This window comes from Streptomyces canus, assembly GCF_001514145.1.
GTDB classification, from domain to species: domain Bacteria; phylum Actinomycetota; class Actinomycetes; order Streptomycetales; family Streptomycetaceae; genus Streptomyces; species Streptomyces canus.
Window position 1 is genome coordinate 59,337 of record NZ_KQ948679.1, and the last position, 56,419, is coordinate 115,755.

The following is a 56,419-nucleotide window of genomic DNA, read 5'->3' on the forward strand; positions in this document are numbered from 1 at the left end:
AGCCGCGTTCGACAGCAAGCCCTCCTACACGACGAAGCAGCTGCACCGCCCCGAGCGCTTCGTCCTCGACATCGCCCACCGCAACACCTGCCGTTCCTCGCACTGAGGTGCATTGACGGATGCTGCGGTCGCGCACCGCCTTACACGATGGGCGGCACCGGGTGTGTCTCGTCAGCGGCGTGTCCCGTACGGTCGTGGACCCGCTGGACCGCCGCTGCCGACGGCGGCTCCACACGCATCCGCCGGCCACCGATCACACAGGCGGCGACGACACGACCCCACGACGCTGTCTGGACATGTGCTCAGCATCAGATCGGGGTCGGCGTCCGTGGTGAACCGCGCCGGGCCTGATGGAGGCTCCGGACTGTCCCGAGTTCGGTGGAGTCGAGCTGCCTGCCTCATCGCAGCGGAACGGCTCGAGGTCGTGCACGAGTCCGTTCTGACTGAGTTTTTGGTCGGGTGGTTCGTGTTTGGTCCCGGGTCAGGTTCCGCGCCGGTTCGGGATGGCTTCGCCGGTGAGTCCGCGGGCCATGAGGTCGATCATCGCGAGGTGGATCATGGCTTCGGAGCGGTGCGGGTGGCGTTCATAGTCGCGGGCTAGTCGTCCGTGGTGCATGAGCCGGCCGATGCTGTGTTCAATGGTCCACCGTCTCGGGATGATCGTGAGCCCGCGGGTGCCGGGCGGGCGTTGGACGGGGTGGACGTCGATGCCGAGGCGGGCGCCGTGGTCGATGGCGGTGGTGCGGTAGCCGGCGTCCACCCAGGCCTTGGTGATGTGCGGGTGGGCGGCGGAGATGCGGGTCAGCAGGGTCACGCCGGCCGCGGTGTCGGAGACGCTGGCGGCGGTGACCAGAGCGGTCAGCAGCAGGCCGAGGGTGTCGCAGCCGAGATGGCGTTTGCACCCGATGATCCGTTTCCCGGCGTCCGTGCCCTGGTCCGCGAGGTGCACGTTGGCGGAGGTCGTGACGGTCTGCGAATCCAGCACGCAGGCCGACGGTTCGGCGTCACGGCCTTCGGCTTCGCGGACCAGGCGCCGCAGCAGGCCTGTGAGCTGCTCGAACACACCGTCCTGCTGCCACTTGGCGAAGTTTCCCCCACCGACGTCTCCCGCTGGACGTCACCGCCGCAATGACGGCGGCGCGGTGTGGAGGCCCCCGCCGAGTGCAACCGGCTGGCCAAGCGCCCCGATCCCCTCGCCCGCCGCCCGCCGCCCGCCGCCCGCCGCCCGGCGCCCGCCGCCCGCCGCCCGGAACGAACTGCTCGCGCGCGGAAGTGGTAGTGACGGACCCGGGGTCAGGTCCAGGAGGGGAGAGGAGGGGCTGCCGGGGTCACTGGCGGCCCCTCCTCGCACTCCGGAGGCGACTGATCTTGATCTGTGGCGGTGACAGCTCCGAACAAAGGATGCGGGGGGAACGCTGCGGCAGGCAGGTGAATCTGTCAGACGGACGGCTTTGGACCGGATGCGCTCTTCGCTGATGGGGGCCAGTGTCGAGCTGAGCCGAGGAGGCGCGATGGACCGAGGAACCGGATCTCAGAGGAGAGGTGACACGCAAGGGCGGCGAGGAGAGTCCGCGGACGACCCGGAGCTGGACCAGTTGCTCGTCCACGCCGCTGATGGCGACGAAGAGGCCTTCGCCGGACTGTACGAGGCCCTGGTGCACACGGTGATGGGGCTGGCGTGCCGTGTGGTGCAGGACAAGGCCCAGGCGGAGGAGGTTACCCAGGACGTGATGGTGGAGGTGTGGCGGACCGCCAAGCAGTTCCAGCCGGCGCGCGGAGCCGCCCGGAACTGGGTGCTGACCCTCGCGCACCGCCGCGCGGTGGACCGGGTGCGGTCCGTCACCGCGGGCCGCGCCCGCGAGCTGCGTGCCGCGGTCCGGGAACAGGAACGGTCCTTCGACACCGTCGCCGAAGAGGTCGAGGTGCGGGAGGAACAGCGCGTGGTCTTCCGCTGCCTGACCCAGCTGGCCCGTGAGCTGAGGCTCCCCCTGGTGCTGGCCTACTACGAGGGGCTGACGTACGCGGAGGTCGCCGAGGCCCTCTCGACGCCGCCGGGAACAATCAAGTCACGGATGCGTCAGGGGCTGAAGCGCCTGTACGACTGTATGGAGGCCGGTTCGTGAACCTCACCGACGACCCGCATTTCGATGTCGGCGCGTATGTGCTGCACGCGTTGCCGGCCGATGAGGAAGCTGCCTTCGAGAACCACCTGGCCTCTTGTATCCCCTGCCGTCGGGAGGTCGAACGATTGTCCAAGGTGACCGTCGGGTTGGGTGCAGCCGAGACGAGCGCGCCCTCGGCAGACCTGCGCCGCCGGGTGCTCGACCAGATCGCCACCGTGCGTCAGGTTCAGTCCGACGCATTCGCGTCTCGGCGCCGACGCCGTGGGCAGCGGGGTGTGAAGCTGGCGCTGGCCGCGTCCGTGGCGGCAGCCGTGGCTCTCGGAGGTGTCGCCTGGTGGCAGAGCTCCGAGGCCGAAACCGCGCGTGAGCAGTCCGCCCAGGACCGTGCCGAGTACCGGCAACTCGCCGATGTGCTGACCGCCCCCGACGCCACGATCAGTACCCATGAGCTCGCGCGCGGCGGGACCGCGAGCGTGGTCGCCTCCCGGGCGCAGGGCCGGTCCGCCTTCATCGGCTCCGGGCTGCCGCCGCTCACCGACGACCGGGTCTACCAACTCTGGTACGCCGAATCGGGGCGGTACCGGCCAGCGGGACTGCTGTCCACCGCGGGCGGACGTGAGGCACGTGTCCTGGACGGGCCCCTCGGTGGGGCCACTGGCGTCTGCGTCACGGTGGAACCGGCCGGTGGCTCCCGCCAGCCCACCACACACCCCCTCGGCGTCATCTCCGTCCCCGCGTGACGATCACTGTTCGGCCACCGCGACGGCGGCCGCGCATCCCCTCCCCACCGCCACGTCGTCGATGCTCCAGCCCGGCACCCGGCGGGGCCCGTGCGCGGACGCGCCGAGGTGGTCGAAGCGGAGGTCACGTCCGAGTCCGGTACCGAGCCCTTTCAGATACGCCTCCTTGCGTGTCCACACGCGGGCGAAGGCGGCGGGGCGCTGGTCCGGCGGGCACGCGGCGAGCTCGGCGGCCTCCCGGGGATGCAGCGTCGCCGTGAGCGCGGAGACGACGTCGGAGGCGGGCATCCGCTCGATGTCCGCGCCGACCGCTGTATCCGCGAAGGCGAGCAGGCAGAAACCACCGGTACGGGAGACGGAGAAGCACAGAGGCACGCCGGGCACGTCGGGACGGCCGTGCGGGGCCCGGCACAGGGGGCATGCTTGCCGTACCAGCGTCACGTCCGACGGCTCGACCCCGAGGTAGGCGCCGAGGAGCATACGTAGGCACACATGGGCGACCCGGTAGCCCTCCCTGTCCGCCACCCGGTGAAGTGTCGCGGCCCGCGCCCTTTCCCGGCTGTCCAGCAGTGTGCCGGCGAGCGGGGTCACGGCGCCGCGGAGGTCCTCCACCCGTGCCAGCCACAGCCGGGGCCGGCCGGGGCGAGGCGGCTCCGGAGGCCGGGCCCAGGCGACGGGTGTCAGCCGCTCGGGGCGCAGGACCGGTCGCACGGGAAGGAGGCACATGTCCGGCCGCCTACGGTCGGTCGGAGGGCGCCCGCACTGCGGGGTGGTCCTCGATCGCGTCACTGCCGTACAGGGCCTGCACCCAGTTGCTCTGGTAGATCGTGTCTAGATAGCGCTCACCGAGGTCTGGGGCGATCGCGACGGGCGTGAGCCTCTGCGTTCCGTGCCGGGCGAGCCAGCTCGTCGCCCCGCTGACGACCGTGCCGGTCGACCCGCCGAACAGGAAGCCCCTCCTCGCCAGGTTCCGGCAGGTACGGATGGCATCGGCCTCCTCGACGCGGACCGCCTCGTCGACGTATCTCTCGTCGAGCAGGGGCGGCCGGAGGCTCATGCCGAGGCCGGGGATCATCCGCCGTCCGGGCGGGTCGCCGAAGATCGCGGAGCCGACGCTGTCCACCGCGACGATCCGCACCGGCCGGTGCCAGGAGCGGAACCAGCGGGCGCAGCCCATCAGCGTGCCGGTCGTGCCGACGCCGATGAACAGGACGTCCAGGAGCGGGAACCAGCGGGCGATGGCCGGGGCCGTCCTGAGGTAGTGCGCCCGCCAGTTGTCGGGGTTGGTGTACTGACTCAGCCACACGTAGCGGTCGTCCGCGGCGCACAGACCGCGCAGGTGCGCCAGCCGAGCGCCCAGCAGACCGCCCGTGGCGTGCTCGTCGGAGACGACGTGGACGTGGCTGCCCAGGGCCTCCATCATCAGCCGGGTGGCGAGGTTGCATCGGGAGTCCGTCACGCAGACGAAGCGGTAGCCCTTGCTCGCGGCGATCATGCTCAACGCCACGCCGAGATTGCCGGAGGAGGACTCGATCAGGATCGAGTCCCGCCGGAGTGTTCCGCTGCGCTCGGCTGACTCCACCATCTCGGTCGCGGCCTTCAGCTTGATCGAACCCGCGAAGTTGAAGCCCTCGCACTTGAGGAAGAGCCGGTGGCCCGTCATCGGCTGCAGGTCGACGTACAGGTCCTCCTCGTTGAAGGCGTGGGGGACGGATATGACAGGCACGATGGTCTCCTCGTACAGGCCCGACGGTGGACGGGTTCCGCCCTCAGCCGTGCCGGCTCAGTTCGTGAAAGAAGTGGTCGATGACCCGCAGTTCGCCGGATCGGGCCACCTCGTCGTAGACATAGCTGCCGACCGCGAGGTCCAGCACGCCCAGGCCGAACGGTGAGAAGACCGCCGGACGGTCGGCCGGGACCGTCACGCGGCCGGCCATCACGTCGTCGAGCGTGCCGAGCAGGAAGTCGCGGTTGCCGGTGAGGCGTTCGGTGAGGTGCGGTGAGGTGGCGGCCCTGAGGCAGTGGTCGATGTCGTCGACGACGTTGGTGGCGCTGAGGAGCACCTGCGGCGCGAGGTCGCGCAGCGACACGTGCAGCACCACCGGGTTGTGCCGGAACCAGGACGGCTCGGTGATGTGCGGCCGGTCGGCGACCGTGGCGAAGACGATCAGGTCACTGAGCCGGATCAGCTCCTCGGCGCTGCGGTGCACGGTGACGCGTCCGACGGCTCCGGACTGCTCCAGGTAGGTGCGGAAGCCGGCGGCGCTGGCGGGGGACAGATCATGCACACCGATGGCGTCGAAGGACCAGCCGGTGCCCTCCAGGTACGTGTGGATGTAGCGGGCGATCAGACCCGCCCCGACGAACCCCAGCCGGGCGGGGCGCGCCCGTCCCCTGCTGAGCCGGTCTGCGGCCGACGCGGCGGACGCCGCGGTCCTGGCGGCGCTGATGACCGAGCTCTCCATGCAGGCGAAGGGGTAGCCGGTGGTGGGGTCGTTGAGGATGAGGACGGCTGACGCCCGGGGGATGCCCGAGGCGACGTTGGCGGGGAAGCTGGAGATCCATTTCAGTCCGTCCACCCGGCCCTCGCCGCCGAGCGAGGCGGGCAGGGCGATGATCCGTGATGTCGGCCGGTCGGGGAAGCGCAGGAAGGAGGACGGCGGGTTGACCGTACGGCCGGTGCCGTGCAGGCGGTATGCCGCCTCGACGACCTCCACCACGGTCTTCTCCCGGCCCTGGAGCACTTCTTTGACCTGGCTTCCGGGGACGACGGCGAAGGACGGCACGGCCGGGGTGTCCGTCCGGGCGGTCTGCGGTCCGGTGTGCAGGGTGGTCATGCCGCTTCCCTCCCCGTCCGCAGTCCCAGAAGGCCGGGGCGCACAGGGTCGGCCATCGCCACCACGATGTTCCGCGGCCCCCGGTACGCCTCCCGGCTGTGCGCGGTGCGGATGTTGTCCACGAGCATCAGGTCCCCACGCTGCCAGGACCGGCGTGCGGTGTGGGCTTCGTACGTCTTGTTGATCTGCTCGACGACGTCCGGGGGCACCGGATCGCCGTTGCCGTAACGGGTGTTGAAGGGCAGCCCGTCCGGTCCGTACTCCTCGATCAGGAACTCCCTGACCTCGGGTGCCATCGTCCACTCGTTCAGGAACGCGATCTGGTTGAACCAGCAGTGCCGGCCTGAGGAGGGGTGCCGCAGGACGGCGGGCCGGTGCTGGCGCGTCCGCAGCGAACCGTCCGGCTGCCAGGACCAGTCGATCGCGTGGGCACGGCAGTAGGCCTCGACCGCGTCGCGGTCGTCGGTGCCGAAGGACTGACCGAGCGTCGCGCCGATCCCCTCGTTGTACACCCGGTCGAGCAGCCAGCCCTCCCGGGCGAAACGGTCGACGAGTTCGGCGGGCAGCGCGTACAGCACCGCGGTGGCGTCGGCCACCGCGGTGGCACCGCCTTCGACGGGCGGCTCCAGACACGCGAACATCAACAGGCCGGGACACTCGAAGGCGTAGCTGAGTTCGTGGTGCATGCACATGGGCTGGTTGGGCGGCCATGCCGACGACGAGTAGACGCCGTCCGCGTGGCGGTCGCGGGCGGCGAACGCCTCGCGTTCCGCCACGGGCCGCTCGGCCACCTGGCGCAGGACCGACTCGACGTCGGCCGGGGAGCGCATGCCGAGGCCTCGGACGACGAGCGCCCCCCGCTCGGCGACGAGTTCACGCAGCGCGTCCCGTCGGCCGGCTGCCCAGGCCGCCGCGTCCGCGGCGTTCGGGGTGTCTGCGGCATCGAGTACCGGAAGGCCGTCCGGAGTCGGTGCCGTGGTGGCCCTGTGCTTGCGGAAGTGTGCCGACAGCATGTCGGTCTCCTCTCGTACTCCTCGTGTCCGTCACGGTTTTCCGCCGGTCCGGCTGTCGATCAGCTCGGCCAGGTCGGCCAGTACGGGACGGCCGACGAGGTCGCGCGGGGAGATCACCCGGCCCAGCGAGACCGCTAGCCGTACCGCCGACAGGGAAGTGCCGCCCAGGTCGAAGAAGTTGTCGTCCCGGCGGATCCGTCCGGGCGGCAGTCCGAGTTCCGCCGCCCATCGCGCCGCGAGCCGCCGTTCGGCCCGCGTCCGCGGGGCGCCAAGGGCATCCCGGGCCGGACCGAGGTCCTCGGCGAGCGCCGCGAGGGCCTTGCGGTCGGTCTTGCCGTTGGCTGTGAGCGGCAGGCGGTCCAGCCGGTGGAAGGACGCCGGGATCATGTACGCGGGGAGCAGGTCCGCGAGCCGCTCGCGCAGGTCCTCGGCGGTCACCGCACACGCGCTCGTGCAGAAGGCCGCCAGCTGGCGGCCGTGCCCTTCCGCGCCGGTCACCACGACCGTGCAGTCCGTGACACCGGGCACGCGCAGCAGCGCGTTCTCGACCTCGCCGATCTCGACCCGGAACCCCCGGATCTTCACCTGCGCGTCCCGGCGGCCGAGGAACTCCAGCTTCCCGTCGGGCCGCCAGCGGCCGAAGTCTCCCCCACGGTAGAGCCGTTGGCCGGGGCGGTGGGGGTCGGCCAGGTAGGCGAGCCGGGTGCGTTCGGCGTCGTTGACGTAGCCGCGGCCGACACACACCCCGGAGAAGACGATCGCACCGGGCGCCCCGAGCGGAACCGGACGCAGGTTCTCGTCGACGACGTACTGGTGCACGTTGGCGACGGGTCGGCCGAGTGGGATCCGGTCGGTGGCGGGCGCCCGGTCCATTACCTCGTGGTTGGTGTCGTCGGACGTCTCGGTCAGCCCGTAGGCGTTGACCAGCCGCACGGCGGGACCGGTGACGAACCACCGCTGCACCAGCTCCCCGCGCAGCGCCTCGCCGGTGACGGACACGCACCGCAGGTCCGGCAGGTCCCGGGGGCTGCGCCCCAGCGCGGACAGGATGACGTCGAGATAGGACGGCACCACCTGCAGGACGTTGACGCGCCCCTCGGTGATCCGGTCCAGGAACCGGTCCGCGTCAAGGATGGCGTCCTGCTCGACCAGCAGGGTCCGCCCGCCCGTCAGCAGCCCCGCCAGCAACTGCCACAGCGAGATGTCGAAGCACTGCGAGGCCGTCTGGGCCACCACGGTGCCCTCGCCGATACCCAGGTCGTCGATCTTGGCGTACAGGTGGTTGAGCAGGCCTGCGTGCTCGCACATCGCGCCCTTCGGCTCACCGGTGGACCCGGAGGTGAAGAAGACGTACGCGAGCCGGCCCGCCGCTATGTCAAGGCCGAGGTCCGTTCCGTCGGTGGCCCGGTCGGTGACGTCCGGGACGATCAGCCGCCGGGTCCCGGGGAGCGATACGAGCGCCCGGTCCAGCTGCGTGGTGCTGTCCGGTTCGGTGACGACGTACGAGCAGTCGGCGCGGCTGAGCATCGCGCTGATGCGGCCGCCCGGGTGACGCGGGTCGACGGGCAGGTACGCGGCGCCGGCCTTGAGGACACCGAGCACGCCGGCCGCCCAGTGGAGGTCGCGCTCGGTCACCACGGCGACCGTGTCCTCGGGGGCGAGCCCCTCGGCCAGCAGGGCGCGAGCCAGCCGGTTGGCCCGCATGTTGAGGTCCGCGTACGTCCACTCGCAGCCCTGGTGGACCACGGCGACGGCGTCCGGATGCCTGCGCACTCGCTCCTCGAACAGTTCGTGGAACCGGCGGTCCGGCAGCGCACGGCGCGGCCCCGCCAGCCCCTCGAGCTGGAACCGGAGTTCGTCCGCGGACAGCAGGCTGCGCCGGTGACGAGGGGCGTCGGGGTCTGCGGCGATCGCTGCCAGCGCGGCGAGATGGTATCCGCCGACCCGGGCGGCGCAGTCCGCGTCCAGCAGGTCCGTCCGGTGCCGCAGGCGCAGCACGAGCCGGCCACGCTCCTCACCCGCCCAAACGCCGAGCAGCGCGCCACCGTCCACCGGGACGGTGACCTCGTGCCCGGCCGCGAACACCACTTCAGGGCCCTCCCGGGACGGTGTGCTGGTCCCGGGCGACAGCGCCGCCGCCTCGGCCCGCCGGGCATCCAGCACCAGACGGCGCCAGGTGCCTGGCCCGGCCGTCAGCTCGAAGGGCAGTGGCCGGGGCCGGCCCGGGGCCAGATAGCCGCTGCGCACATCGGGATCACCCGAGAGCAGGGCGAGCACCTGCGCGTGTGCCGCGAGGAGGATCGCGGTGAGCGGCACGCCGAGTTCACGGGCCCGCCGGCGCAGGGCCGCCGTCACTTCGCCAGGGACGCGCCTGACGTGCTCCCCCGTACCGGGCATCGGCTCCTTCGCCCATCGGGGCGCGGCCGTGAATCCGCCCTCGACCCGGCTGTCGTATCCGGGGACGCGGGCGTCGGTCGCTGTCGCTGCCATCACCGCACACCTCCGCTTTCGTCGAGGGCCGGGCGGGCCGGATTCCCCACCCAGCGGGTGTGCTCGGGGACCGACTCGCCCTTCATGAGGAAGCAGTCGGCCCCCAGCACAGCGCCGTCGCCGACGGTCACGCCGTAGTGCACGAACGCTCCGACGGCGAGGGTGCAGCCGGCACCGAGGGCACTGCGGTCCGACTTGAACGTGCCGTCCTCCTGGGAGTGGCACTGCACGACACTGCCCGCGTTGAGGGTGCAGCCGTCCCCGATGCGGACCATGGGGCGCTCCGTCAGAGCGCAGCCGTCGTCGAAGACCCGCGCCCCGATCCGGACGCCCAGCATGCGCCACACGACGCTCTTGAACGGCGTGCCGTCGAGGATGTGCAGATACGTCTCGGACGGCACCTTCCAGTACCGCTCACGACGCCAGAAGCGGCGGTCGTAGATCGAGCAGAACAATGGCTCCGGAGGGTGCGCCGCCGTGACGGCCCGCTCGAGGAGGACGTAGTAGAGGAGGGTGAACGGCAGCAGGACAGCGTTGGCGAGCGCGAGGACCGCTGGGCCCCACGCCGGGTACAGGCTCGCGGCGAGCACGAAGAGCAGGACGACGCAGAAGAAGAACAGCCATCCCGTGAGCAGGTGACATGCCATGGTGACGGCGTTGTGCCGGTTCTTGGCCGCGAGGCTGCGGCGCAGACCGCTGCCGTCCTTGAGTTCGTCGAAGGTACTGTCCCGCGCCACCGACCGCGGGATCTCGAAGCAGGGAGAGCCGAGAAGTCCCACATCGTGCCGGATCGGTCCACTGACGGGGACCGCCACCTTGGTGGCCAGGAGGCAGTTGTCGCCGGTCCGGCCCCCGGAGGGGTAGGCGATCCGGTTCCCGAGGAAGTTGTGCGCCCCGATCGCGGTCCGCGACAGGCGGAAGGAGGTGCTGGAGTACTCGGCGTTCATCAGGGACAGTCCGTCCGCGACCATGGTCCCGGTGCCGACCCTGCTCAGAGAGGGGCTCTCGTGCTTGACCGCTGTGCCGAAGTTCGAGCCGGTCTGCTCCACGGGGGCGAGGCGGTAGCCGACCCAGCGCAGGTAGTGCACGATGCAACTGCTGTCGCCGAACAGACGGGTCAGGGACTTCCTGTTCGTCATCACGACGATCGTCCGGTGCACGGTGTGGTGGAAGCCGAAGAGCGGGTACGTCCGGCCGGGCCGGACGAACCTGCCGAGCAGCCGTGGGACGGTGGCCAGGACCGCGAGAGCGGCGATCACGCCGCCGAAGAAGACCACGATCGTGACCACCAGCAGGTCGACGTAGAGGACCGTCGCCCCGCCTGCCTTCATCACCGCGGATCCCTCCAGCACTCGGGAGAGCAGCACATCCAGGCAGCCCACCGCCAGCGGCACGTACACCAGGAGCGCCACGAGCAAGAGCAGGACACCGTGGACCGCTCGCCGTGCGGTGCCGCACCGGGCGGGCTCCACCTCCGGGAAGTCGCTGTCCGCGGGCTGGGCCGGAGAGCCGTGCCAGTGCTCGCCATCGGGGACCGCCTGGCCGGTGTGCAGGGAGGAGGCGTGCCCCAGCCGGGATCCGTCGCCGAGCCGGCTCCCGATGTCCAGCACCGTCGCCTCGCTGACGACCGCGTCCCGGCCCAGGGTGACCTGCCCTGTCTCGATCACGCCGTCGGCCGCGTGGTAGCAGCTGAGCAGCGCGTCCTTGCGGACGAGTGCGCCGTCACCGACGGTCAGCAGGTCGGTGCAGACGGGGGCGGAGCGCGAAAGGATCGTCACTCCTCTGCCGATCCGCGCACCGAGGGCCCGCAGGAAGAGCGGGTAGAGCGGCGATCCGACGAACAGGACCAGCGGGCTCGATCGGATCAGCGTCTTGACCAGCCAGAACCGGAAGTAGGCAAGACTCCAGACGTGGAACCTGCGTGGCGTGAACCGGCCGATCAGCAGCCACTTGGCCATCACTGGCAGGGCGCACAGCACGATGAGCAGCGCGGCGCCGAATTGGACGCTCCGCAGGTATGCGTCGAGCAGGTACGCCTGCGCGGAGATCCATTCGTAGCCCTGGGCGGAGACGACGGCGAGGAGAAGGGCGTAGCCGAGGAAGGCCAGAAGCTGGAGTGCCCCGCAGAGCACACGGTGCGGGCGGCCGGTCGGCGGAGCGGGCTCCTGGGCCATGGCTCTGGGCAGTTCCGATGGGCTGAGGGCCTCGGTTTCGCCTGGTGGTGGAGGCGCGCTGTCGACAAGCGCGGCTGCCAGTCCGCCGGCGGTCGGATGCTGGTAGATGTCGCGCATCGACACGTGCGGCAGGTCCGCGCGGTTCCTCACCCGCGCGCAGAAGTGCGCCATCACCAGGGAGTCGGCGCCGAGATCATCGAAGAAGTCGCTGTCGACACGCACCTCGTCCAGGTGCGCGACCTCCGCCAGCAACCCGGCGAGCCGCTCGGCGACAACGGACACCACGGCTGGATCCGGCGGCGCTTCGCGGAGCCGGGCCTCCTCCACGAGGCCCCTTTCCACCTCCTGGAGCTGCTGTCCCGCCATGAGAGGACCCCCTCGGCTGCCGACTGTCGTGTGTTCCGCCTCACTGGGGGTTCGTAGCCGGGCAGCCAAGGTATGGATGTCCAGGCGTTCTTCTCGAAACGCGAGCGGCTGTCTCACCAGCCGGATGCCTCACAGACGGCGATCGGAGCGCATCGGCCACCGGCGACTCGGCCGGCGGCGGCCAGGGACTGCTTGCCCGCCGGACGCAGAGTCAGCACGGTGAACCGTGAGGTCATACTGCCTTTGATGCCCTGCCGCCAGGTCACCTCGGTGAACTGGTTCCCGCTGGTCTCGGCAGCGTGGAGCGAGATTGCTTGTGGCGGAGTCTGTCCGCGGCGCCCTTGCCGCTCGTTCACCTTCACCCCGCCGCCTTGCCAATTGGCGGGGCTCCGGCTCGAGCTCCGATTCCCGCTCCTGACCACCCAACCAGCCATCGACCGTGCTCGCGGCGGCCCGCTGGCCCTCGGGCCCGACGTACACCGCGTCGGGGCGTACTTGGCCACAGCCGGGCACGTCGCTGAACGCCGCCCGCTCATCGTGGTTCCCGGTCGCGTAGAACACCGACGCGCCCCGCTCCAGGGGGTTAACCGCCCACGAGCTCACGCGTAACCTCGCGCGATCCATCGTCCGCCACGTCTCCCGTGACAACGAGTGCATCGAGGTCAGTTGTCCGATACACACCTCGACCGCGCTGGCGACCCGGAGCCCGATGGGGCCGATGGCACGGTGGCGCTTCGATAGATGCTCGACGACTTGGTCCATTTACGCTTCATCCCGTGAGGCTGACCCTTCTCGGATGGACGCCCCGGAGTGCACCGGCGATGCCAGCGGCTTAGCTTCGCAGTGCTATGCCGCGGGCCGCCCGGACGCGGCGCGTCCACGCGGCGAAAGGAAACTCCATGGCAGTCGTGATGACCTTTTCCTGGCCCGAGATCACACGCGACGTTTACGACGCGGTACGCCAGAAGGTGCGCTGGGAAGAAGACGCACCGGACGGGTGCGTGCTGCATGCCGCCTGGTTCGTTCACGGCGGCCTCAACGTGATGGACATCTGGGAGTCGGAGGACCACTTCAACCGGTTCATCGAGGCCAGGATCGCCCCTGTACTCAAGGGCGAACTGGGCGTGCAAAGCGACCCCGAGCCGAAGTTCTACCCCCTGCACCGGCGCTTCGTCGCCCCTGGGATCAGCGGCGCCAGCTCCTGAGGTACGCCTTCCGCGTACGGGGCAGCGTCAGCAACGCCTCGTCATCCTTCGCCCCGCAGAACCACACCAACGCCACCGTCACGGACTTCGCAGACTCCGACCGCGAAGACGTCAAGGTGCGCTCCGTGATCTTCTCTGCATGACGACGCACGCCAGCCGCCCCAGTGCGAGCCTTGCGCTCTTGGCACTGGGGCTTGGACTGAGCTTGGCGTTTATCCTCGCGGGTCACTCGACCTGCTGATCTGCGGTTCTTCCCGGGACAGCAGGGGCGGCCGTTCTCCACGCTTCGAGATGTCGAGTCACGAAGCACGAGAGAACGGCCGCTGTGTATGAGTCTCCCGGTCGGCGCGCCCGCGGGCGACGCATTGGGCATCCTGTCCCGCTTTCGTGTCGAGTTCTACGAATGTCTCTACGCCCGAGCGGACGCGCTCTTCGAGCTCACGGACGCGGTGTTGTGCGCGGACGGGCCGGTGCAGACCCTGGTCGAGCTGTCGCTGGCCATCGAGCACCGGCGCGGGCATGGCGCGCTGTACGCGGCTTTGGACCGCGGTTGGCTGGAGCCGACGCGGTTGCGCCGCACGCTGGCCGGCCTGCCGCTGCCGAAGGCGGCCGACGGGCGGATCGTGCTGGCTGTGGACGTGAGCAACTGGCTCCGTCCCGATGCCCCGACCAGCGACGACCGGCTGTTCTGCCACGTCTACGGACGTGGTGACCGCAAGACGGACCAGTTCGTGCCGGGCTGGCCGTACTCCTTCGTGGCCGCGCTGGAGTCCGGCCGCACCTCCTGGGTCGCGCTGCTGGACGCCGTGCGCCTGGGGCCCGCCGACGACGCGACGCTCGCCACCACTACCCAACTGCGCGACGTCGTCGAGCGGTTGACGCACGCCGGGCACTGGCGGCCGGGCGACCTGGAGATCCTGATCGTGATGGACGCCGGTTACGACGTCACCTACCTCTCCCACGCTCTGGCCGACCTGCCGGTCGTGCTGGTCGGGCGCCTGCGCTCGGACCGGGTCATGCTCCGTGACGCAGGCCCCGCACGTTCCGGCCCGAAGGGCGGGCGGCCCCGCCGGCACGGCGGCGTCCTCACCTTCGCCAAGCCCGACAGCTGGCACCAGCCCGACGTCACCACAGCTACGGACACCACCCGCTACGGCAAGGCCGAGGCGATGGCCTGGGACCGGATGCACCCCAGACTCACCCACCGCGGTCCATGGCTGGACCACGCCGAGGAGGAACTTCCCGTCCTGCACGGCACGTTGGTGCGGCTGCAGGTCGAGCGACTGCCGGGCGACCGCGACCCGAAACCGGTCTGGCTGTGGTGCTCGGCCACCGCCGCGACACCGGTGGCTGTGGACCGCTGGTGGCAGTCCTTCCTCCGCAGATTCGATCTTGAGCACACCTTCAGGCTCCTGAAGCAGACGCTCGGCTGGACCGCACCGAAGATCCGCCACGCCGACAGCGCCGACCTGTGGACCTGGCTCATCATCGCCGCCCACACTCAGCTCCGCCTCGCCCGCCCCCTCACCGAGGACCTGCGCCGTCCCTGGGAGCGACCTGCCGAGCCCCGCCGCCTCACTCCAGCCCGCGTCCGCCGGGGGTTTCGCAACGTCCGCGCGACTGCGGCGAGGCTGTCGCACGGCTCCTGCCCGGTGAACGTCAAGAGCGATTCGTTGTTCGGTTCCGAGGACCAGGGAGGCGTCGGAGTCTTGGCTGGTGGGGCGGAACTTCTTGTCGTGCGACCGTGAATGTGATCTTGAGATGCCGGGGGATGTGCGGGAGTGGCTGCCGCCCGAGCACCTGTGCTGGAAGGTGCTCGACGTCGTCGAGCTACTTGACCTGTCGGCGTTCGAGAAGAGCTACCGTGACGACGGGCGGGGCGGGGTGGCCTACCCTCCCGCGAGCCTGATCGCGTTGCTCCTGTACTGCTACAGCAAGGGAGTGCGTTCCTCCCGTCGCATCGAGCAGGCTTGCTGGGACGACGTGGGCTGCCGAATCATCACCGCGAACCGCCGAGTGGACCACTCCACCCTCGCGCGGTTCGTACGACGCCACCGTGCCGCCTTGAACTCGCTGTTCGTGCAGGTGTTGTCGCTTTGCGGCCGACGTGGCCTGGTCGATCTCTCGGCGGTGGCCGTGGACGGCTCACCGATAGAGGCGAACGCCTCACGCGACGCCAACCAGCGGCTCCAGCGCCTGGAGGAGACCATCTCCCAGTGCGAGAAAGAGATCCACGCGCTGATGGAGGATGCAGTAGACCACGCGCTCAGCGTCGAGGCCGATGGCTCGGAAGCACAGGGCGATGGCGAGGATGCATGCGACAACTGGCCTCGCCTGTCCCGGCTGTGCGACCGGCTCGCCAGGGCCCACTTGGCCAGGGACAGACTGCACGAACGGGCTATGCCTTCACCCACCGAGATCCGGATCAAGGTCGAAGCCGCCGAGCGGATGGTGGCTCGTGCGGAGAAGCGCCTGGCCACCGAGGCCGAGGCTCACCAGGAGAAGCTGAAGAAGTACGAGCTCCGCGTCCGAGAGGACCGGGCGGCAGGACGTCGTGGAGCGAACGGACGGCCCCCGGTCCCGATGGAGCACAAGACCGTCCTCGTTCGCCAGCGAACGCGCCTGGTGAAGATGCGGGCCTGGCTGGAGCGGGCCCGCACACCCCGACCGGCCCCCTCCCCGGAGGCCCGTGCCTGCCTGAGCGATCCCGACTCCCGGCTGATTCCCGGCAAATGCGGCGGCTACCTGCAGGGATACAACATCCAGATCGTGTGCGCCCGCCGTCAATTCCTGCTGGCCATCGAAGCGCACGACAATCCCTCGGACAGGACGGCCCTTATTCCGATGGTGAAGAAGACCCAGCACAATCACCAGGCCGCACGGCTCCCCGGCGACATCCAACTCTGGCTCGCCGGCAGCGGCTACGCCTCCGCCGCGTCCTTCGAGGCCCTCGCCGATCTCCCGCTGCTGGTGTCGGTCACCAGCGATGCAGACCAGGCAGGCTTTCCCGCGAAGCGTCAGCAGGCCCCTGCAGGCCAGCAGGACATGGCGGCCCGCCTCGCCACCCCAACCGGACGGGCCCAGTACCGTCAGCGCAGTGCCCTGGTCGAGCCGGGATTCGCCCAGATCTTCCAGCGCTTCGGACGACACCTCAACTACCGCGGCCGCCAGGCGGTGGACGCCGAGATCAAGCTCCTCGGCACGGTGCACAACTTCAACAAGCTCATCAACCACACGCCCGAGAAGCACTCTTGACGTTCACCGGGCAGGAGCCGTGCGACAGCCTCCGGCCCGTCCGGCAGCCGCACCGAAACCGTCCAAGCCAGGCCCGGGACGGCCGCCCGGCTCGAAGAACAAGCACCGGGCCACACGCCACGACGTCGGCAAGACCGTCAAACGCGCTGAGTCGATCAAGGAACACCAAGCCCGCCGAGGATAAACGCCAAGCTGAGAAGCCGTATCCCAACCGAACGTGATGCCTTGATTCCTGCTGGTCAGGCATGGTTTCGGGCGTGCGACCCTGGCGGGAGACAGGGCATTCGCGCTGCCTGGCCACCGTGTTCGGATGATCCGGGTTAATCCCGTCGAGTGCCAGCCCGCGGGCAGCGACAGCCGGCGGCGGCTCGCGAAGTCGTCCGGGCTCGTTCGACCAGGCCCACGATGCGGGTGACACGCTGCTGCGGGAACGCCCCTGGCATCACTGCAGGCCGCGATCGAGAACACCGGCATCCTACTCAGCACTCCGGGTGCGGCCTGCTCCCAGTCGATGACTCCGGTGGCCATGTTGTGGCCCTCGAAGCGGTCGACGCTGCTCGGCTTGAGGGGCATTGACCGCTCCAACCGCGAGATAGTGCTGCACGAACGTCATGGCAACACCCGGCGCGCAACGCCCTGACAGCCCCTGCATGCCCGGCTGTCGTGTCGTATGGACCGGGACTCGGCTGAAGTCCCATGCTCTGGTGCCCTTCTCCAGGTACGACGAATGGCGCCGCAGGACCGACACCTGGCGCTTGTCCGGCGTCGTCGGGTGGGGCGCGGTCTGTGCCTTTCGGGACGCGGCGAACACAACCACTGCTCCTCAGCTCTCGCTGTCCGCATGCCAAGGAAGCACCGCGTTGTGGGGGCTGCCCCAAGAGCGGCATGTGCCCGCCTCGTATGGCTACGCCGGGGGCGTCGCTCCGCGCCGCAGCCACGTCACCGCCCGGTCGAGCAGCGCCCTCCCTCGGGTGAAGGCGCCAGGACCAGCGAACCGGCCCTGCACACCGAGGCGTCGCCACCCATCTGGCCAGCACAGCGAGTCCGAGGAGACGGGCCCGCATGCCTGGGTGGCCTGGAATTCGGGCGTCGGCGGCAGCATCGACGACACCGATCCGTTCGCCGCCGAACCCTGCTGGCTGGTCGACGACGGCGACGACGACCTCCCCGTCTCCGCCTCACGGTGAGCCGCGTGCGCTGAGCCTCAGCCGGACGGAGCCAGTTCCCGGCTTACGGACCAACCGTGCAGGGCCTGCTTGTCCCTGAAGTTTCCGACGTTGGTGTCGACCGGGTCGTCGGTGTACTGGTGGAACAGCCACGGGTGCCGAATGTCGGGCCGACCGGGCCTTCCGTTGTAGTGGGCGATCCAGAGGCCGTCCCCGGCGAAGGACGTACTGTCACGGTGCAGCCAGAAAGCCCGGTTGCAGTACAGGACCGTCTTGTGTCCGGCCGCCTTCCGCTGCACCCGCTTGATCCAGTTGTCCTTGAAGGAGTTGGAGACGTCGCCGTCCTCCCAGTCGAGGGCGAGAATATCCCCCTTCGCCAGACTGATCTTGGAAAGGAAGTAGTCAGCCTGAGCTTCCATGGAGCCGGGCCGGGCGAAGTGATAGAAACCGGTCACCAGTCCGGCGTCTCGTGCGGTCTTTCGCTGAGCGATCCACTTGGGGTTTGTGTAGGTGGTTCCCTCCGTGATTTTGATGAATACGAAGGCGAATCCGTCGGTGTGGTATTTCTCCGGCTGGTATGACGAGACGTCGATTCCTCTGATGGTCATAGTCGGCTCCTCAGTGCGCGGCGAGGCGGCCTGGCGACCCGCGCGCGCATGATGTCCATCGTGAACCTTGGGGTTGATCTTGCCGAGCTGCCACTCCAGGTGACCGATCACGCTGTCGGAGCCCCAGCCATACGCACGGCAGATTGCGTGCCCGCCTTGGAACCTGTTGTTGCGGTTGTCCGGTGGCCCATTTCGTCCGAGACGGGATAGCGGAGGAAGGAGCATTCCCATCCCATCCGCGGCCACAGGTCGCGGATGTCGCCGTGAACTTCATGGGCGCCTGTGTTCGGCGTCCAGTAGATCGAGCCGCCCTCGAAGTCACGTGAACTGCCGCGCCCGTCGGGATTCGGACCTTCCTGACTGCCGGCCCCGACGTCGACCGGTGCGCCGATCCAGGGGATCTGACCCCACTTCTCATCGATGGCCGTCATGGAGTTCTCCCAGCTCAGTTACGGTCTGTTTTCATTCTCGCGCGGTGCACCGACCTCGGCATCTCGATCATCCCGCCCGGCGGGAACGTCACGCAGGCACCGAAATTGCCGTCCCCGTGCGCGCCTCGAGGCGGCTCCCGCCACCGGTGAGCCGTGCGGACTCCTCCTACCTGCCACAGGAGTTGCTGTGCACGGAGACCGCGGCCTGACCGACCGTTCCGGAAGCCCCGGTGATGCCACGCAAAACAGTGCTGCCGTGCGCCCCCCTGCCGCAGAGCCGCACCGCTCAGTGACGGCGGTCCCAGAACGGGGTGTCCCAGCGTTGTTCCCTGCGGTACTGTGCGGCCCTTGTCTCCAGGTACTCGGCGTGAACGGCTGTCATGCGGCGTGCGTACGCCGCCATGGCATCGGTGTCACCGCCCTCGGCGGCCAGGATCGCCCGCGCCCCCACCAGGCCGGTGGCCAATGCGGTGACGATCCCCCGGGCAGCCAGCGGGTCCGTCGCGGTGGCGGCGTCTCCCACCGCCACCCAGCCCCGGCCGGCCGCAGGAGTGGCGCAGGCCGAGCCGGCGGCGAACACCCGCAGCCGGCGCGACGGTTGCTCCCGGCCGGCGATCCGTTCCCGGATATGACCGGCACGCTGTGCCTGGGCCCACCACACGTCCCGATCCAGCAGGCGTACCCCGGCGAGGAGATCGGCGTCGGTCATGGCCATGAGAACCCGCTCACCCCCGGGTAGCGATGCGGTGTACCACCAGCCCCAGCGAGTGGCCTGCACCAGCGAAGTTCGGTCCGGACAGGCGGCCTGCTTCGGCGGGCCCAACAGCGCAGCGACCGCGATCAGTCGGTCGGAACGGGTGCGCCCCGCCCCGACGCGACGAGCCAGCCGAGCGGCCCGCCCCGTGGCGTCCACCAAGTGGCCCGCCTCCAGCACATCGCCCTCGCCGGTGGCGATCTGCCAGCGGCTCCGATGCCGGCGAGCGTCGCGCACATGTCCGGCGTGCCAGAGAGCACCACCGGCAAGGGTCGCTTCGACCAGGGCGGCGTCGAACCGGGTGCGGTCCAGATGCCATCCCTCGCCGTACGGACCGAGCCCGTGGTCCGCCGCGGTGAGCGCATCCTGGCCCCAGGCGGCCTGGTTGCCGTAGCAGGGAGCGTGCCCGTCGCCGGTGAGCCCGTTGAGCACTCCCAGCCGTTCGAGAAGCGGGCGGGCGGTGGGAGCGAGACTCTCCCCGACCCGCCAGTCGGGGGAGGTCCTCGGCGAGACGAGGACGACGCTCGCCCCTGCCCGGACGAGGGGCAGCGCGGCGGCACACCCGGCGGGGCCTGCGCCGGCGACGAGAACGTCGAAGCGCCGGCTCCTCTCGCAGCCGCTCGACCCGCCGCTGTTCAACGCACCGCTCCCGCCTGTGCCCGGCCTACCCGGTCTCATGGTCGGTTTCGTTCTGTCTCGACCAGCATCGGGCTGCCGCTGGGGCCGGGCCGGCCGACGACGAACCCGAGAGTGCTCCACTTCTCGACCATCTCGTTCATACCTTTTTCTGCGTTTTCACCGTCGCCGATACCGCGGTCCCACTCCTGGAACGCCGCGGCCGCTGCGTCCTGCACCAGCCCGTCGTGTGCCGGCTCGGGAAGGACTTCATCGGGGCGGGAAGCCGGCCACCAGTGGTCCATGCACATGTAGAAGTCGGCCTGCCAGGGCAGGGCCATGTACTTGGTGACATCTCCGGCGACCAGATCTTCGCGCAGCCGGAAGGGCGCCGCCCAAGTGGACTGCTGGTCAGCGATGTACGTCATCTCGATGCCTGGGAAGAATCCACCGCCGCTCGCTGTCTCCAGCGCAGCCCGCACCAGGGCGTGGGGCTGGTCAGCCGGCGCGATAGCCTCGAAAGGAATCGGGGCGGGCACCCCTGTCCAGTCGGCCAGGAAGTCGCCGGCGGCCCAGCGTTGCATCCGCGCGTACTGGCCGGGCAACAGCGCCAGCCACGTCCGTGGCCGGTTCGGCTGAGCGTCCCCGTCATCACCGGAGAGCACGGGCATGAACCCCGCGTTGGCCTGGCTTACGTCGTCCACCAGTCCGGGCTTGCGCAACCTCTTGAAGACGGCCTGACGCGCAACGGCGTCGTCTGGGGCGTTCGACGACAACCGGGCGAGGCGGGCCGGCGTGAGGAAGTTGCGCCGGGGATCGCCGTGCATCGCTCGCGCGCTCTTGTTGACCCATGCCAACGCGACCGGGCGGGCGAGCAGCGGGTAGACGTCGCGGGTGAAGGAGACTTCCGGCGGCGTGGGCAGTCCGCCCGACACGCGGGCGGCCTCCAGCGCGACGTCGTATAGGGTGACCACGCTCGGTACTCCGTTGGCGTAATCGGGCGGGGCCACCACGACCCGGGCCGAGGTCACTGGGACCTGACGCCCGTCTGGGCTCAGGCGCACGGTGGCGCTGACCGTGCCGTCCGAGGTGTCGTCGTACCAGGAGTCGTTGTTGGCGTAGTGGCTGAGCGGATTGGCGGGCTTGACCGAAGCGGACGTGCCGAAGCCGCCGAGGACGAGCAGTCGGCCGGCCTCGTCGGTGCGCAGTTCGCCCAGCGGTACCGGGGTGCCCAGGAAGGTCCCGGTGTCGAACCTGGCGTCCGTGCCGTCCTGGGACGGACCGGTCACGCTGCGCGGCCCCGGCCGGATGACCAGCCGCGCCCGAGCGGCGGGATCAGTGGGATCGATGTGCTGATTACGGCGGTTGGAGTCGGCGGTGGACTCATGGAAGCGCCCGGCGAACTTGAACCACTCACCCTTGGCATTGGCCAGTTCGGCGGTCCACACGATCTGCGCTTCGGCCGACGTGAGCTCGCCCAGGACGGTGCCGGCCCGGTCATAGCCGTACATACGGAACCGGGCGGCCTGACGTTTGATCCGCCCGTCGGCGTCCTTGAAACCGCCGGACGGACTCGGCGGGACCCCAGGGGTCTCAGGGCCGTTGAAGAAGCCGTCGGGGCTGTTGCCTACCCGCGCGATGCCGATCGTGGGATGGATCTCGCAGCGTGCGACGTCATCGAGATTCATGGCAGCTCCCGGTGAAGGGTTCGGGCATTCGGAGGGAGCGTGACGCTGCCCCGGCTCAGCCGGGTGCGGAGCACATGACGACGTCCCGGAGCAGCTCTCCCTTGTCGACACCGCTGCCGTCCTCACGAGGTGCGGCAACGCTGAGAGTTCGCTCGCTACCCGCTCAGGCCCGGCGATACGGAGGACGGAGATCCATCGTCCCCCCGATCGTGGGTGGTGGCAATCTGGTGGTGATCCGGCGCAGCCCAGGTACCGACCTGCGTTCCGAGGCGATGTCCGGGGCCGAGTGGCAACTGGTCGCTTCAGGTGAACCGCATTGCGCGCCTGGCACATCGCGGCGGGTCGACCTGTTCTTCTGGGCGGGTGTGCCGCGCCGAACGGCGACCATGAGGAGGAAACATGCGCGTGACCAACCTCGGCAACGAATCCTCTCAGTACACCGCCGCCAGGGAAGAACTGCGCCGGGCGGAGACCGAGCTGATGCGCCAGCGCGAGCACGTCGCCGAGCTGAAGCGACGCCTGCCCGAGGGCCCGGTCGTCGAGGACTATCTGTTCCACGAGGGGCCGACCGACCTGGCGGCCGGGGACGATCCGGTGCGCGAGGTCCGGCTCAGCGAGCTCTTCTCCGGCCCTGACCGGCCGCTGATGCTCTACCACTTCATGTACGGAAAGGAACAGGACCGGCCCTGCGCCTCGTGCACGATGTCGATCGACGGCTTCCATTCGGTCGCCGACCACCTGGCCGGCACCCTTGACTTCGCCGTCGTGGCCGCCGCCGAGCTGCCCGCGCTGCGCGCGTATGCCAGGGACCGGGGCTGGACGGGGTTGCGGCTACTCAGCGCAGCACCGAGCCGCTTCAAGTACGACCTGGGCAGCGAGGACTCCGCCGGTGGTCAGGACGCCACCGTGTCGGTGTTCACCCGCGACGAAGGCGGTGCGGTGCGCCACTTTTACAGCACCCGTGTGCGGATGGCCGACGGCAACGGCCAGCAGGCCACCGACCTGCTCAGCCCCGTCTGGCACCTGCTCGATCTCACCCCACAAGGCCGTGGCGACTGGTATCCCCGGCTCTCCTGGTGACGGTCGGAGGGTGCCGCTGCGTCAGTGAGGAGTCAGATCGCCGGTTTCAAAGTACAGCTCGGTGCCGGCCTCGACCTCGACCGTCACATGCCCGCCGCTGACCGCGGCGACGGCAGCCGCTCGTTCCCGTTCCCTGAGCTTCCCGCCGAGCTCGTCCGGACGACCGGTGACGGTGACCTCGATGCCATGGCGCAGCTGGTCGTCGGACACGTCCAGGCCCTGGACGTCGGCCGTCATCAGGTGATCGAACTCCTGATGGCTCGCGGGCTGGAAGGGGCCGGTGATCAAATGCGCCAGGAACCGCTCCGGCCCCTTGCCGAACAGGAGGTACGTCAGCTCCTCCCGCTGCTGGTCGGCCGCGGTGAACTTGTGGTGGGTGACCACATCGACCACGTCCACCACGACATCGGAGGCGATCTCGACAGGCGTCTCGGGATGGGCTTCCGGCTGTTCGAAGTGGTTGCGGAACAGGCTCCCGGTGAACGAGGTGCGGGCGGGCGGTTCGCCCGCCTCGCCGGGATAGAGGTCGGACAGCGCGAACATCTCGGGTGCGAAGGTGTAGAACCGGGCTTCCGGGTGCGCCTTGCGGTCGTTGCGATACGCACGCTGGAAGGACCCGAAGGACCCTTCCAGGATCAGCTGCGTGTTGTGCGGTTCATGAGCCATCGGCAGGTGGGAAAGGAAGGGGGTGTCGTCACCCACCACCGCCATACCGTGGAAGGAAGGGGCTTCGGGTTCCGGGTGTCCGCCTGCGTGGTGCATGTGGCCGCTGTGCTCGTCCATGACTTTCCACCTGTTCGATCGGACCCGCCGGGGGGATGCTGTCGGATGGCGGCGGTGTGTGGATGAAGAGCGCGGTCGAGGATCCCTCGTGCGGGAACGACCGGCTCCAGGTGCGCGAAGTGTCCTGGCGCACCTACGCCCCTCTCTCAAGGATGTGTCCGGCCGGGGCGCGACGCATCTTGGGACGCCAGCCCCGAGCAGGGCCGGATTTCCACCCGCCCTCAAGGCATCAGGGCGCCTCAAGGCACCGTGGACGAGGGGAGTTTGAGCCGGATCGGTGCCAGGGAGGGGACGCGCTGCGCGCGCCGGCGCGACCCGCACCGCCGGGCATGGACCATCGAGGCACACAGAACCGTTGGGATGGCCTTCAGTCTGGACAGCCGTATCCTCGCCACCGGCCGGCTACGACGGGACACCACGCTTGTGGGATGCGGACACCAGCGAACTGCGCACCGCGCTCACCCAGCACACCGCAGCAATGAATGCCATGGCCTTCAGCCCCGACGGTCGCACCCTCGCCGGCAGTTACGCCGGGACGGTACGGCCGTGGGACGTCGTCACCTCTCTCGACCCCGCCCGGGCTATCAAGCAGATCTGCCACACCTTCAACCGCGACCTCACTCAGCAGGAACGCGCGGTCTACCCTCCCGGCGAATCAGCGGACCATGTATGCCTATCTGACTGATGCCGTGTCCTTCAGCAGAGGATCCACCCCTTGCCCCCGCACCCTGCCCCACCCGCGTCTGCACCCGCACGCACCGCTTGGCCGAGTGCAGGGGCGACCGGGCCGGCCCGGTCGCCGTAGTGGCCCTCGCCGACGCCACCGTTGCGCTCGTAGACGTTCAGGACGCCGCCGGAGAACATGCACGTCTCGCGCGACTGCTCGCCCGGGTCCTGGACCGCTTTCCGGATCAACTCGACCAGCCCGTACGCACCCTGGACCTGATGGACGACGAGGAACGCGACACCGCCACGGCGTACGAGTCTGGCCCCCTGCGCGCCGACCACCCGTGCCACGAGGCTCGCCCGGCACCTGCCGAACGGCCGAACGCGCCCGCCGTGCCCCGGCCAGGGAGGCTCCCGTTAGCGTCGCCGCGCCCAGGTTGACGTGGGTGAGGTCGGCTTGTCTGAGTTGAGCGCCGGCTAGGTGATTCGGTACGGGTGAGGGCGGTGAGGGCCGCCTGTACGTCGGCTGCTGGTTCGGCCGGAAGGTCGTTGTCTGGATCTTCGGGGTGACTGACTTCCTCGGGTTGTTGTCGGCTGCTGGGTGAGGAGCAGTCTGGTGCCGGCCAGGCAGCCGTCGATGAGGTCGGGCTGGAAATGGATATGACGTAAGCCTCGGCGGAGGGTGGGTTCGAGGTGCTCGTCGTCGGTGAAGGCGGTGTTGGCCAGGGGCCCGCGCCGTAACAGGGACCAGACACCCTCGACCAGGTTCAAATCCGGTGCATAGAAGGGCAGTTGGATGATGGTGAGCCAGTCGTGTGCGGCCGCGCACTCGCGCACCCCGGCTGCCCGGTGGGTGTCGAGATTGATGCCCCTCAGCTTGGGCAGTTTCGGCGGCCCAGCAAAGGCGGAGCGCATCCATCCCGCCCTCTCGCCAGGCACGACCCAAGCGCTCCACCGACCGCTCACTCACCCGCAGATCCTTCGCGATCACCGCAGTGCTCTCACTACGGCCGAACCGCTCCCGTGCCTCGCAGCGGATCCGCTCACGAAGCCGCCGCCTCTCGGCGGTCAGCCCGCCAATCTGCGGGTACCGCATGCCACCGGCCTACCGCAGGGATCACCACCCGTCACCACCCCCGACAACACACCGAGGAGGTCAGTAGGAGCTGGTGCGGCTTTCGCCGCACGGTGGCGGATGGAGTGGCAGAGGGCGCGAACCGCGTCGGTGGCCTGGGACGCGCTGCAGGACTACCTCGACGCCCGTATGGAGGGGTGGCTGTTCCAGACGGCGATCGGCGGTCAGCTCCGTGGGCGGGCAGAACAACACAGTCGGCAAATCGGTCCGAGACCCCCAGGTGCCCGCCGCGTGACGGACGTCGCGTGGGAGGGGACCGGTCAGGCGAGCCGGCCGGCGGCCGCCACCAAGGCGGTGAGTACGCGGCGGGTCTTGTTCTCGGCGTGCTCGGAGAGGGGCACCCCGCGTTCCCGTACCGCCTCCTGGAGTTTCCGCTGCTTGCGCTCGGCCCGTGCCGTGAACGTCTCCCGATCGTCCTCATCCTTGGGTTTCACCCGGATCGAGACCTCCAGGAACTCCAAGCCGGTCACCGACCACACCTCCAGATCGGCCTTCAGGTCGTCGAGCGGGACGTCCTCGATCTTCGTCGACAGGACCGGCCCCAGCGCGACCAACCCGTCGAGCCGGACGGAGGACGCACAGGTATGCAGGAACTGGTCCTGCACCGCGTCCATCGCCGCGGCGGCATCGGCGCCCCGCTCCACCGCGTCGCCCAGCGTTCCAGGAGGGCAGTCGCGTCCCAGAGAGGCCGCCAGCACGCGGCCGTTCCTCGACCAGTCCTCCTCGATCCGGTAGGTGAAGGGTCCCGCTTCGAAGGCGTCGGAGAACCGGCCGACCAGTTGCTCTTGGTCGCATGGACGCAGCTTGACCGTCAGATCCTCCGATGCGCCGCCCAGTCTGAAGCGCACGATCACGCCGTTGTCCAGCAACGGGACCCGCCCCTCGGCGGCCCCTTGCCGGTCCTCTGCGAACCAGATCCGGCGCGAGGTCAGCGCACCCCGCGAACTCCCCAGAGCCGACAGCGCACCGGGCACATCGCCCTCGACGTTGACCTTGATCTCGGCCGGAAGCAGGCTCATGACATCGCTCCTGTACGGGTTTCAAGGGTGCAAAACTAACGTTTTCAGGATATCTCCTCCCCCCTGCACAGGCGCGGTGTCTGTCTCGGGCCGTGAACGCCGGCACCGCGTCGCGCCAGATGCTTGCTCTGGAGGGACCCGTCCGCACCCTGATGCGCACACCGCCCGACGGGAGCGGACACATCCCACGGGCCGGAGTTCCGCTGCGTCGAGGACGAGCCGTGACGCCGAATTTCAGCGTGCCTGCTCCCCTGCCGCCGGCTCCCCTTCCTCGAGGTAGAACTCCCGCCCCATGACGAGCCGCAGGTCGCTTCGGCCGACACGTCGCCGAGGAAGCCCACCGCGACCCGGCCGCCCTCTCGCAATCCGTCGTCCGGCCGTCGGGCCTTGCGGCGATCGCGTGGGCCGGCCCCTTCCGCAGCACTTCGTCAGTGAGCTCGGCACGCAAGGCACCGGCGGCCTGCCGCATCGCAACGACGTGGTCGAAGTCCGGGGGCATGGTGACGAGGTGCGCGAGGAATTCTTCGTCACCCTTGCCGAAGGCCAGGCAGTCAGGTCCGTGGGGCGGACGGCGTGGTGGTCGAACCGCCCGACGCGAACCACGTGTCACACCCCGACCGTCACCGGGTCCAGTCGTGTCGGCTGGAACATCCTGCTGCCTGAACTCTGAACGCCGACAACAAGGACTACCCGCCCCAGTTCGTACGGCGGGTCGGCCGACGATGCGTAGCTGACGGTGGGTCTGGAAACCAGCGGGGGACGCGAATTAACCGTTGGGCGAGTTATGTGAAGTCGCAAATTTGTGGCCGCTCCGCACCAGGGAAACGCAATGTGGCGTCAAGCCCGGAACATGCCATGATGGACATGTCGGACAACTCACATCATGACGCTGCGATGGATGAAATGGTTACCGCCCCGGCGGACCGTATGCGGCCGCTTCGGGGGGGGCATACGCCTGTACCTGCGCGGGCGGACCGCGTGCGGGGTTGGGCGCCCTCGCGGCGAGGAACAGACTCCCCTGGCTTAAGGAGTACCGCCATGACCAGCGAATTTCGACACCACTGCATTGTCCCTCCGTATCTGCTCGAAAGATTGCTGAAAGATGATGACGGCGAGGTCCGCCAGGCCGCGCTGAACACCATGCTCACCACTGCCCACCTGCGGGGCGAGCGAGCAGTCCGAGCAGCCTTCCCCGGTCTCGCCACTCCCGGCAACGCTCGTAGGACGATCTACGACTGCCGGAACACCACGTCTCTGCCCTTCGCTGTTCTGGCGCGGTCCGAGGACGGGCCGGAAGCGGCCGACGTCTCCGTCAACCGGGCATTCGACGTACTCGGCAAGACGCGGGATTTCTTCCAGCGGGTGTTCGCCCGGAACTCGATCGACGGTCACGGGATGCGCCTGGACGGATACGTCCACTACGGCTACGAGTTCGCCAATGCCTTCTGGGACGGGCGCCAAATGGTGTTCGGCGACGGGGACGGTCGCGTCTTCTCCGACCTCACGGGCTCGATTTCCGTGATCGCCCATGAACTGGGACACGGGGTGACCGAGCACACCACGGGGCTCGAATATCACAACCAGTCCGGAGCCCTCAACGAGTCCATGTCGGACGTGTTCGGGGCGATGGTCGAGCAGTGGACGCTGGGTCAGACGGCCGAGCAGGCGGACTGGCTGATCGGCCGTGAGGTCTTCACGCCTCAGATCGAGGCCGACGCGCTGCGGTCGATGAAGGCTCCCGGGCATGCGTGGAACACCGAGAAGTTCGGCAAGGACCCCCAGCCGGACCACATGTCCAAGTACGTCAACATGCCCGACACCTACGAGGGAGACTGGGGTGCGGTGCACTACAACTCCGGTATTCCGAACAAGGCGTTCTACCTGACGGCAGCGACCATCGGCGGATACTCCTGGGAGGCACCAGGACTCATCTGGTACGAGGCCCTCAAGGCATCCAACAGCGAGACGCGGTTCCAGGAGTTCGCGGACACCACGTACCGGAAGGCCGGAGAGCTGTACGAGACCGGCAGCGCCGAACAGATGGCCGTGCTCGGGGCGTGGCAGGAGGTCGGCATCTCGATCACCGGGGTCTCGGCCGGGCTCGCAAGGGCGCGCAACCGCCCAGCCGGCAAGAACGGGGACGCGACCGCGGCAGTCAGGGCGCTGACGGCCCAGGTGCAGGAGCTGAGCCGGGACGTGGCCACGCTCAAGGGACGTGCGACGGCCGGCGGTTGACGTCGAGGTACCCGGCGGCCGACGCCGGGTACCTCTGCGGGAACAGCGTAGGCGGCGGACGGCTGAGAGGTGCCATGAAGGTCACTTTGGCGACGCACGGCGGACTGGCGGCACCGGTCCTCGCCAGCCTCCCGCCGGACGTGGTGGACACCCATGCCCTACCCGAGAGTGATGCGGCCGAGTTGTCCAGGCTGGTAGCCGCGGCCGTTCCGGCAAGTGCGGCGGCTGCGGGAAACCCGGAGCCCCCCAAACGCGCACCGGATGCCATGAGCCACTCGATCACGGTCGAGGAGGGCGGCCACTCGTCCGTACTCGTCCAGTCGGACGCGGACATGTCCCCGGAGTTCGCGGCCTTGCTGCGATGGCTCAAGGAGCATGTCGCGCGGGATTGAGGGAGGAATCGAGGCACGTCGCCGTACGCCGCGGACGGCGACGTGCGCCGTGGCTGTCCGGGTGAGCTGTTGGCAGCACTGCGATGGCGCCGACCTCGGCGCCCTGAACACGTGTCACACCCAGGTGATCTGGCCGTGAATCCTCGCCTGTGGCGGGAAGAGCAAGGCTCCCTCCGCCGTGTGCGTGACGACCTCGATCTGTGGCGCCCTGCCCCAAAGGTGTCTCGGGTGACCGAGGAATCTCCGCATCGTTCAGATCTCGCGCACGCCGCGGTAGTTCAACTACTGCAGCGCGGCGCGTCCAGGATGCTGACGGCGAATCCTTTGAAGCGGGGCATCTTGCGGTGCCCTGGGACGAGCGCGGCCTGCTTCGCCGCCAAGATGGCCCTGGAACTCGGCAACTCCGACCCCGAGGTGGCACGCATCGCCCACGCCACCTTCTCCGTGGTCGCGACGGCGGTGGCCGAGTGCGTCCGAGCGGCGCAGCGCAGCGGCGACATCGATCCCGACGCCGATCCCGACGACCTTGCATCTGCTGACCATCATCCGCGGGCTCGATGTCGCAGACGCGTCCGGCCACAGTCTCGCCCGCCTGACCTCGAATTGCGGAGAGCGCGTTCGCACTCCTGCCTCGCCGGCGCCACCGCGAATAGGGGCGCGGCCGGCCTCGTCGCGCAGGCATCTGATGCGGTCGGCCCCCTTCGACGCTGCGGCGACACGGCCCGAGGGTTTGCGCGCGGCGGTCGTCTGGGTGGTTGGCGAAGAACTTCGCCCGGATTCAGTCGAGTTACTCCCCCGCATGCACGGGACGATCTCGTCGCCCACGTCATGGCCGACCAACTGCGCACGCAGATCGCCGCGTACGGCACTCTGCGGCCCGGCCGCCCTGGACTTGAGGACCTCGTTCGCGAGTACCTGTCGCCCGAGCACCGGGACCACCCGGGCACCGGATGCCCCTCCGCCGCCCTGCTCGACGAGATCGGCCGCTGCGAGGACGGGACCAAGCAGGCCTACACCGACGGCGCACGGCACATCGTCGACGAGATCGCCGCCCGCCTGTCACCCGAGGACCCGCAGTCCGCTCGCGCGCCCTGCTGGAGGCCGCGGAGGAAAGCTGACTTGACGTCGGGCCGTGGGACGTGAGTGACGACCGTCGGCCGCAGGGCAGCGAACTGCTGGATCTCGGGGGCCTGTTGGTGCCGACGGAGCGGTCCTGGAACGCCGCCACAGCTTCCTCCACGCCCCCTGTCCGGCTCCGCCAGTACTCAAGGTTGGCGCGAGCGGCGAGGGTGTCGGGATGCTGCGGGCCCAGCACGTGGATCATGTCGGGCAGCAGGACTGCGAACTCCGAGACGGCACCCGCTATGTCCCCCGCCCTGCCCGTCCAGTGCCCGAGGCTGAAGCGGGCGGTGAGAACCTGCGGGTGGCCGGGTCCGAGGGCGGCGGTGAGGCTGATGATGAGCTGCTGAAAGTACTCGCAAGATGCTGTCACCTGGCCTGATTCGGCGAGGCTGCGTCCGGAGCGGATCAGCACCTGCTGGGTGCCGAGGTGGTCAAGGCCTTCGCGTCCCCCGACGGTCAGGACGATGGTGTTGGCGCGCAGCGCCTGCGCGTATGCGGTGTCGCGTTCGATGTCGGGCCAGACGGCCAGGAGCGCGTCCGCGCATGCTTGCGCGAGGTCCTCGCGCTGTCGGCGGGTGAGGGTCTCGCGGACGGCTCGCTGGATGAGCTGATGGACCCGCACCGCGGTGTGCGGGGTCTCGAGCGTGTGGTCGACGAGGTTGAGCCGGTGCAGCACCCGCAAGGCGGCCTCTGCGTCCTCGGCCGGAACCGGTGCCGCCTGCCTTGTTCCCGCTGGATCGGCGAGGAAGGCGGGGTCGGACGTGAGGACGGCCTGGGGGATGCCGTTGGAGTCGAGCATCGCTGACAGCTGAATCAAGCGGCGAGCGACGCCGGCCGGTGGCAGCGCGTCGGCGCGGTCGAGGGACAACGACCATGCGGCGGCCACACCGTGGGTCTGGTCGTCGGGCAGCGTCGCGGGCTGGTGGTCGGCCATGCTGCGCGCGCGGTCGCGCAAGCGGCCGCGGTACTCGGTGCTGCTCATGCCGGCATCGATGAGGTAGGCGGCAGCCTGGGACAGCGCCAGCGGCAGACAGCCCAGTTCCTCGGCCAGTGCGGCGAGTTCGCCCTCTGGTTCAGTCCGGCCATGGTGTGCCAGGGATGCGGCCAGGTAGCCGGTGGCCTCGGCAGCGGTGAACAGACCGACCGGGACCAGACGCCGCTCCCTGCCGGTCAGGGCCGCATCGCGGGCGCGGGTCGTCACCAGAGTCCGCCCGTGGGGACTGTCCGGAGGCCACAGCCCAGTCAGGTCAGCCGGGTCGCTGAGGTCGTCCAGCACCACCAGCCACCGGGCCGGCCGCGGAACCGCGACCGTCTCCAGCCACTCCAGAAACCGGTGCGCGGCCGTCTCTCCGTCCTCCGGATCGGCGTGCAGAATCATCGCCGCGGCTCGGACGTAGGCGTCGATGACGGCTTGACGGCTGACGGCGGTCACCCACACCCGCACTTCCACGTCACCGGCCGCCAGCATCTGCCGGGCCTGCCAGGCGGCCAGTTGAGTCTTGCCTACCCCACCCATCCCGGTGAGCACCTGGCACCGTGCCTGCGTATCTCCACCCGTCGGCGGCCACTCCAACTCCGCAGCCTGCGCGCGGTTCTGAAAGCAGTCCGCTGCCCTCGGCACCACCCCGACCCGCACCGGCCACTGCGTCTGCATCGGCGGCAAGTGCACATTCTGATGGACGGTGTTGATCGACTGCGCGGTGACAGTGCCCCCGGACGCCGAGAAGACCGAGTAGGCAAGGCCTTCACTGCCCTCAGGCCGCACTGGTCTGGAGGGGGACGGAGGGGCGCCGGACGCGCCTATCCCTGAGACGGGCCCGGCACCGGAGGGTTTACGGTCACGTTTCCCATCCGCACGGCCGCTACCCCGCCGTCTGCGTGGAAGGTAACACCGCCTGTGATCGCGATCCGGTCCCCGGTATGCGCTGCTTCCGAAGCGGCGAAGGCGGCCTGTACGGCTTCCACGGCCTGATGCAGTGCCGTCGCAAGCTCCGGGTCACCTTCCACCGCCTCGGCCAGGGCGAGCGTCACACGTTCACGGGCCTCCTGCGAGATCTCCCCGGCTTCACCGGCGGTCTCTGCCCGCCGCAACGCGTCGTCGTCCCCCAACGCCCGGCTCACCAAGGCGTGAACCCGCTCCATCCCCACGTCCACGGCACGGTCGACCTCCCCATCGGCGTGGCGCCCCGCACGCCGTAGCTTCTGTCCCAGGTAGGCCAGCGCATATCCGACCGCGACTTCTACGCCCAGCATCCGATCCCCCGTTATGTTTTCCGCGGTCCTGCAAGAGGACCGCTGGCCTCCGGGCCCGGCATGACTGTTCCCCCCTGTCGAACGGATGACCTGGGGGGTGGTGTCACCGGGCCCGAGAGGCGCCGTTGGAGACGCTGATGAGAGGTCCGACTACCGCCTGGCCCGGCGTCGGCGTCAGGACCGCCGCCGCTTTGCTGGTCACCGTCGGCGACGGCACCAGCTTCCCCACCGCCGCCCACCTGGCCTCCTACGCCGGCCTGGCCCCGACGACCAAGTCGTCGGGGACCTCGATCCACGGCGAACACGCGCCCAGAGGCGGCAACCGGCAGCTCAAGCGGGCGATGTTCCTGTCCGCATTCGCTGCACTGCACGATCCTGCCTCCCGCAGCTACTACGACCGATGCCGGTCCCGCGGAAAGACCCACACCCAGGCACTTCTCCGCCTGGCCCGTCAGCGGATCAACGTGCTGTTCGCGATGCTCCGCGACGGCACCTTCTACGAACCCCGAGCCCCACGCCTCGCTTGACGAAAGACATAGAGGCACCCCCCCCCATGAAGCTGCTCGTACTCGGTGCCACCGGTGCCACCGGGCGCCTGGTCGTTGATCAGTCCTTGGCCTCGGGTCACACTGTGCGCGCGCTCGTCCGCTCACCTTAGAAGTTGGATGCTCAGCCCGGCCTCGACGTGGTTTCCGGGCAGGCCACCGACGCCGGTGACGTCGCACGGGCCATGGCCGGCGTCGACGCGGTGATCAGTACGCTCGGCGCCACCGGCGTCACCCGGTTCCTGGAGCTGTCCTCCTTCGCCGTGCTGCGCGAGCGACTGAGCGGACCCGCCAAGCTCATGTCCAGCACAGCCATGGGCGCCATCGTCAAGGACAAGGCGGCCGCCGAGAACGCTCTGCGCGCCATCGACCTCGACTACACCCTCGTCCACTCCGTCCGCCTCACCAACGGTCCCGCCACAGGCGCCGCCAAGCCGCTGCCCGAGTCGGCCATCCTGCGCATGAGGGACACCATTAGCCGCGCCGACGTCGCCACCTGGATGCTCTCGCGTTCACCGACACCACCACCAGCCGCCGCTCATTCGTCATAGCCAGCTGACCCCACCCGCTTCCCTGCCCCGCCCCTACTCGATCCGGAGAAACACCATGAGCCACCAGCTCGCCGCCCACCCGGCCCGCCGCCCCAGAGGCCTCGTCGTCGCGGGCGGCTTGATCGGCGCCGCTGCCGTCGCCGTCGCCATCAACGCCATCGTCGCCGCGACAGCCCACGCCGTCGGCGCCTCGGACGATTTCGAGGCTCTCCAACTCCCCGCCTATGCCGTTCTCACCGTCTTCGGCGTCCTGGTCGCCGCTGCCGCCTGGGCGATAATCCGCGCGCGCTCGGCGCGCCCGGCCCGGCTGCTGCGCACCCTCGTGCCCGTCGTCCTGATCGTCAGTTTGACCCCGGACATCATGGTCGGCGTCTCCGATAGTCGGCCCCGCACCAGTTGGGGCGCCGTCATCGCCTTGATGGTCATGCACGTCGTTGTCGCTGCCGTCGCCGTCCCCGCCTACCGGCGACTCCTCCCCCTCCCCGCCACCCAGGGCTGACGTAACCCACCGCCGGGACGCGGCTCGCCGCATCCCGGCGCTTTTTGCATTGTCACGCCCGAGTGTGAGGTCTGAGAGGGAATTTGATCTAGCCGTATTGCCCTGTATGCCCTAGTAGATTCCTCATCAGGTGCATAACATACGAAACGACACCGACCTGGCGAGGAACGTACTAGATAGGACGTAAACGGCAATCCGCCTACTTCAAACGTCCCCCAAGAGCACCATGGGCACCAGCAGCCCAGCCCGTCACCGCCAATGGCACGCCGCCGCGGTGACCTGCTGTTCGCTGCTGAGTTCTTCCGCGATCGGCCCCAGTTTGCGGCCGGGGCGTGCGGGTGCCGGGCGCAGAGGTGGTGGTGCAGGTGGCTCGATGGGCGTGGTCACGGGGCGCCGCCCTCCTTGTCCGGGACCGCCGCCACGCGGTGTCCTGAGGCTGGGGCGGTCTGCTGCCGCGCCGCGAGAACGATCTGGTGCACCGTCAGCCCGAGGGCCGGGGCGAGTGTGGCGATCGCGGCCACCTGGCCCATCGCCACCATCACAACGCTCCAGGCGAACACCGTCGCCGTCGCCGTGATGATCAGGACCTGCTTGGTCATCGCACTCCTTCAGGGTCGGCCGATGCCCGGGCGGCCATCCGGAAACCGCCAGGGGTCCCCGGACGGTGGGTGCCGAGGCCGCCGCCGGGGAGGTCAACCAGCATGGCCACAGATGGAGTTGCTACGCCACGTGATCGCGAAATCACGGAACAATGACAGTCACGGGACGGCACCCGGACGAGCAGACCTGACCATTCCGGCGCAGGTAGCGCCCAAGACGAGGCGCCTCAGAGTGGAAGTTCCCGGTTTTCCTTGCAATCGGGTCGTCCACCCCCGTCAATGGAAGCAGGACACCCCTGGTGTCGGCCTTCCATCCGGAAGGGCCCGCTCCCGTGCCGAGAACTTGGGGAGCGAGCATCTGGCTCTCGCCTGGCTGCTGTTGGAGGCCAGGCGAGAGCCGAAAGCAGTCCGTCAGGACAGCAGGACGGTAGCCCACGGCACTGACACTCCCCCAGATTCCGCTCTGCGACCGCCAACAGGCGGTACCCACCGCATCGAACACCTGCCCTCACGGACTCAAGCGGGCCTTCCCCAAGTGCGGAGCCACTCAGCTGGACCGACGAAATCCTCATCGATGACCCTGAGGACGTCGCGAACGCCCTCGAGGCGCTGAAGGCCGCCGCCTTGGGCAAAGCCCGCGGTTCGCACCCCGCACCGGGTGCGCGCACCACCGTCATGTAGTGCGCACCGCGCCGGTCGGTGAGGTGGCGTCAGGCCGCGCGAACGGCATCACAGGCGGCATGGCACCCGCGCATCAGGCCGGGCGCGCGGCGTTCTCGGCGAACCCTCCCGGCTCCGTGGCGGGCGCCTGCCGCTGCCGACCATGGTCAACGAGCGGAACCGCACCGGGCGCAGCGAGAACGAGTGCGTGTGCTGACGATCGACGCACGGACACAGCGGCCGGCACTCCCCCGTCACGGTCCACTTGCTTTATGGGATGCCTCGCCCACTTATGGGCGCATTGAGCTTTAATTTCATAGTTGATGATGGTATAGGCCTGTCCAGGGTTCCGCACTCGAACGGAGAACGCCCCACATGCGCATTCGCAAGCTCCTGACCGTAACCGCCATGGCTGCCGCAGCAGTCTTCGGCAGCATTGGCTCAGCCACCGCCGGGGACGAAGAGATCAGCGGCCGCATCGTTCAATCCGCTTCCGGGAATGACCAGCCAGAGCATGTCGGACATGAAATGCCGAGCTCGTTGCCTGAGCACGGCGTGAATCGAATCGGGGGCATTTCCGACCAACGAGAGACTCCGGCCGCAGAGAGTTCTGATCAAGAAGCAGGCGAAGGCCTCCTTAGCCGGCTGTTCGGCTGACTGGCTGTTCTCTATCCGCTCGCGTGGTCGGTGGGGTTCGAACAGCACGCTGACTCGGGTGAGTTAGCCGGTCGGCAGGCATGGAAGAAGGGCAACCGGCCGCTGCGGCCGTAGACCGGTCCGCGCTGGTCGGTGCGTCGGGCCGGAGCCAGTGGGTGACGTCCACCGCCAGGACCAGGCGCCCGTCGGCGGCCTCGGGCTGCGGCAGCCCGGCCAGCACCTGCCGCAGCCGCGGCACGTCGACGTTCCCGCTGTTCAACGCGTCGTACATGGCGCCGTGCCCGCGCCGGTGCTCGGCCGTCAGCGTCAGCTCCACCGGCGTGGTCACCGGGCCGTCCGCGCACAGCAACGCGTCGGTCGGCGCTGTCACGTTGTTGGGTGGGTAGGCGCCTGATGGCGCGTCGTGGCGTGGTGGAGCCCGGTTCCGGGCTGTGGTCAGGCCGCAGTGGCGAGGCCGGTGACGCCGGTGATCTGCTCTCAGATTGCGACGCGGACGGTCATCTCGGCTCGGTAGCCGGAGGCCGTCATCAGGTGGCGGCGGGGTCGGAAGTGGGGTGAGATCCCGCTGAACGCGGACAGGAATTGCTGGGCCCCGCCCACTGAGCGAAAGCCTTTCATCGCCCGTTCGCGCTGCCTGGTGGGCTGGTGGCTGTTCTCCGCCCGGTTGTTCAGGTACTTCGACTGGCGGTGCTCGACGCAGGGCATGACCTCGCGGTGGGCGGCGCCGTAGGAGCGGAGCTTGTCGGTGACGATCACCCGCGGCACCCCACCGGTCCTCTTTAATAGTCTGCGGAGGAACCGCCTGGCCGCAGCCTTGTCCCGGCGATTCTGCACCAGGATGTCCAGCACGTTGCCGTCCTGGTCGACGGCCCGCCACAGGTACCGCTGCTCACCGTTGATCTTGATGAAGACTTCGTCCAGGTGCCATTTGTCACCAGGCCGAGAATGTCGGCGGCGCAGCGCGCCTGCGTAGGCCTGCCCGAACTTGCCGCACCAGCGGCGCACCGTCTCGTAGGAGACGACGATCCCGCGCTCGAACATGAGCTCCTCGACCTCGCGGAACGACAGCGGGAAGCGGAAGTACAGCCACACACAGTGGGAGATGACCTCGACCGGGTACCGGTGCCCCTTGTACGACAGCGACACGGTCCCCCACAGATAGCCTCCTCCAGCACGACCAACCAGAAGATCATCCCACCCAGCCAACCAACGTGACAGCGCCATCCGCAGCGAGCCCGGGTGGCGGTGACCTCCTGCGCGTACGGCCGGAATGGCTCCTGGGCGAAGTAGGGGTCGCCCCGTTCCGGTCGCGTATCCGGTCGGGCAGCGCCGCACTGTCACCTACCGTGCGGCTGACGCTGACTTGTACGGCCAGGCCGTTGAAGACCCCGTCGAATTCGGGGCCGGCGGAGACCCGGCCGCCGGTGGGCTTCAGCCCGAGGAGGCCGTTGTAGGCGGCGGGGACGCGGATCGAACGGCGGCGGTGGCGTCTGCGATCGGACCACTCCGGCTACGGCGGCAGCGCCCGCGCCTCCGCTGGACCTACGCGCTCTGCGCTGCGGGTCCAGCGAGTTGCGGTCGCGTCGTACGGCACTCCGTCGTGCTGTTGCAGGCCATCTCCAGTGTCGCGGGGCGCCCGAACGTCGCCAGGCCGGCGCGCCGGAGGCGGCATGGAAGCCGAGACGCTTCGGATGCCACCCACCGTGCGGTGCCTCAGGTCTGGTTCTCGCCACCGTCGACGTAGACATTCGCGCCGACGACGTAGCTGCTCTGGTCCGAGGCCAGGAAGGCCACGACCGCCGCGGCCTCGCCGGGCTGGCCCATGCGGCCCTTGGGCACGGTTGCGGCGACCTGCTCCTTGATGGCCCGGGCGGTCTCCTCGTCTGCGAAGGCGGCGGTGCCCCCGGGAGTCTCGATCCATGCTGGCGAGATCACGTTGACCCGGATGCCACGGCCCTTGAGTTCGGTGGACCACGTCCGCGCGAAGGACCGGACGGCCGCCTTCGAGGCCGCGTACGCGCCGAACGCCTCCATTCCGCGGTCAGCAGCCGTCGAACCGACCAGGACGATCGAGGCTCCGTCGTTGAGCAGCGGCAGCGCCTTCTGCACGGTGAACAGCGTGCCTCGGGTGTTGACCGCGAAGGTCTGGTCGAAGTGCTCCTCAGTGGTCTGTTCCAGCGTCATGAACGAGCCGATCGCCGCGTTCGCCACGAGCACGTCCAGATTCTGGCCTCGCGCCCGGACCGCCTCGTAGAGCCGGTCCAGGTCCTCCGGTTTCCCGATGTCGCCGACGACCGCGGTGGCCCGGTCCGTTCCGATGGTCTTGACGGCGGCCTCCAGCTCGGCCTCTCGTCGCCCGGTGACGAACACGTACGCACCCTCGTCCGCCAGCCGTACGGCGGTGGCCAGACCGATACCGGAGCTGCCCCCGGTGACGACCGCCGTCTTGCCTTCCAGCTGTCCCATGTTGGTGTCTCCGTCACGTTCTCGTTGCCGATCCTTCGACATCGATGGTGCAGGAGATCGCGGATACTATCCATGACGCAGAGTCCACAGTTCTTTACGTATCGTCCAGGAAGGGTCGTCGGTGCTCGGATTCGGGGATCCAGTGGCGGACGCGATCAGCCTGCTCCGGCCCCGCACGGTGATCGGGCCCAGCCTCCGGGCCGCGGGAGAGTGGGCCTTGGGCTTCGACACGTTCTTGCACGTACGGATCGGCGGCCTCGTTCGCGGCACGTGCTGGCTGATCCTCGAAGGGCACGAGCCGGTGCTCCTGCATGAGGGTGACACCTTCATGCTGGGCAACCCGCCGCCCTACGTGCTGGCCAGCACGCTCGACGCGAGCCCGCGCCCTGCGGAGCAGGTGTGGGCGGGCGCCGAAGACGGGTTCGCGCGGATCGGCCCGGAGGCCGAGGAGGACCTCTACCTCTGCGTCGGGCACATCGCGTTCGACGACAAGAACGCGGCCCTCCTGACCGATCTTCTGCCGCCGCTCGTGATCGTCCGCGTAGCCGATCCTCACGGCGGGCGGCTCGCGCAGCTGATCGATCTCCTGGCCACCGAAGCCGGGGTCTCCGCCGCCGGCGGCCCGCTGGTGCAGAACCACCTCGCACAGATCCTGCTCGTGCACATGCTGCGTGCCCACGCCGCTCAGACAGACCGGCCCACCGGGTGGCTGGGCGCCCTGAACGAGGACGGCATCGGTGCCGCCCTGCGCGCCATGCACGCGGACGTGGCCCACTCCTGGAGCCTCAAGGAGCTCGCCGGGATCAGCCACATGTCGCGTTCCGCGTTCGCCCAGGCCTTCAAGAGCCACGTCGGGGTCCCGCCGTTGGAATACCTGATCCAATGGCGCATGAGCCTCGCGCGCGACGCCCTCGCCCGCGACACTCTGTCGATCTCCGAGCTCGCACGCGCCACGGGCTACCAGTCCGAGAGCGCGTTCAGCACCGCGTTCCGCCGCGTGCTCGGCTCATCGCCCGCACAGTTCCGGAACCAGGCACGACCGCCGGGGCACTCGGCCGCGAACGGAAGCTGAGTATCTCGCGGTGGCAAAACTCCTCCGGACGCCCGCCCCGCTTCAGCAGCCAGGCCGGCACCGGCATCGCGGCGCGGACCTCGGCCCACTCCGCATCCGTTATGTCACTCGGGTAGCAGCCTGCCCGCCGTCCCGGAGCGAGCGAACCGAACCGGTGCACGTAGCAGTCACACCCAGGGGTGACCGCGGTGGACGCATACGCAGAGATACTGCTCAACTGATCAGGCAACGGGCTTCCTTGGTCGTGCTGGTGTCGTAACCGCGTCACTACCAAGGGACCCGTTCTCTCATGCCCGCGACCGCACCCGAACCTCCGTCCAGATAAGCACTCGCTGCCGCTCGAACAAGATCCGGTTTGCCACAACGCACTCAGTCGAAAGCGTCGGTCATGCAGTCCACCAGGCAGTCAGCAGCCTCATAGCGCTGACGGAGGGCGGCAGCTGCTTCTTCGCGCTCCACAAAGAGGTACCCGTAGTGCTGGCGCGCCACCCTGGTCACGTCTCCGACCGTGACGATGGCCGGTTCGCCGTGTGCGGCCCGTCGACGCGCTCCGGCGATTGCCATGTCCGCAGAGCGCAGCAGGTTTCTGGAACGATCCCGGATCACTGCTGCCTGGGCGCGTTTCGCCGAGAGGGGACGCAGGACATGTCCTCTCCAGACGTAGCCGGCGGCGACAAGGATGAGACCGAGCGCTACGAACAGGAGCCCGCCTGGGGCGTGAGGTCGCATCTATCCAGTCTTCACCACTCGCGTGGTGATCGTCATGCCCGCGTCGGCGGCCGATTGTCGGAGCGACTTGGTGTCAGTGAGCCCTTGCACAACGCACGAGGCTCCCGTGCCGTTGAGGGAGGTGTTCGAAGTCTCAACCCACAGACGCAGGAGCCGCGTTGGTTCCCTATTCTGCCTGTGAGCATGGAGAGTGCCATCTGCGGTGCGGTCTGGCCCATATTCTGCCTGGCTCCGTCTGGGATGCCCTGAGTGCGATCTGTCGTCCGTGCCGGGGATGGTGCAGCCACCGGGTGGCATGCGTGTCCGCATAGGGGCTTTGCCTCGGCATCGTCACAGGTCTGACCGCCCTGCCGTCGGGTGTGCTGCCGTCCGGAGACGGAGGGGAGATGGCGGCCGTGACTGTTGGTGCAAGGGGATCCGATCAGACGGAGATCGTCTTCGGTGTCGACACGCACAAAGACTGCCATGTGGTGGTAGTCCTCAGCATGCTCGGAACGGTGCTCGGTAGCCGGTCGTTTGCGACTACAGCTGCCGGCTACCGCAGTTTGCTGGCCTGGGTCGAAACCATGGGTCGGATCAACCGGGCCGGAGTGGAAGGCACAGGTTCGTACGGCGCTGGCCTGGCCCGCAGTCTGCGTGCGGCCGGTGTGCAGGTCGTTGAGGTCAACCGTCCGAACCGCGCGATGCGCCGGCGGCGTGGCAAGAGCGACACCGTGGACGCGGAAGCCGCTGCCCGCGCGGTACTGGGCGGTGAGGCGACTGTCGTGCCCAAGCGTGGTGACGGTCCGGTCGAGGCAATCAGAATCCTGAAGATCGCCAAGGATTCTGCCGCCAAGGCCCGCGTCCAGGCCATCAATCAGCTCAGGGCCGTGTTGGTCAACGCCGAACCGGCCGTGCGGGAACCGCTGGAGAAGCTGACCCTGCCCCAACTCGTTGCGCGCTGCGCGGCGCTGCACCATGACGGTCCAAATCCGGCTGAGGCTGCCGTCACCGACACCTTGGGCCGACTCTCCCGCCGCATCCAGTTCCTCGAAGCTGAGATTGGCGATGCCCGCCGGCAGATGACCGTCCTCGTCCAGCAGACGGCGCCCGACCTGCTGCAGGTCAACGGCATCGGAAGCGCCGTCTGCCCCTCGTCCTGATCCTGGGCTCCCTGACCGCGCTCGGCCCGCTCACCATCGACCTCTATGTTCCAGTGGCGCGTAGGTGGCGCCTTCACCTACCCGACGGTCGCCCCCTCCCCGTTCTCCCCCGAAGAACGGAAACCTCCGAAACTGCCCGCAGAGACACCGAGTTCGACCGGCTTTGGAGGGTCGGCACGCCTTCCAGACCCAACTGGCCAACTCGAACGCTCAGTGGCCACCTGACGTGCTCAGTCACGACAATGTGACTGAGCACTTCAGGTGGCGGACTTCGCCGACTGCGGCGCTCAGCAGGTGCCCAGGTGTCCCCGACAACCAGGTGACGCTGAAAACCGCGAGCCATTCGGTCACCGTCCAGGCAGGATGCCCTCTGTGAACCATGTCCTGTGCGGACTGGCTGCCAATGCCGCCCTGCCGTCCGAGCTGGTCGACCGGCTGATCAAGGTTGCGGACGCTGACATCGCCGCGGACCTCGCTCGTCGCGCGGATCTTAGCCATGCGCAGGCGCTTGCCCTGGCATCGCGCGTCGAGGAGAGCGCTGTCTGGCTTGCGTACGAGGGTCGGCTGACCACCGCCGACATCGATCCTGTGGCACAGCCGCACGCCGCCCTCGCCTTGCTCTGCGAGCATGTTGACAGCCCGGAGTGGGCGCGCCTCTTCGCGGCAGATCCATTCTTCGAGCGCCGGGAGAAGCTGGCTGCCTGTCCCTGTCTCCCGTCCGACGTGGTGGAGACGCTCGCCGCGGACTCGGACGTACGGGTCGTGGCGGAGCTCGCCTTGTGGACGACGCCGGAAGTAGCCGTCAGACTTGCGGGGCATCCGCATGCCGAGGTCCGCCGGGCGGTGGCGGCCAACGAGGCGACGCCCCCGGCCCTACTGGCGGCACTGCTCACCAGCGAGGACTTGCCGCCCGCGCTGCGATGCCTGGTCTGCGACCGTGAAGAGACGCCGTTCGTGCACGAGGCGCAATGCCCGCGAAACGACTGCGATCTGCTGCCGGGCGACTCCTGTGACGGCACCCACGAGTCCACCGTGCACGAGACACAGCGGATGGCACTGCAGAACCCGGCCACACCCACCGGTGCCGTCGTCCGCTTCGTCAACCACCCTTCTCCGCTGCTTCGCTGGGCACTCGCCGCTCGCTGCGACCTGCCGTCGGAGGTGTACGGACAGCTCGCCGTGGACCCCCACACCGGTGTCCGAGCCGACCTCGCCGGAAATCCCGCGATCGAGGACGCTCTCATCCGAGCGCTGGCCGGCGACCGTGGCCACGATGTGCAGCGCAGGCTCGCCCACAATCCGCGCGTGCCGCTCGACGTGCTCATCCGCCTGGCCGGCACCACCAAGATCGGCGCAATCCTGCTGCCGCGGATTGCCGCCGCTTCTCCCGCCGAGGTTGAGGAGCTGGCCCAGTCGCCCGAACCGGCCGCACGGATGCTCGTGGCTCAACGACGCGATCTGCCGCCCGCGATACGCGACGCGCTGGCCACCGACCCCGACGCGAAAGTGGTCAAGTCCATCGCTTCGCACCCAGGCCTTTCCGAACCGCAGTTGCGCGCCATGGTCGCCCGGCACGGAGTCCGCGTCATCGCCAAGGTTGCGGCCAACCCGGACGCGACTCCGGCACTGCTGGAGGATCTGACCCGGCACGAACCCCCGGTACACAAAGCGTTCCGCGAGGTCGCCCGGCATCGCAACGCGACGGGCCCGGCGCTGCACCACTGCTTGGCAGACAGGCAGGCGCGGGCCTTGGCCGCCCGCCATCCGGCTCTTGCGCCGCAAGTCATCGCGGAGCTGCTCACCGACACCGACTGGCAGGTGGTGGAAGCCGCGGCCGCCAACCCGTCGCTGCCGCTCGCCGTGATGTCGGATCTCGTACCCCAGCTGTAATGGCTCAGCTCGCCGGATGAAACGCTCCCCGCCAACTCAACTGCTCACCCGCCAGCTGAAGTGCTCAGTCACAAGAGGTGTGACTGAGCGTCTCAGTTGGCGAGTTGAGCGTGCGGGGCGGTCCGCAAAGGCTGGACACCGGAGCTGGACCGCGGCCTCGGCCCTAGTCCTACATCCTCGACCACACAGTGTGAGGTAGAGCCACATCCGCTGCTGCGTCCGTCGACGTGCGATCGGGGTCGCGCTCTGCGACGTGACGGGAGACCGCGTCCACGTCTGTGCGGGCGCACCACTCCGATGCGGCCAAACCGGGACGAGCGCGACGGGTGAGGCGGCTGCGATGCGCCGTCGGTGGCTGGGCGCAGGTCTTCCTCAAATGCGGGTTGGCTCGAGAGGGCGGGGGAACGGCAGGGGCAGATGCGGGTCGATCCTTGGGGGAGGCATGGCACAGCAGAACAGCCAGGACCATGATGCCGAGATCATCGCTCTGCTCATGCGGGAGTACGAGTCGCTGCGGGCGGAGATCGCCCAGCGTGTGACGTCGAGGATGCAGATTCTCGGTTTCTCGGGAGTGATCGCTGCCCTCGTCGCGGGAACGGGCGGAGTCTCGCTGCACAGGCCCTCGGCGTACATCGCCGTCGCCACGCTCCTGCTGGGTGTCCTGTGGCTCAGGGACTGCAACCAGGGGATTCAACGCATTGGCAAACATCTGCGGGACGTGGAAGAGGAGGTGAACAGCCTGGCCACGCGTGCATACGGCAGCAGTGCGCTGTCGTGGGAGACGAAGCGGCACGTGGGTCGGCAGCACGAGCGGCCAGTGTGGCGTTTTCTGGGCCGACTGGGCGGCTGGACCGGCCGCCACTGAGTCATTCCAGCTCACCCGAGCAGTCGATGCCCCCGCTTCAGTCGCCAAATCGAGCGCTCACCCGCCAGCCGAAGCGCTCCGTCGAGTTGCCGCGGCCGCGAGCTCCCTTAGCCTCGGGCTTTCACGAACCGGGCGGTCCACGGCTTGATCACAGCTGCGAGAAGTACTCCTGACCAGCGGCATCGGGGCTTGCCGAGGGTCCGGTTGGGTGCGAGGAGAGAAGCACCCCTCAGGTGAAGCGGGCGTACCCCCTTGCCCCCGGGTACTCCCCGGTCGCCGTCGCGTGTCCGTCCATGCTCGCAGTGATGAGGTCGCCCGCACGGTAAAGAACGGGACCCGGGGTGCGGTCAGGGTCGTTTGCCTCATCACCATCGTGTGGTGGAATCCGCGTAGCCAACCTCGCGGAGTTACCCGAGCAGGTTGTCCGACGAGTGGCCCCAAGAGCAGAAAGTGCCCCTGACCAGCGAGAATGAGGATTGTCTAGGCCCTCGTTCCCGCGTCCGTCGGAGGCACTTTCCAGGTGAGTAAGCGTATCGGGTTGTACCCGCGTGTCCGCGTCGAGGGCAGTGGCAACAGGGCCGTCTCGCAGGCCGGAGTGGTGCTGATGGTCGAGACCGTCCGCAAGGTGGGGCTGGACACCACGATATCGGCGGCGCTGACGCCGTGGCGCAAGCCGCGGACGGTGCATGATCCGGGCAAGATCCTTCTGGATGTGGCCCTGGCCGTCGCGCTCGGCGGAGACTGCCTGGCCGACATCGGCATGCTGCGGGCCGAGCCGGCCGTGTTCGGCTCGGTGGCCTCCGATCCGACGGTCTCCCGTCTCGTCGACGCGCTCGCCGCGTCCGGTGCGAAGGCTCTTGCGGCGATCCGGGACGCACGCTCCGAAGTGCGGTCGCGGGTCTGGGAGTTGGCCGGTGGAGGCAGTCCGGCCGCCGACGGCCAGGTGATTGTGGACATCGACGGGGTGCTGGTCCTTGCGCACTCCGAGAAGCAGGACGCCACCGCGACCTGGAAGAAGACCTTCGGCCACCATCCGCTCGTCGCGTTCGTCGACCACGGCCCAGCCGGGTCCGGAGAGCCGGTGGCTGCCCTGCTGCGGCCCGGCAACGCCGGCTCCAACACCGCGAGCGATCACATCGCGACCGCCCAACTCGCCCTGGCACAAATGCCGAAACACCTGCGGCGAGGCCGGCAGACCTTGATCCGCACCGACTCCGCCGGCGGCACCCACGCCTTCCTCGACTGGCTCTCCAGGCCGGGCCGGTGGTTGTCGTATTCCGTCGGCATGACCATCACCGATGCCATCCACCAGGCCGTACTGAAGATCCCGAAGAAGGCGTGGACGCCGGCCTACGAAGCGGGCGACACCGAGCGGCCCGGCGCCTGGGTCGCGGAGATCACCGACATGCCCGACCTGAGCACCTGGCCGAAAGGGATGTGGCTGGTCGTCCGCAAGGAACGGCCGCACCCCGGCGCCCAGTTGCGCTTCACCGACCTCGACGGACTACGGCTGACCTAATGGGCAATCAAGCGGGTCATCACCAACCGACTCCGGAGCCGAGAACTCTCACCGCGGTAGGCCGTGGGGCCCGCTGCCAGTTCGGCGGCGAGGGCGGGACAGGAAAGCCATGCGTCTGACCTGAGGCACGACCTCTGGAAGCAGAGCTGGAACTCATGCTCCGTTTTCCTGTGCACGGCAACGGCCCGCGCCGTTCTGGCGGCCGCGCCCACCCCCGCAGAAGCCGCCAGGACCGGCCCTCGGGCTGACGGTGCACCAGATCGTTCTCGCGGCGCGGCAGCAGACCGCCCCAGCCTCAGGACACTAGCTTGCACGTCGCACACAGTTGAGCCAGGCGACCATCAGGCTTCACGAGAGTGATCGCGGACGTTCTGGCGCCGAGGCCGCCGCCGGGGAGGTCAACCAGCATGGCCACAGATGGAGTTGCTACGCCACGTGATCGCGAAATCACGGAACAATGACAGTCACGGGACGGCACCCGGACGAGCAGACCTGACCATGCCGGCGCAGGTAGCGCCCAAGACGAGGCGCCTCAGAGTGGAAGTTCCCGGTTTTCCTTGCAATCGGGTCGTCCACCCCCGTCAATGGAAGCAGGACACTCCTGGTGTCGGCCTTCCATCCGGAAGGGCCCGCTCCCGTGCCGAGAACTTGGGGAGCGCGCATCTGGCTCTCGCCTTGCCGCTGCTGGAGGCCAGGCGAGAGCCGAAAGCAGTCCGTCAGGACAGCAGGACGGTAGCCCACGGCACTGACACTCCCCCAGATTCCGCTCTGCGACCGCCACCACAGGCCAGTCCCCGCCGTATCGAGCCCCTGCCCTGACGTGTCCCGCAGCACAGAGATGACGGCCGGGGTGGCGTCCGTTTTCCGTCCGTGTCTCGCGCGTGCCTATTCACTCTTTCCGCCCGGCGATGACCATAGACAGGGCGGCCTCCGGCCAGCCGTACGCGGCCGCGCCGGATACACCGTGCCTTCTGTCCCGGCCGCTGCGAGTCAGGACGGTTCTCTACCGGCGGCGTCCGAACAGGCGTCGGTTCTTCTTCGCCTCCGCTTCGGCCGCCTCGCGCACGGCGGCCTCTTCCGCCAGGCGGCGCGCGACGCGTTCGGCTTCGGCGCGACGGCGTCTTCCTTAGTGAGTCTCACTCAGCAGGTCGGAGTGCTGCGGTCGAGGCGGTTGGGCGTATGCGGGCCCGTACACGATCTCCCAGACGCCGTCGGGGTGTTCGAGGACGTCCATGCGTGCGTGCCGCTTCAGGTCGCGCAGCCGTTGGCGGAGTTCGTCCGGGGAGAGCTGGGCGTGCAGGGCGAGGACCGGGATGTCGCCGGGCCGCAGTTCCAGCCCCATGACCTCGGGGACATCCTCGGGCCTGCGGGCGTCGCCCGGCGTATGGGTGCGCTTGGCCAGCAGCACGAACACCCGCCGCGCGATGTCGTCCGCGATCTGGAGGCCTGCGGACGCACTCAACCGCGTGCGTGCTCACGTACGGACTCCCCTTCCAGGAGTGGCGATCAATAGCGTGGATACGCCGCCGGTGTGGTGGGCGGGAGGGGGATTTCGTCGAGGCGAAGCCAATGCTCCTGCCCTGTGGCGTCAGGCAGCCGGAAGCGGAAGTCACGCGCCGCATCCACTTGGTGGTCGGCGTCTGCGACAACGCGGAGCAGCGCCCGCAGGCGCGGGTACGGTGCTTGGCGGGCCCGGCCGATGACCTCGGGGTCACGAAGCGCGAGGAGCATGAGCGAGGCGAGATTGATCCCGGCTCGCCGGTGGTTGGCCACGTGGACGGAGACGTAGGGCTGGTCGTCGCGCAGGAGCGAGGCGAGCGGCTCGGCGAGCACGGTGTAGCGCAGCAGCAGATCGCCACGCTGCACCAGGAGCCGGGAGTGCGGGGGCATCAGTTCGCCGGGGCCTATCTCCTCGCTGGCGGCGGCAGTTCTGCCGATCAGCGGCCCCTGCTCGAGGGCTGCGATCTGCGGGAACTGTTCCACGGTCGCGTCCACCATGCGCTGTGAGTCGGGCAGGACGAGCAGACAGTGGCCGTGGAAGACCGTGCCGTCCTCGCTCCAGGACTGCTCGGACGTACGAAAGACTTCCTCGCCGCCTTCCTGGTTTCGGATGTTCAGGTCGACGGGCTGGAGTTCCGAGCGGATGCCGTACTGTCCGAACGCGTGCCGCAGGGCCAGCGCCGCGTCGACGCAAATGTTCGACGGCGCTCCCACTTCTTCGGCGATCGATGCCCACAGGTGCGGCAGGAGCAGTTCGACCAGTTGGTGCGGCGGGGCCTGCTCCAGCAAGGTGGCCTGCATGCCGAGGTTGCCCTTGAGGGGCAGCGCCCCCATCGGCCGTGATGCCGCACGCTGCGTCGGGACGACAGGCTGGCGGGCAGGCCGCTGTTGCGGAGAGCGGTGTCGGCGGCCACGCTGCTTCTTCCCCTTGTTCCCCATGCGCAGAGCGTATGCGGCCGAACTCCCCTGCAACAGAAGGCCGTTCTGGCCCGCGTTCGCGCGGGGCCGCGCATCTGGCTGAGCCGCTGATCACTCACGTCAGCGGTCGATCGGGAGGACCCGGTCCAGGCCGCTCTCGCGCAGGATCTGCTGGACCGTGTCGTCCAGGGCACTGGCCGCGTCGATGACGGTCTCCAGGTCACCGGGCAGCAGGTCCTTGTCCCGATGCCAGTCGCGCAGTTGGACCTCGGTGACGTGCGCCAGGTACTCGGCATCGGGCTTCGTCGCGTGCCGGACCAGCGTCTCCTCGAAGGGCACGTGGAGGTAGTAGCACCGGGAGACGCCGCGGTGGGCGCGCAGCAGGTCCTGCAGCATCGCGCCATAGCGGTCCGCGTACAGGATGCCCTCCACGACCACGTGGAAGGCGTTGTCCAGGGCGTAGCGGGCGGTGAGGTCGATCAGCCCGATGTTCGCTCCACCGGGCCGGTCGCGTTCGCGCAGCACGATCCGGCGCAGGTTGTCCTGGCCGACGATCGCGAGGTTGCGGCCGAACTTCTCGCGTAGGCCGGCCGCGACGGATGATTTCCCTGACGCACTATTTCCGCGCAAAACAATCAAGCGCGTGTCTTCTGTTCCCACCACGTCCGCACCCTAGCTGCGGTCACTGCCGGCGACGATGCGACCGTCTTCGTCGTCCAAGACCTGGTCGCCGCCAACTACGCGATCGCACCCGGCGTGTGCTGTTCTGACACGTTGGTGACGCGGCTTGCTGGAGTGTGACCGCTGATTCCGGCGTGGGGTCGTCGGCCCGCAGGCTGAGAAACAGGAGGGGTTCTCGAACGGAGGTGACCTGCACGAACGGGACAGGAGATCGGAGCTACTTCGGCTCGGGGAACACTGGACGGCCGCTCAGCCGTCCAGAAGCTCGTCGGCCTCTGAGGACCAGCTGAGCCCGCGTCGTCAGGGCGCCATGGGCTCCGCAGGGGCTTCCGTCTGAACGATTGCCCCTCGCGCCAGCGTCTCCAGATCTCATCCTGCTGAGCCGGCGAAAACCCGTAGTCACCCACCTGTGCCTCCACGATCACATGATCATCCGTGGGTGGTGCGTTGATCACTTAAGGGTGCCATCGCTTGCCGACACTCATGCAGTGGTTCCGACGACCACGTCGACGGCGTGGCGCCGGTGTGCTGCGAAGAGGTCGAGGGCGGTGTTGGTGTCCCGGGCGCGCAGTGCGGTGACGAGTCCGTGGTGCTCAGGCGGGATGCAGTCGAGGTAGCCGGCGGTGCTGCGGCTGATCCTGGTCAGCAAGAACAGGTGGACCTGGCACCGTATGCCGTCCCAGGCGTCGGCGAGGCGCTGGTGCCCTGCGGCGGCGAACACCGCGTCGTGGAAGGCGATGTCCAGGCGCACCATCTCGTGCGCATCGCTGGCCCGCTCCATCATGTCGGCCGTCTTCGCGATGGACGCGAGGTCCTCGTCCGAGGCGTGGGCGATCACCTGCCGTACGGCGAGGTCCTCCAGCGCGCCGCGCAGGCTGTCGAGCTCAGCCACGTCCTCTGCGGACAGCGTCGTCACCGTCGTGCCCCGGTGCCACGCACAGTGCACCAGGCCCTCGCGCTCCAGCAGCCTCAGCGCCTCGCGCACCGGGCCGCGGCTGACGCCCAGCTCGCCGGACAGCTCCACCTCGCGCAGCTGCTCGCCCGGGGCGTAGGCCCCGTTGAAGATGGCCTCGCGGATACGGTCCGCAACCTCGTCAGCCAGACCCCGGCGGCGAGCCGGGGCCACCTTGCCCTGATCACTCATGCCTGAATTGCACCTCCTCCACCGATGACCTAATGTTAACATTCAGACGTTGTCGTGATGTCAACATTAGGACAAGCCGAGCAGGATCGCCCATGGGCCGCTCCGCTCCCCGGCAGGAAGGCAGTGCCATGACCGTTCTCGACTCCCCGATCCCCCGCTTCCACCTGGCCGTGCCGGTCGACGACCTGGCTGCCGCGCGCCGCTTCTACGGCGACGTCCTGGGCCTGGAGCAGGGCCGCAGTGCGGACACGTGGGTGGACTGGAATCTGCACGGCCATCAGTTCGTCACGCACCTCGCGCCGGAGCGCGCGCAGCGCATACACAACCCGGTCGACGGCCACGATGTACCCGTGCCGCACTTCGGTCTGGTTCTGACGGTCGAGGCCTTCCAGGAGTTTGCCGAGCGGCTGCGGGCGGCGGGCACCGAGTTCGTCATCGAGCCGTACGTGCGTTTCGCGGGCCAGAAGGGCGAGCAGTGGACGATGTTCCTCCTCGACCCGGCCGGCAACGCGCTGGAGTTCAAGGCGTTCGCCGATGACTCCCAGGTTTTCGCCGCCTGACCGGCGGCCGGCACCACCCACCCCCATACGCGAAAGACGGGACGAGCTCATGAAGGTGTTCCAGATCGGCGCCGCCGGAGGAGTCGGCCGCCGCCTTACTCAACTCCTCACCGCACGTGGTGACTTTGTGACCGGCATGCACCGCGGGCCCGCTCAGGGTGAGACGGTGCGGGCGGCCGGCGGGACCCCGGTGGTCGGTGATCTCATCGCCGACTCGGTCGAGGATCTGGCCGGCAAGATGCGCGGCCATGACGCCGTGGTCTTCTCGGCCGGCGCACATGGCACCGGTCAGGACAAGACGACCCTGATCGACGGCCGTGGCCTTCAAAAGGCCGCCGACGCGGCCGCGCTGGCCGGGGCGGCGCGGTTCGTCCTCGTCTCGGTGTTCCCCGACGCGCTGCGCGACGGGACACGTAGTGAGGGCTTCGAGCACTACATCAAGGTCAAGAAAACCGCCGACGTCTATCTGACGCGCACCGATCTGGACTGGCTGATCGTCCGTCCCGGAACCCTTCTGGACACCCCCGGCACCGGCCGGGTCACCGCCGGTCCCGCCGTCGAGTACGGCGACGTGCACCGCGACGATGTCGCCGCGTTCCTCGACGCCGCCCTGCACGCGCCTGCCCTCAGCCGCGTGATCGTCGAACTCACCTCCGGTGACACCCCCGTCGCGGACGCCGTCACCCGCCTCGCGGCCGCCTGAGCTCACACTTGCACCTCAAGCACAGAACCATGAGCAAGGAGAAGCACCATGACCGCTATCGATTCCTACAGCCACGACGTCTCCGGTGAGAAGGAGTTCGGTTTCGCCCAGGCCATCAAGGTCGGCGACACGATCTACGTCTCCGGGCAGCTCTCGCACGACGAGCAGGGCAACTTCCTCTACCCGGGCGACTTCAACGCCCAGCTGAAGCAGTCCTACGCCAACTTCGAGAAGGTGCTCGCCCACTACGGCGCCACCCGTAACCAGGTCGTCTCCGAGACCCAGTTCATCGTGGACCTGCCGCGGTAAAACATGGCGATGGCCGCGGCGAACCTGGCCTACTTCGGTGACCACCGCCCCACCAGCTCCACCATCGGCGTCGCGTCGCTGTTCTTCCCGGGCCAGCTCATCGAGGTCAACTTCGTCCTCGACACCCGCCTGCCGGCCTGATCATGAAGGTCGTGATCGCAGGAGGGCACGGCAAGATCGCCCTTCTCCTGGAGCAGCTGCTGTCCCGGCGCGGCGATGCGGTCACCGGCCTCATCCGAAACCCGGCCCAGGCCGAGGCGTTGGAGGAGGCCAGGGCCCAGGCCCGGCTCGTGGATCTGGAGAAGGCCACCGGCGGCGAGGTCGCCCGGCATCTGACGGGTGCCGCCGCGTGGGGTTTCGCCGCCGGGGCGGGTCCCGGGAGTTCGGTAGGCCGTAAGGACAGCGTGGACCGCGGCGCGGCGATCCTGTTGTCGGACGCCGCCGAGAGCGCCGGAGACAGACGCTGCCTGCTACTCTCCGCCATGGCGCCGATCTGCGGGTTGTCGACGACGAGGGCCTCGACCCGGTCTTCCCTACCAATCTGCGGGCCAAGCTCGCGGCCGAGAACGCCATCCGGTCCCGGACCGCGCTCCAGGCGATGATCGTCCGCTCGACGACACCCCCGGCACCGGCCAGGTCACGCTCGCCCAGCAGACCGGCCCCGGCTCCATCTCCCGGGCCGATGTCGCCGCCATCCTGCTGGCGCTGCTCGACGAACCGCGTCTGAACGACCGGACCGTCGAGGTCATCAGGGGCGCCGCCCCCCATCGCGGACGCCGTGGCAGCCCACGCCGCCCGCTGAACCGGCGCTCCGCATCTCAACTCATCTCCCCGTCGACGGCGTTGTCCCGGCCGGCAATGCCCCACCTGAAAGAGAAACACCGTGAGCACTCTGTTCACCCCCCTCAAGCTGCGCTCCCTCCAGATACCCAACCGGGTGTGGATGTCGCCGATGTGCATGTACTCCGCCGCCCCCACGGGCCCGGAGACCGGCGCGCCGACCGACTTCCACCTCGCCCACCTGGCCTCACGCGCCGCCGGTGGCGCGGGCCTGGTCATGGCCGAGGCCACCGGGGTCCGTCCCGACGGGCGGATCAGTCCCTGGGACCTGGGCCTGTGGAATGACCACCAGCAGGAGGCGTTCTCCCGGATCACCGCGGCCATCAAGGCGCACGGCGCCGTCCCGGCGATCCAGCTCGCCCACGCGGGCCGTAAGGCGTCGGTGGACAAGCCCTGGCTGTCCGACCGGTGCGTACCCGAGAGCCAGGGCGGATGGCAGAGGGTGGCGCCCAGCGCGGTCGCGTACGACGACCTGCCCGTCCCGCACGAACTGACCGTGGCCGAGATCCAGCAGCTCGTAGCCGACTTCGCCGACTCCGCCAAGCGCGCCCTGGCCGCCGGCTTTCAGGTCGCCGAGGTGCACGGCGCCCACGGCTACCTCATCAACTCCTTCCTCTCCCCGGTCTCCAACCACCGCACCGACGCCTACGGCGGCAGCTTCGAGAACCGGATCCGCTTCGCCCTGGAGGTCGTCGACGCGGTGCGCGCCGTGTGGACCGCCGAGCTGCCGGTCTTCTTCCGCACCTCGGCGACCGACTGGCTGACCGAGAACCCCGAGGACACCCGCGAGGGCTGGACCGGTGAGGACACCGTCCGCCTCGCCAAGGAACTGACCGCTCACGGCGTCGACCTGCTCGACGTCTCGACCGGCGGCATGGTCCGAGACGCGAAGATCGTCGCCAGGCCGAACTACCAGGTCCCCTTCGCCGCCCAGGCCCGCAACCAGGTCGGTATCCCCGCCGCCGCCGTCGGCATTATCACCGACCCCCACCAGGCCGAAGAGATCATCACGTCCGGGCAGGCGGACGCCGTCCTGCTTGGCCGTGAACTGCTGCGCGACCCCTACTGGCCGCAGCACGCCGCCCTCGCACTCGGCGCCGAGCCGCGCTGGCCCGACCAGTACGCCTACGTCGTCCAGCGCCGCAAGCGCTGACCCTCAAGCCACCCTCCTGACCACCAGCCGTCTGCCTCACCAGGCACGATGCGTTGCACCACCTCCCTAGGAGATTGCACGATGGCCGAGCGCCGCAGAGTTCTGTTCGTGACCGACCTCGCCTACCCAGCCCGGGGGCGGCGCTACTGCGACGAGGACATCTTCCTGACCTCCCGACTGCGCGACGGCTTCGACATCGCCCTGTGCCACCCGCTGGATGCCGCCGCCCTGATGGACGCCTTCGACGTGGTCGTGGTCCGCAACAGCGGGCCCGTGCTGCACTACCAGAAGGAGTACGACGCCTTCCGGGAGCAGGCCATGGTCCGTGGCATCCGGGTCTACAACCCGCTGTCCGGCCGGGGCGACATGGCCGGCAAGCAGTACCTGCTGGACCTGACCGCCGCCGGATACCCTGTCATCCCCACCATCGACCGGCCCGAGGACCTGCACCTGCTGCCCGAGGCAGGCCAGTACGCGGTCAAGCCGAAAGCGGGCGCGGACTCCATCGGCCTGACCTTCGTGCCCCGAGAGCAGCTGAGCGACCTGGCCTACGGCGACATCCTGGTCCAGCCGCGCATCGACTTCCGCTACGAGGTGTCCTTCTGTTACGTCGACGACGCCTTCCAGTACGCCCTTCACGCCCCCGATCCCGAGCGGCGCTGGGTCCTTGAGCCCTACGAGCCCACCGACGCCGACCTGGCCTTCGCCCGGCCCTTCATCGACTGGAACACCCTCGACCACGGCATCCAGCGCGTGGACGCCTGCCGCACCCAGGAAGGCGAGCTACTCCTCGTCGAACTGGAGGACCTCAACCCCTACCTGTCCCTGGACTTGGTCTCCGACCGGACCCGTGACGCGTTCTTGGCGAGCATGACAGCATCCCTCCACCGGTTCCTGGACGCTCAGCCCCGCGCCTGAGGTGGCATACGAGCCCTCAAGAGAGCGCTGTCACGTTGGTTGACCGGGTGGGATGATCTTCTGGTTGATCGTGCTGGAGGGGGCTATCCGTGGAGGCGGTGTCGCCCTCGTACAAGGGGCACCGGTACCCGGTCGAGGTCATCTCCCACTGCGTGTGGCTGTACCACCGCTTCCCGCTCAGCTTCCGCGAGGTCGAGGAGCTCATGCTCGAGCGCGGGATCGTCGTCTCGTACGAGACGATCCGCCGCTGGTGCGGCAAGTTCGGGCAGGCCTACGCAAACGCGCTGCGCCGCCGGGAGCCCCAGGCCGGGGACAAGTGGCACCTGGACGAGGTCTTCATCAAGATCAATGGGGAGCAGAAGTACCTGTGGCGGGCCGTGGACCAGTACGGCAACGTCCTGGACATCCTCGTGCAGAACCGGCGGGACAAGTCCGCCGCCAGGCGCTTCCTGCGCCGTCTGATGAAGAAGACGTGCGCGGTGCCGCGGGTGATCGTCACCGACAAGCTCCGCTCCTACGGCGCGGCCCACCGCGAGGTCATGCCTTCCGTCGAACACCGGCAGTCGAAGTACCTGAACAACCGGGCCGAGAACAGCCACCAGCCCACCAGGCAACGCGAACGCGCGATGAAAGGCTTCCGCTCCCTGGGCGGAGCACAGCGGTTTCTGTCCGCGTTCAGCGGCATCTCACCCCACTTCCGACCCAGCCGCCACCTGATGACCGCTGCCACCCACCGAGCCGAGATGAGCATCCGCTTCGCGATCTGGGACCAGATCACCGGCACCGCCGGACAGCCCACCGCGCCGTGAGCACACAGCCGGAACCCGACACGACCACGCCCCGGCACACCGTCAGACACCCACACACCCAACAACGTGACAGCGCCCGCGCGCGGCCGCGGCGGCCGGGGCCGCGTCTCACGTGCGCACCGGATTGCCGGCGGCGACGGTGCACTCGTGGATCGGCTGAGTGAACACGCCACGGAGCGCCGGACGTCGTCCATTGCCTCCCGCAGCCCGGCCGCTGTCACCTCTTGGCCGCGGGCCGCGCTGAGCGGCGGCTGCACCGGCTCGGCGAGGTCGTCCTGGTTCTGGTCGCGCTCGCCCGCCCCCGTTATGTTTTTCGCGGTCCTGCAAGAGGGCCGCTGGCCTCCGGGCCCGGCATGACTTTTGCCCCCTGTCGAGCACATGACCTGGGGGGTGGTGTCACCGGGTCTGAGGGGTGCCGTCGGAGACGCTGATGAGAGGTCCGACCGCCGCCCGGCCGGGCGCAACGCCTGGTCGTTCGCGGGCGGCAGGTCTGCATAACGTGGATGCGCGAGAACGGCCCCGACGCCCAGGTCAGCACCGGTATCGAGCAAGTGGGGGCATGGTGATCGACACCAGCGGCGTGGGGGTCTTCCTCGGCCTGGACGTCGGCAAGAGCACGCACCACGGCCACGGGCTGACCCCGGCCGGGAAGAAAGTCTTCGACAAGCCCCTGCCCAACAGCGAGCCGAAGCTGCGAGCCGTCTTCGAGAAACTGGCCGAGAAGTTCGGCACCGTCCTGGTGATCGTGGATCAGCCCGCCTCGATCGGCGCCCTGCCGTTGACCGTTGCCCGCGATGCGGGCTGCCTGGTCGCCTACCTGCCTGGACTCGCGATGCGCCGGATCGCCGACCTCTACCCGGGCGAGGCGAAGACCGACGCCAGGGACGCCGCAGTGATCGCGGACGCCGCCCGCGCCATGCCACACACGCTGCGCTCCCTCGAACTGACCGACGAGATAACCGCCGAGCTCACCGTCCTCGTGGGCTTCGACCAGGACCTCGCCGCCGAGGCCACCCGCACCTCCAACCGGATACGCGGCCTGCTCACCCAGTTCCACCCCAGCCTGGAACGCGTCCTCGGTCCCCGCCTCGATCACCAGGCTGTCACCTGGCTGCTGGAGCGTTACGGATCCCCGGCCGCCCTGCGGAAAGCCGGCCGTCGCAGACTCGTCGAACTGATCCGCCCCAAGGCCCCACGCATGGCCACCCGGCTGATCGACGACATCTTCGACGCGCTCGACGAACAGACCGTCGTCGTTCCGGGCACTGGCACCCTCGACATCGTGATCCCGTCCCTGGCCCGCTCGCTCGCGGCCGTCCACGACCAACGCCGAGCACTGGAAGCCCAGATCAACGAGCTGCTGGGGGCCCACCCTCTTTCCCAGGTCCTGACGTCGCTGCCCGGCGTCGGCGTCAGGACCGCCGCAGTTCTCCTGGTCACCGTCGGCGACGGCACCGGCTTCCCCACCGCCGCCCACCTCGCCTCATACGCCGGCCTTGCCCCGACCACGAAGCAGTCGGGCACCTCTATCCACGGCGAA

47 protein-coding genes and 14 pseudogenes (1 of these 61 running past the window's edge) are annotated in these 56,419 nt (G+C 68.9%); 32 read left to right on the top strand and 29 right to left on the bottom strand.

The annotated features are described in order from the left end of the window. A pseudogene (locus tag AQJ46_RS59545) lies at positions 1-106 on the top strand (AMIN-like domain-containing (lipo)protein); the annotation flags it as partial. Positions 107-481: 375 nt separating this feature from the next. On the opposite strand, the pseudogene AQJ46_RS45785 reads toward AQJ46_RS59545, so the two are convergent. Then, positions 482-1,093, bottom strand: a pseudogene (locus AQJ46_RS45785) (transposase); the annotation flags it as partial. Between the two features lie 418 nt (positions 1,094-1,511). On the opposite strand from AQJ46_RS45785, the gene sigK reads away from it, so the two are divergent. Beyond that, positions 1,512-2,123 (top strand): ECF RNA polymerase sigma factor SigK, encoded by a 612-nt coding sequence (sigK, locus tag AQJ46_RS45790; protein WP_079072753.1) that lies wholly within the window; start codon positions 1,512-1,514, stop codon positions 2,121-2,123. Next, the gene (locus AQJ46_RS45795) at positions 2,120-2,863 is read left to right on the top strand and encodes an anti-sigma factor (RefSeq protein ID WP_059211292.1); all 744 of its coding nucleotides are present in this window, start codon (positions 2,120-2,122) and stop codon (positions 2,861-2,863) included. The genes sigK and AQJ46_RS45795 overlap by 4 nt, the downstream gene beginning before the upstream one ends. 3 nt (positions 2,864-2,866) lie before the next feature. On the opposite strand, the gene AQJ46_RS45800 is transcribed toward AQJ46_RS45795, so the two are convergent. From AQJ46_RS45800 to AQJ46_RS45825, 6 genes are read right to left on the bottom strand one after another with little or no spacing between them, the layout of a single operon-like run. Continuing rightward, the gene (locus AQJ46_RS45800) at positions 2,867-3,589 is read right to left on the bottom strand and encodes a 4'-phosphopantetheinyl transferase family protein (RefSeq protein WP_059211293.1); all 723 of its coding nucleotides are present in this window, start codon (positions 3,587-3,589) and stop codon (positions 2,867-2,869) included. Positions 3,590-3,599: 10 nt separating this feature from the next. After that, entirely contained in the window at positions 3,600-4,589 is a 990-nt protein-coding gene (sbnA, locus tag AQJ46_RS45805; RefSeq protein WP_059211294.1) for a 2,3-diaminopropionate biosynthesis protein SbnA, read from the bottom strand. Positions 4,590-4,632: 43 nt separating this feature from the next. Further along, positions 4,633-5,700, bottom strand: a complete 1,068-nt coding sequence (gene sbnB / locus AQJ46_RS45810) for a 2,3-diaminopropionate biosynthesis protein SbnB (protein ID WP_059211295.1) — start codon at positions 5,698-5,700, stop codon at positions 4,633-4,635. Then, the gene (locus AQJ46_RS45815; protein ID WP_059211296.1) at positions 5,697-6,713 is read right to left on the bottom strand and encodes a TauD/TfdA family dioxygenase; all 1,017 of its coding nucleotides are present in this window, start codon (positions 6,711-6,713) and stop codon (positions 5,697-5,699) included. The genes sbnB and AQJ46_RS45815 overlap by 4 nt, the downstream gene beginning before the upstream one ends. 30 nt (positions 6,714-6,743) lie before the next feature. Further along, on the bottom strand, positions 6,744-9,203 hold the full coding sequence (locus AQJ46_RS45820) for an amino acid adenylation domain-containing protein (protein WP_059211297.1): 2,460 nt from the start codon (positions 9,201-9,203) through the stop codon (positions 6,744-6,746). Continuing rightward, on the bottom strand, positions 9,203-11,743 hold the full coding sequence (locus tag AQJ46_RS45825; RefSeq protein ID WP_079072754.1) for a Pls/PosA family non-ribosomal peptide synthetase: 2,541 nt from the start codon (positions 11,741-11,743) through the stop codon (positions 9,203-9,205). Before AQJ46_RS45825 ends, AQJ46_RS45820 begins: the two co-directional genes overlap by 1 nt. An 899-nt stretch (positions 11,744-12,642) precedes the next feature. On the opposite strand from AQJ46_RS45825, the gene AQJ46_RS45835 reads away from it, so the two are divergent. From AQJ46_RS45835 to AQJ46_RS59235, 4 genes and pseudogenes are all read left to right on the top strand, one after another. Next, positions 12,643-12,948, top strand: a complete 306-nt coding sequence (locus AQJ46_RS45835) for a hypothetical protein (protein ID WP_059211299.1) — start codon at positions 12,643-12,645, stop codon at positions 12,946-12,948. Positions 12,949-13,277: 329 nt separating this feature from the next. Continuing rightward, positions 13,278-14,609, top strand: a pseudogene (locus AQJ46_RS45840) (NF041680 family putative transposase); the annotation flags it as partial. Positions 14,610-14,709: 100 nt separating this feature from the next. Then, positions 14,710-16,203 carry a transposase gene (locus tag AQJ46_RS45845; RefSeq protein ID WP_059211300.1) on the top strand — a complete coding sequence of 498 codons (1,494 nt, stop codon included), beginning with the start codon at positions 14,710-14,712 and terminating at the stop codon, positions 16,201-16,203. Positions 16,204-16,243: 40 nt separating this feature from the next. Beyond that, positions 16,244-16,387 (top strand): annotated as a pseudogene (locus tag AQJ46_RS59235) (NF041680 family putative transposase); the annotation flags it as partial. Between the two features lie 1,020 nt (positions 16,388-17,407). Here the strand turns inward: AQJ46_RS59235 and AQJ46_RS45850 are convergent. The 4 genes from AQJ46_RS45850 to AQJ46_RS45860 form a co-directional block, all read right to left on the bottom strand. Then, positions 17,408-18,088 (bottom strand): glycoside hydrolase family 25 protein, encoded by a 681-nt coding sequence (locus tag AQJ46_RS45850; protein ID WP_318656745.1) that lies wholly within the window; start codon positions 18,086-18,088, stop codon positions 17,408-17,410. Next, positions 18,085-18,408 (bottom strand): hypothetical protein, encoded by a 324-nt coding sequence (locus tag AQJ46_RS53395; RefSeq protein ID WP_079072755.1) that lies wholly within the window; start codon positions 18,406-18,408, stop codon positions 18,085-18,087. Before AQJ46_RS53395 ends, AQJ46_RS45850 begins: the two co-directional genes overlap by 4 nt. Positions 18,409-18,694: 286 nt before the next feature. After that, the gene (locus AQJ46_RS45855) at positions 18,695-19,801 is read right to left on the bottom strand and encodes an NAD(P)/FAD-dependent oxidoreductase (RefSeq protein ID WP_059211302.1); all 1,107 of its coding nucleotides are present in this window, start codon (positions 19,799-19,801) and stop codon (positions 18,695-18,697) included. Positions 19,802-19,836: 35 nt separating this feature from the next. After that, complete coding sequence (locus AQJ46_RS45860) at positions 19,837-21,465, bottom strand: LodA/GoxA family CTQ-dependent oxidase (protein WP_059211303.1); 1,629 nt, start codon at positions 21,463-21,465, stop codon at positions 19,837-19,839. Between the two features lie 399 nt (positions 21,466-21,864). Here AQJ46_RS45860 and AQJ46_RS45865 point away from each other — a divergent pair, with 399 nt between their 5' ends. After that, positions 21,865-22,545, top strand: coding sequence for a DUF899 family protein (locus tag AQJ46_RS45865; RefSeq protein ID WP_059211304.1), 681 nt, complete (start codon positions 21,865-21,867; stop codon positions 22,543-22,545). 21 nt (positions 22,546-22,566) lie between these two features. Here AQJ46_RS45865 and AQJ46_RS45870 read toward each other — a convergent pair whose 3' ends face one another. Further along, entirely contained in the window at positions 22,567-23,328 is a 762-nt protein-coding gene (locus AQJ46_RS45870) for a hypothetical protein (RefSeq protein ID WP_059211305.1), read from the bottom strand. 421 nt (positions 23,329-23,749) lie between these two features. On the opposite strand from AQJ46_RS45870, the gene AQJ46_RS45875 reads away from it, so the two are divergent. Further along, complete coding sequence (locus AQJ46_RS45875; RefSeq protein ID WP_159064187.1) at positions 23,750-24,013, top strand: WD40 repeat domain-containing protein; 264 nt, start codon at positions 23,750-23,752, stop codon at positions 24,011-24,013. A gap of 11 nt (positions 24,014-24,024) precedes the next feature. Here AQJ46_RS45875 and AQJ46_RS57940 read toward each other — a convergent pair whose 3' ends face one another. From AQJ46_RS57940 to AQJ46_RS45885, 5 genes and pseudogenes are all read right to left on the bottom strand, one after another. Continuing rightward, complete coding sequence (locus tag AQJ46_RS57940; protein ID WP_059211307.1) at positions 24,025-24,345, bottom strand: hypothetical protein; 321 nt, start codon at positions 24,343-24,345, stop codon at positions 24,025-24,027. A gap of 55 nt (positions 24,346-24,400) precedes the next feature. Further along, positions 24,401-24,625: pseudogene (locus AQJ46_RS59240) on the bottom strand (pentapeptide repeat-containing protein); the annotation flags it as partial. Continuing rightward, positions 24,565-24,858, bottom strand: a pseudogene (locus AQJ46_RS53405) (transposase); the annotation flags it as partial. The pseudogenes AQJ46_RS53405 and AQJ46_RS59240, both read right to left, overlap by 61 nt. A 55-nt stretch (positions 24,859-24,913) precedes the next feature. Beyond that, positions 24,914-25,090, bottom strand: a pseudogene (locus AQJ46_RS59550) (IS630 family transposase); the annotation flags it as partial. Between the two features lie 299 nt (positions 25,091-25,389). Then, positions 25,390-26,148: a hypothetical protein gene (locus tag AQJ46_RS45885; RefSeq protein WP_059211308.1), complete on the bottom strand. Its 759-nt coding sequence runs from the start codon at positions 26,146-26,148 to the stop codon at positions 25,390-25,392. A gap of 400 nt (positions 26,149-26,548) precedes the next feature. Here AQJ46_RS45885 and AQJ46_RS45890 point away from each other — a divergent pair, with 400 nt between their 5' ends. From AQJ46_RS45890 to AQJ46_RS59250, 5 genes and pseudogenes are all read left to right on the top strand, one after another. Continuing rightward, a complete protein-coding gene (locus AQJ46_RS45890; RefSeq protein WP_059211309.1) occupies positions 26,549-26,818 on the top strand; it encodes a hypothetical protein in 270 nt (89 codons plus the stop codon). Between the two features lie 368 nt (positions 26,819-27,186). Next, complete coding sequence (locus AQJ46_RS45895; RefSeq protein ID WP_059211310.1) at positions 27,187-28,383, top strand: M4 family metallopeptidase; 1,197 nt, start codon at positions 27,187-27,189, stop codon at positions 28,381-28,383. Between the two features lie 74 nt (positions 28,384-28,457). Further along, complete coding sequence (locus AQJ46_RS45900; RefSeq protein ID WP_059211311.1) at positions 28,458-28,775, top strand: protealysin inhibitor emfourin; 318 nt, start codon at positions 28,458-28,460, stop codon at positions 28,773-28,775. Between the two features lie 381 nt (positions 28,776-29,156). Next, positions 29,157-29,249: pseudogene (locus AQJ46_RS59245) on the top strand (TetR/AcrR family transcriptional regulator); the annotation flags it as partial. A gap of 327 nt (positions 29,250-29,576) precedes the next feature. Continuing rightward, positions 29,577-29,861 (top strand): annotated as a pseudogene (locus tag AQJ46_RS59250) (TetR/AcrR family transcriptional regulator); the annotation flags it as partial. A 613-nt stretch (positions 29,862-30,474) separates the two neighbouring features. On the opposite strand, the pseudogene AQJ46_RS59555 reads toward AQJ46_RS59250, so the two are convergent. Then, a pseudogene (locus AQJ46_RS59555) lies at positions 30,475-31,551 on the bottom strand (NB-ARC domain-containing protein); the annotation flags it as partial. A gap of 146 nt (positions 31,552-31,697) precedes the next feature. Further along, entirely contained in the window at positions 31,698-32,150 is a 453-nt protein-coding gene (locus tag AQJ46_RS45915; RefSeq protein ID WP_059211314.1) for a hypothetical protein, read from the bottom strand. Between the two features lie 152 nt (positions 32,151-32,302). On the opposite strand from AQJ46_RS45915, the pseudogene AQJ46_RS45920 reads away from it, so the two are divergent. The 4 genes and pseudogenes from AQJ46_RS45920 to AQJ46_RS45930 form a co-directional block, all read left to right on the top strand. Then, positions 32,303-32,677, top strand: a pseudogene (locus AQJ46_RS45920) (transposase); the annotation flags it as partial. A 26-nt stretch (positions 32,678-32,703) separates the two neighbouring features. Beyond that, positions 32,704-32,808 (top strand): NmrA family NAD(P)-binding protein, encoded by a 105-nt coding sequence (locus AQJ46_RS59260; protein WP_107117469.1) that lies wholly within the window; start codon positions 32,704-32,706, stop codon positions 32,806-32,808. A 3-nt stretch (positions 32,809-32,811) separates the two neighbouring features. Next, positions 32,812-33,246 carry an NAD(P)-binding oxidoreductase gene (locus AQJ46_RS45925; RefSeq protein WP_079072758.1) on the top strand — a complete coding sequence of 145 codons (435 nt, stop codon included), beginning with the start codon at positions 32,812-32,814 and terminating at the stop codon, positions 33,244-33,246. A gap of 55 nt (positions 33,247-33,301) precedes the next feature. After that, entirely contained in the window at positions 33,302-33,745 is a 444-nt protein-coding gene (locus AQJ46_RS45930) for a DUF6069 family protein (protein WP_059211316.1), read from the top strand. Positions 33,746-34,128: 383 nt separating this feature from the next. Here AQJ46_RS45930 and AQJ46_RS45935 read toward each other — a convergent pair whose 3' ends face one another. Then, positions 34,129-34,344, bottom strand: a complete 216-nt coding sequence (locus tag AQJ46_RS45935) for a hypothetical protein (protein ID WP_059211317.1) — start codon at positions 34,342-34,344, stop codon at positions 34,129-34,131. Between the two features lie 1,035 nt (positions 34,345-35,379). On the opposite strand from AQJ46_RS45935, the gene AQJ46_RS55795 reads away from it, so the two are divergent. After that, positions 35,380-35,661, top strand: a complete 282-nt coding sequence (locus AQJ46_RS55795; RefSeq protein ID WP_159064189.1) for a hypothetical protein — start codon at positions 35,380-35,382, stop codon at positions 35,659-35,661. Between the two features lie 115 nt (positions 35,662-35,776). Here the strand turns inward: AQJ46_RS55795 and AQJ46_RS53415 are convergent. From AQJ46_RS53415 to AQJ46_RS45950, 4 genes and pseudogenes are all read right to left on the bottom strand, one after another. Next, a pseudogene (locus AQJ46_RS53415) lies at positions 35,777-36,016 on the bottom strand (transposase); the annotation flags it as partial. A 122-nt stretch (positions 36,017-36,138) separates the two neighbouring features. Then, a complete protein-coding gene (locus AQJ46_RS45945; protein ID WP_059211339.1) occupies positions 36,139-36,819 on the bottom strand; it encodes an IS6 family transposase in 681 nt (226 codons plus the stop codon). A 31-nt stretch (positions 36,820-36,850) separates the two neighbouring features. Then, the gene (locus AQJ46_RS57960; RefSeq protein ID WP_225887606.1) at positions 36,851-37,132 is read right to left on the bottom strand and encodes an amidase family protein; all 282 of its coding nucleotides are present in this window, start codon (positions 37,130-37,132) and stop codon (positions 36,851-36,853) included. Between the two features lie 242 nt (positions 37,133-37,374). Continuing rightward, positions 37,375-38,127 carry an SDR family NAD(P)-dependent oxidoreductase gene (locus AQJ46_RS45950; protein WP_059211319.1) on the bottom strand — a complete coding sequence of 251 codons (753 nt, stop codon included), beginning with the start codon at positions 38,125-38,127 and terminating at the stop codon, positions 37,375-37,377. Positions 38,128-38,248: 121 nt separating this feature from the next. Between AQJ46_RS45950 and AQJ46_RS45955 the strand changes: the two genes are divergently transcribed. Continuing rightward, complete coding sequence (locus AQJ46_RS45955) at positions 38,249-39,199, top strand: AraC family transcriptional regulator (RefSeq protein ID WP_059211320.1); 951 nt, start codon at positions 38,249-38,251, stop codon at positions 39,197-39,199. 369 nt (positions 39,200-39,568) lie between these two features. Here AQJ46_RS45955 and AQJ46_RS45960 read toward each other — a convergent pair whose 3' ends face one another. Then, positions 39,569-39,928, bottom strand: coding sequence for a hypothetical protein (locus AQJ46_RS45960; protein WP_059211321.1), 360 nt, complete (start codon positions 39,926-39,928; stop codon positions 39,569-39,571). 386 nt (positions 39,929-40,314) lie between these two features. On the opposite strand from AQJ46_RS45960, the gene AQJ46_RS45965 reads away from it, so the two are divergent. The 4 genes and pseudogenes from AQJ46_RS45965 to AQJ46_RS45980 all read left to right on the top strand — a co-directional run. Beyond that, positions 40,315-41,070 (top strand): IS110 family transposase, encoded by a 756-nt coding sequence (locus tag AQJ46_RS45965; RefSeq protein ID WP_079072759.1) that lies wholly within the window; start codon positions 40,315-40,317, stop codon positions 41,068-41,070. A gap of 372 nt (positions 41,071-41,442) precedes the next feature. After that, positions 41,443-42,960, top strand: coding sequence for a hypothetical protein (locus AQJ46_RS45970; protein WP_059211323.1), 1,518 nt, complete (start codon positions 41,443-41,445; stop codon positions 42,958-42,960). Positions 42,961-43,402: 442 nt separating this feature from the next. After that, positions 43,403-43,825: a hypothetical protein gene (locus tag AQJ46_RS45975; RefSeq protein WP_059211324.1), complete on the top strand. Its 423-nt coding sequence runs from the start codon at positions 43,403-43,405 to the stop codon at positions 43,823-43,825. A 520-nt stretch (positions 43,826-44,345) separates the two neighbouring features. Further along, positions 44,346-45,341: pseudogene (locus AQJ46_RS45980) on the top strand (IS1380 family transposase); the annotation flags it as partial. A gap of 1,129 nt (positions 45,342-46,470) precedes the next feature. Here the strand turns inward: AQJ46_RS45980 and AQJ46_RS45985 are convergent. The 4 genes from AQJ46_RS45985 to AQJ46_RS46000 all read right to left on the bottom strand — a co-directional run bounded on the left by AQJ46_RS45985 (position 46,471) and on the right by AQJ46_RS46000 (position 49,587). After that, the gene (locus AQJ46_RS45985) at positions 46,471-46,806 is read right to left on the bottom strand and encodes a hypothetical protein (RefSeq protein ID WP_059211325.1); all 336 of its coding nucleotides are present in this window, start codon (positions 46,804-46,806) and stop codon (positions 46,471-46,473) included. Positions 46,807-46,850: 44 nt separating this feature from the next. Then, a complete protein-coding gene (locus AQJ46_RS45990) occupies positions 46,851-47,783 on the bottom strand; it encodes a hypothetical protein (protein WP_159064190.1) in 933 nt (310 codons plus the stop codon). Positions 47,784-47,882: 99 nt separating this feature from the next. Beyond that, positions 47,883-48,425, bottom strand: a complete 543-nt coding sequence (locus tag AQJ46_RS45995) for a P-loop NTPase family protein (protein ID WP_059211327.1) — start codon at positions 48,423-48,425, stop codon at positions 47,883-47,885. A 499-nt stretch (positions 48,426-48,924) separates the two neighbouring features. Then, entirely contained in the window at positions 48,925-49,587 is a 663-nt protein-coding gene (locus AQJ46_RS46000; RefSeq protein WP_059211328.1) for a GntR family transcriptional regulator, read from the bottom strand. Between the two features lie 128 nt (positions 49,588-49,715). On the opposite strand from AQJ46_RS46000, the gene AQJ46_RS46005 reads away from it, so the two are divergent. From AQJ46_RS46005 to AQJ46_RS46040, 8 genes and pseudogenes are all read left to right on the top strand, one after another. After that, positions 49,716-50,147, top strand: a complete 432-nt coding sequence (locus AQJ46_RS46005) for a VOC family protein (protein WP_059211329.1) — start codon at positions 49,716-49,718, stop codon at positions 50,145-50,147. Positions 50,148-50,196: 49 nt separating this feature from the next. After that, the gene (locus tag AQJ46_RS46010; protein WP_059211330.1) at positions 50,197-50,850 is read left to right on the top strand and encodes an NAD(P)H-binding protein; all 654 of its coding nucleotides are present in this window, start codon (positions 50,197-50,199) and stop codon (positions 50,848-50,850) included. A 48-nt stretch (positions 50,851-50,898) separates the two neighbouring features. Then, a pseudogene (locus AQJ46_RS46015) lies at positions 50,899-51,300 on the top strand (RidA family protein). A gap of 11 nt (positions 51,301-51,311) precedes the next feature. Next, the gene (locus AQJ46_RS46020) at positions 51,312-51,761 is read left to right on the top strand and encodes an NAD(P)H-binding protein (RefSeq protein ID WP_318656746.1); all 450 of its coding nucleotides are present in this window, start codon (positions 51,312-51,314) and stop codon (positions 51,759-51,761) included. A gap of 281 nt (positions 51,762-52,042) precedes the next feature. After that, complete coding sequence (locus tag AQJ46_RS46025) at positions 52,043-53,152, top strand: NADH:flavin oxidoreductase/NADH oxidase (RefSeq protein ID WP_059211331.1); 1,110 nt, start codon at positions 52,043-52,045, stop codon at positions 53,150-53,152. An 81-nt stretch (positions 53,153-53,233) separates the two neighbouring features. Beyond that, entirely contained in the window at positions 53,234-54,070 is an 837-nt protein-coding gene (locus tag AQJ46_RS46030; protein WP_059211332.1) for an ATP-grasp domain-containing protein, read from the top strand. A gap of 89 nt (positions 54,071-54,159) precedes the next feature. Continuing rightward, complete coding sequence (locus AQJ46_RS46035) at positions 54,160-54,879, top strand: IS6 family transposase (RefSeq protein WP_059211333.1); 720 nt, start codon at positions 54,160-54,162, stop codon at positions 54,877-54,879. A gap of 559 nt (positions 54,880-55,438) precedes the next feature. Continuing rightward, a protein-coding gene (locus tag AQJ46_RS46040) for an IS110 family RNA-guided transposase (protein WP_167368265.1) crosses the window boundary here: on the top strand, positions 55,439-56,419 show its 5' portion. 231 nt of this gene lie beyond the right edge of the window; 981 of the gene's 1,212 nt are visible here — the first part of the coding sequence; its start codon is at positions 55,439-55,441; the stop codon falls past the right edge of the window.

What these genes read in the sequence shown, in the direction of transcription:
- sigK (WP_079072753.1), top strand. Translation starts at nt 1,512, where the DNA reads ATGGACCGAGGAACCGGATCTCAGAGGAGAGGTGACACGCAAGGGCGG.
- AQJ46_RS45800 (WP_059211293.1), bottom strand. Translation starts at nt 3,589, where the DNA reads ATGTGCCTCCTTCCCGTGCGACCGGTCCTGCGCCCCGAGCGGCTGACA.
- sbnB (WP_059211295.1), bottom strand. Translation starts at nt 5,700, where the DNA reads ATGACCACCCTGCACACCGGACCGCAGACCGCCCGGACGGACACCCCG.
- AQJ46_RS45815 (WP_059211296.1), bottom strand. Translation starts at nt 6,713, where the DNA reads ATGCTGTCGGCACACTTCCGCAAGCACAGGGCCACCACGGCACCGACT.
- AQJ46_RS45820 (WP_059211297.1), bottom strand. Translation starts at nt 9,203, where the DNA reads ATGGCAGCGACAGCGACCGACGCCCGCGTCCCCGGATACGACAGCCGG.
- AQJ46_RS45825 (WP_079072754.1), bottom strand. Translation starts at nt 11,743, where the DNA reads ATGGCGGGACAGCAGCTCCAGGAGGTGGAAAGGGGCCTCGTGGAGGAG.
- AQJ46_RS45835 (WP_059211299.1), top strand. Translation starts at nt 12,643, where the DNA reads ATGGCAGTCGTGATGACCTTTTCCTGGCCCGAGATCACACGCGACGTT.
- AQJ46_RS45845 (WP_059211300.1), top strand. Translation starts at nt 14,710, where the DNA reads ATGCCGGGGGATGTGCGGGAGTGGCTGCCGCCCGAGCACCTGTGCTGG.
- AQJ46_RS53395 (WP_079072755.1), bottom strand. Translation starts at nt 18,408, where the DNA reads ATGACGGCCATCGATGAGAAGTGGGGTCAGATCCCCTGGATCGGCGCA.
- AQJ46_RS45860 (WP_059211303.1), bottom strand. Translation starts at nt 21,465, where the DNA reads ATGAATCTCGATGACGTCGCACGCTGCGAGATCCATCCCACGATCGGC.
- AQJ46_RS45865 (WP_059211304.1), top strand. Translation starts at nt 21,865, where the DNA reads ATGCGCGTGACCAACCTCGGCAACGAATCCTCTCAGTACACCGCCGCC.
- AQJ46_RS45870 (WP_059211305.1), bottom strand. Translation starts at nt 23,328, where the DNA reads ATGGACGAGCACAGCGGCCACATGCACCACGCAGGCGGACACCCGGAA.
- AQJ46_RS45885 (WP_059211308.1), bottom strand. Translation starts at nt 26,148, where the DNA reads ATGAGCCTGCTTCCGGCCGAGATCAAGGTCAACGTCGAGGGCGATGTG.
- AQJ46_RS45895 (WP_059211310.1), top strand. Translation starts at nt 27,187, where the DNA reads ATGACCAGCGAATTTCGACACCACTGCATTGTCCCTCCGTATCTGCTC.
- AQJ46_RS45900 (WP_059211311.1), top strand. Translation starts at nt 28,458, where the DNA reads ATGAAGGTCACTTTGGCGACGCACGGCGGACTGGCGGCACCGGTCCTC.
- AQJ46_RS45915 (WP_059211314.1), bottom strand. Translation starts at nt 32,150, where the DNA reads ATGCTGGGCGTAGAAGTCGCGGTCGGATATGCGCTGGCCTACCTGGGA.
- AQJ46_RS59260 (WP_107117469.1), top strand. Translation starts at nt 32,704, where the DNA reads ATGAAGCTGCTCGTACTCGGTGCCACCGGTGCCACCGGGCGCCTGGTC.
- AQJ46_RS45930 (WP_059211316.1), top strand. Translation starts at nt 33,302, where the DNA reads ATGAGCCACCAGCTCGCCGCCCACCCGGCCCGCCGCCCCAGAGGCCTC.
- AQJ46_RS45935 (WP_059211317.1), bottom strand. Translation starts at nt 34,344, where the DNA reads ATGACCAAGCAGGTCCTGATCATCACGGCGACGGCGACGGTGTTCGCC.
- AQJ46_RS55795 (WP_159064189.1), top strand. Translation starts at nt 35,380, where the DNA reads ATGCGCATTCGCAAGCTCCTGACCGTAACCGCCATGGCTGCCGCAGCA.
- AQJ46_RS45950 (WP_059211319.1), bottom strand. Translation starts at nt 38,127, where the DNA reads ATGGGACAGCTGGAAGGCAAGACGGCGGTCGTCACCGGGGGCAGCTCC.
- AQJ46_RS45960 (WP_059211321.1), bottom strand. Translation starts at nt 39,928, where the DNA reads ATGCGACCTCACGCCCCAGGCGGGCTCCTGTTCGTAGCGCTCGGTCTC.
- AQJ46_RS45965 (WP_079072759.1), top strand. Translation starts at nt 40,315, where the DNA reads ATGGCGGCCGTGACTGTTGGTGCAAGGGGATCCGATCAGACGGAGATC.
- AQJ46_RS45975 (WP_059211324.1), top strand. Translation starts at nt 43,403, where the DNA reads ATGGCACAGCAGAACAGCCAGGACCATGATGCCGAGATCATCGCTCTG.
- AQJ46_RS45990 (WP_159064190.1), bottom strand. Translation starts at nt 47,783, where the DNA reads ATGGGGAACAAGGGGAAGAAGCAGCGTGGCCGCCGACACCGCTCTCCG.
- AQJ46_RS46000 (WP_059211328.1), bottom strand. Translation starts at nt 49,587, where the DNA reads ATGAGTGATCAGGGCAAGGTGGCCCCGGCTCGCCGCCGGGGTCTGGCT.
- AQJ46_RS46005 (WP_059211329.1), top strand. Translation starts at nt 49,716, where the DNA reads ATGACCGTTCTCGACTCCCCGATCCCCCGCTTCCACCTGGCCGTGCCG.
- AQJ46_RS46010 (WP_059211330.1), top strand. Translation starts at nt 50,197, where the DNA reads ATGAAGGTGTTCCAGATCGGCGCCGCCGGAGGAGTCGGCCGCCGCCTT.
- AQJ46_RS46030 (WP_059211332.1), top strand. Translation starts at nt 53,234, where the DNA reads ATGGCCGAGCGCCGCAGAGTTCTGTTCGTGACCGACCTCGCCTACCCA.